This is a genomic window from Chryseobacterium pennae (assembly GCF_003385515.1).
In the GTDB taxonomy this organism is placed as follows: Bacteria; Bacteroidota; Bacteroidia; order Flavobacteriales; family Weeksellaceae; genus Chryseobacterium; species Chryseobacterium pennae.
In genome coordinates this window covers 1-57,671 of the sequence record NZ_QNVT01000033.1, presented here as the reverse complement: position 1 = coordinate 57,671, position 57,671 = coordinate 1, and the positions used below count along the sequence as shown (strand labels likewise).

The following is a 57,671-nucleotide window of genomic DNA, read 5'->3' as shown; positions in this document are numbered from 1 at the left end:
CCGATTGGATAATCCACCCAATCTTCAGCCATGAACAGATCCATTACGTTTTTCTCGATCTCTTTGGAAGCATCAAAGTCTTTATCTAAAAGTGCTTTGAAGTCAACCTCCATCTTTTTGATGATATCGTTAGAGATAACGCTGTCGTTGATTAATTTATCTTTATAGATTTCTCTTGGGTTCTGATGCTTAGAAATCGCCTTGTAAAGGTTAGGCTGTGTAAATCTTGGCTCATCCCCTTCGTTATGACCATATTTTCTGTATCCTAATAAATCGATGTACACATCTTTCCCGAATTTTGCTCTGAAATCTGCTGCAAAGTGAATTGCGTGAACTACTGCTTCAGCATCATCAGCATTTACGTGCATTACAGGAGATTCTGTAACTTTTGCGATGTCTGTACAGTATGTTGAAGATCTTGCATCATGGAAGTTCGTGGTGAAAGATACCTGGTTGTTTACTACAATGTGAACTGTACCACCTGTTCTGTATCCTTCAAGAGTCATCATCTGAGCTACTTCATAAGCAATCCCCTGTCCTGCAATAGCACCGTCACCATGAATGATGATTGGTAATACTTTAGAATAGTCTTTATATTTATCATCTACTTTTGCACGGCAGATTCCTTCTACTAAAGCTGCTACCGTTTCAAGGTGAGACGGGTTCGGAGTCAGGTTGATACACACTTCTTCTCCTGAAGCAGTTTTGATCTTTTTAGATGATCCTAAGTGATATTTAACGTCACCTGAGAATACATCTTCTTCGAATTCTTTTCCTTCAAATTCTGAGAAGATCTGCTTGTAAGATTTTCCGAAGATGTTTGACAATACATTTAGCCTTCCTCTGTGAGCCATACCTAATACCACTTCATCTACTCCCAATTGAGAAGATCTTGAGATCAATTGATCTAAAGCTGGGATTAATGTTTCTCCACCTTCCAGTGAGAATCTTTTCTGACCTACAAATTTTGTATGAAGATAATTTTCAAAGGCTACTGCCTGATTTAATTTTAATAAAATTTCTGTTTTTTCATTCGCAGAAAGGCTTGGATGGTTTTCATTTACCTGAAGCCATTTTTTGATAAAATCTTTTTCTTCAACGTTGTTGATGTATGTATATTCTACCCCGATAGAATCACAGTAGATATTTTCAAGATGCTTGATTAAATCTGCTAAAGTAGCAGGCTCTTTCATCCCTGTTTCAACAGCACAGTTGAATTTTGTATTTAAATCTGCTGTAGAGAGACCGAAGTTCTCGATATCTAAAGTAGGGGTATAGTGTCTTCTTTCTCTAACTGGGTTTGTCTTTGTAAACAGGTGCCCTCTTGTTCTGTAAGCCTCAATAAGGTTTACGACTTTAAATTCTTTCTTGATGTGTTCAGGAACTTCTCCGCTTGTTACTGCCTGAGAAATTTGTTGTACTGCCGGAGCAGCGTTGGCCGGGGCCTGAATAAATTGAATGTTATCGTCATCTCCGTAGTTCTCCAAAGCAAAATCGAAGCCTTGAAAGAAGGCTTTCCATGATGGTTCTAAAGAATCCGGGAATTTTAAGTACTGTTGGTATAAATCCTCAATTAACTGAGAATGAGCTGCGTTTAGGAATGAAAATCTGTCCATTATTACAGTTTATCTATTTATTAAAATTTATTTGTAGAATTAATCTTCAAATTTAATAAAAAAAACCGAGTTAGAACAGTCTGAAACCGTTAAAAAAACTTAAGAAAAAAATAATTAAAAAAAAATCACTTATACACTGATAATGAGAGCTTCATGTTCACGTCCTGACCTTCCATCGGACGTTCTATAAAGGTCTGACGGATATCTCCGAAGCGCATCTCATCTTTTTTGGCTTTCAGAATCAACTGCTGAATAGCTTTTATTCGGCCTTCATAGCTCCCTTTGTAGTACATTACGTAGTTTTGTGATGGATTTACAGACCTAAAATTGAAATTATTGTCAGACACTCCAATTTTCTTGGAAAGTGGAATTCCGAGGAAGTAAGAAACTTCTTTGTCTTTGTAATTATCCGCATCAGTCATCAGAACCGGATACCCAAATTCATCATCTTTTTTACCAAGGTCCATCGATACAAAATTATAGACTTTGTTATAATTCATCACGATATTTTTGTAAAGGGCATCTTTTTTATTGGCGGTACTCACATTGATCCCCAACAACAGTTTATCTTCTTCATTCTCCACCACAAGACTGTCATACTTGATCGCTGCCATCTGATTGTCTTTTTCAACCTTATTTCCTAATGAATTTTTAAGATTGACCATACTTTTGTTGATATTTTCGGCAAAACGGTCCTCTGTCCAGAAGTTTTCTACTCTTCTCCAGACAGATAGTTTAGGAGTGTGTACGTACCAGGTAATTTTTGTCTTTTCTGCAGAAACAGGCTTGAATTTCACATCAACTAAGGTCGGATTTTCATTTTCATCTTCAAAAAGCTGATATTTTAAGGTCTTATTCAGGTTCTCATAACGAATGAACATTTCGCCATCCGTATCATTTTTTTTATCTACGTAACTGATGGCACTTCCCTTCCCTTCATAAGGTGTATAATAATCTATATCCATAGACTGTGAACTGGTAAAAAAGTTGTTCCATCTTGTAAAATTCTGGAGATTATTGAACTGTCCAAAAACTTTATCTACCGGATAATCAATTTCTTTCTCAACTGTAAAATTCTTGCTTTCATCTACAAAATAATACATGGAAGCAGCATAAGCACCTCCCAAAAGAACAATAACTACCGTTAAATATTTAAAAATACGCATCGCACAAAAGTAATACAAATAAAAAAAGTGACCAATATGCTGATCACTCTAATTATATGTTTAACAATAATTAACCTAGTGAAAGGCTGGAAGCTGGGTGATGGAAGCTGGAAGCCACTGTTATTCTAATAATTAATGATAATCTCTTGATTGGATTTATCATATAAACTAACTTATATTTCAATAAAAAAGTTGCCGAGTCATTGTTTCGACCTAAATGACTTCCAGCCTCCAGCCTCCAGCTTCCTTATTCCTTCTTCCTTCTTCCTTCCTTCTTACCCAATATGTGTTCCCGGCAACAGTATCGCTCCTTTCTTCACGACTACGATACCATCCTGTACAGAATAAGTTCCATAATCACCATCTGGAATATGTTTTCCACCGATGATCTTTACATTATCTCCAATGGAGCAGTTTTTGTCAAGGATTGCTTTTTCAATATAACAGTATTTTCCGATTCCCATATTCGGACGGCCCCCTCTGTCGTTCAGAACGATTTCTGTCGTATTCTGATAAAAATCAGCTCCCATGACGTAGGAATTAACGATAGTACTGCCTTTATCTATTCTGGTTCGGTTTCCTATCACAGAGTTTTCAATTTTATCTGCCATAATGATACATCCATCTCCAAATACAGCCTTGCTTACATAAGAACCGTTGATTTTAGATGGCGGAAGCATTCTCGCTCTTGTATAGATTGGAGAGGAGGAGAACAGGTTGAACTGTGGAAGATCCAGACAAAGATCCAGGTTGGCTTCATAAAACGACTCTATCGTTCCAATATCCGTCCAATATCCTTCGTACTGATAACTTAATGTCTTATATTTCCCAATAGAGCTTGGAATAATATCTTTCCCGAAATCATCACCAGCTCCTTCATCAAACATTTTCTTCAGAATGGTCTTTGTAAAAATATAGATTCCCATAGAGGCCAGGAATTCTTTTCCTTTATGCTTATTCTCTTCTGATACTTCAGATTTCAAACCTTCCAGCATATCATAATCCGGTTTTTCATAGAAAGAGGTGATATTTCCTTCATCATCGGATTTTAGAATCCCAAAACCGGTTGCATCTTTGGCATTCACCGGAATGGTTGCAATGGTTACATCTCCTCCGTTTTCAATATGAAAATCCAGCATTTCCCTGAAATCCATCTGATAAAGCTGATCTCCGGAAAGGATTAAGATATAATCATAATCATATTTTTCAAGATGTTTCATAGACTGGCGTACGGCGTCTGCTGTTCCCTGATACCAGCTTTCATTTTCCACATTCTGCTCAGCAGCAAGAATATCTACGAAGCCTTTGCTGAAGATATCAAAGTGATAAGAGTTCTTGATATGTGAATTTAAAGATGCTGAATTAAACTGAGTAAGTACCAGGATTTTATTCAGGCCTGAGTTCAGGCAGTTTGAGATCGGAATATCCACCAGCCTGTATTTTCCTGCAATAGGAACTGCCGGTTTTGATCTGGTATACGTTAACGGGAATAATCTTGTTCCTCTGCCGCCGCCCAATACAATAGAGATTACATTTCGGTTCATAAATATATTGCGTTTTTTATTTTATTAAGTTTACTGTTCTGTTTTGGGTATTTACCTTTACCCTGAAACAAATTTTATTTTCATATTTCAATCTCGGATTTACTACAGTTACTTCATATTGCTCAGGATCATTCAGTACTGTTATTTCATTATTTACATCATCAAATGAAACATTATAATTGCTAAGCTTCTTTTGGAATAGTTTATTCACAAGCAGAACATCCATTACATTGGCTCTTTTCACAGCATAATCTTCTATATCCTTATCATATTGTGCCTCCCAGCCTTTACCATATTTCTTTGCAATAGCTGCCAGAGTTTTTTTATTGGCAGCCCTTATCTTTTTCTCTGTTTCATTATCAATCACACAACCTCCGGCATGCACTTGTTTTATCTTCCACTTTTCAGATATAGCCTTGGTTGCTTCTTGGCCATACATATCTATAAGACCAGATCCATAGATCCAAAAATACCCATTATGAAGGCTACCATCTTCTTTTTTACAGGAAGACAGCATTATTATGATCAATAAAAAAGAAAAAACCCGTGTCATATCAGCTATTATATAAAGCTATATATTTTTCTGCAGATTTCTCCCATGCAAAGTCAAAATTCATATTGGCATGAATAAGTTCTTTCATCATTCCTTTCTGATTGTAGATTCCAAGGGCTCTGTTCATCGCATGTACAATATCATCTACACCGGGATAGGTGAAGTTCAGTCCTGCTCCGCCTGTTGAAATATCTTCCACTGTATCTCTCAATCCACCGGTATATCTTACTACAGGAACGGTTCCGTATCTCATAGAATACATCTGGTTCAAGCCGCATGGTTCTACTCTTGACGGCATTAGCAGAAAATCTGCCGAGGCATAGATCTTATGAGAAAGATGTTCTTTATATCCCAGATCTAAAGCAAAATTGGTGTAAGTATAATCGTATTCCTTCAGCTTATTCTCAATATAAGTATTTCCAGATCCAAGGATCATGATATTTAAAGCGCCATAACTTTGCTTGATGCTTCGCCAGACTACATCCGGCAGGAAGTCAGCTCCTTTTTCTGTTGCAAATCTACCAATGAATGCAAATAAAGGAAGCTCAGGTTTTAAACCATATTCTTTACAAAGTTTCTCCTTGTTCTTTTTCTTTTGGACTACAGCATTTTTACTGTTAAAATTAAAATCCAGCATCGGATCGGTTTCAGGATCCCAAACTTCAGTATCAATTCCGTTGATGATCCCATAAGCTTTACCGAATTCCTGACGGACCAGACTTTCGAGTCCGCGAAAGCTGATAAAAAGTTCTTCCAGATATCCTTCGGAAACTGTAGTAAAGGCATGAGAACATTTAAGCATACTTGCCAATGGATTTATGAACCCGTTCCAATCCATTAAACCCCATTTATAAGCATCAAAAGAAGGCATATTATTCGCCATATTCCAGCTCATCATCCCCTGATATTCACCATTATGAATGGTTCCAATCGTTTTTACCCCCTGCAGAAAATTAAATTCGGGGCAATGCTGTACCATAAAAGGAACCAATCCGGTATGATAATCATGACAGTGCAATACATCCGGCCTGATTTCCATAGCACACATCCAGTGTAGTATTCCCTGTTGAAAGGCTAAAAACTGGAAACTTTCATCCTGATAACCGTAAGGATTGTCTCTATCCAGCAGCCCGGGAATCTTCACCATATAAAGTTCGAATCCCAACACATTTGTTTTCTCTTTCATGACCTGAACCTGCAGCATATTGAATCCCTGATGAATGAATCCATCAAAAATGACATCAAATTCATGATCATAAACAAAGGGTTTATTGTACCACGGCATTACCACCTTGGCATCTATTCCTTTTATTTTATTCTGATATTTCGGAAGTGCCCCAACAACATCTGCCAGACCTCCTACTTTTGCTACAGGATAGCATTCTGTACTTAAATGATAAATAACCATTTTTATCTTCTGTGTTTGATTCTGTGTAATTTATACTTTTTATCTTTTTTCTGTCTCAAAATAACCCCCGCCAGAGGTGGTAATTTGATTGTTATGAACTTTTCATGTTCTGTTCCATGATCATCTTTCTCCTCCAATAGGTCTGCTTCTACCCCGCTTCCGCTATATTCTTTATGATCAGAATTAAAAATGACTTCCCAATGGGTTCCGGTTGAAACCTTTATTTTATAGTCTATTACCTTCGGCGCCAGATTCAGCACTGTCATCAGAATATCGTCACGTTTTTTACCTTTTCTGAGATAAACATAAACTGAGTTTTCCAGATCATCTGCTTCTATCCATTCAAAACCGTTTTTATCAAACTGATTTTCATACAAAGCGGGTTCCGTTCTATATAAATGATTCAGTTCTTTTACCAAATCCTGTAATCCTTTATGAACAGGGTATTTCAACAGGTGCCAATCCAGGCTTTGGGTAAAATTCCATTCACTGGTCTGCCCGAATTCATCCCCCATAAAAAGCAGCTTGGCGCCCGGATGGGTATACATATATACATACAGGGTACGAAGATTGGCAAATTTTTGCCATTCATCCCCTTTCATTTTATAGATCAGACTTGCTTTTCCATGTACCACTTCATCATGTGATAAAGGCATCATATAATTTTCATTATACATATACATAGAGGCAAACGTGAGCTTATGATGCTGAAACTTTCTATTGGCAAAATCTTCTTTAAAGTAATCCAGTGTATCATGCATCCAGCCCATCATCCACTTCATTCCAAATCCTACACCACCATCATGAACGGGCTTGGTAAGCATCGGAAAATCGGAACTTTCTTCAGCAATAGTCATAATACTGTTCCCGAATTGTTTATAGACAGCCGTATTAAACTCCTGCAGAAAGGCTTTGGCTTCAAGATTCACATTTTCGCCATATATATTAGGTTCCCATTCACCTTCATTCCTTGAATAATCCAGATGAAGCATTGAGGTTACCGCATCTACACGAAGTCCATCAGCATGATAACGGTCCAGCCAGAACATTGCATTGGAAATCAGGAAAGATTTCACTTCATTTCTTCCATAATTGAAAATATGTGACTTCCAATCGGGGTGAAATCCTTTTCTCGGATCCTCATGTTCATATAGGTGAGAACCATCAAAACGGTAAAGTCCGTTAGCATCTCCCGGAAAATGTGAAGGTACCCAATCCAGAATAACTCCAATATTATTTTGATGCAGCTCATCGATGAGAAACATCAGGTCCTGCGGTGATCCGAAACGCGAAGTTGCTGCGTAAAATCCAGTGATCTGATATCCCCAGCTTGGATCATACGGATACTCCATCACAGGCATGAACTCTACATGAGTAAACTCCATTTCTTTTATATAAGGAATGAGTTTTTTAGCGATATCGCGATAATTTAAAAATCGGTCAGGATCTTTTTCATCCCTTAGCCATGAGCCTAAATGCAGCTCATAAACAGATATAGGAGCATCCAGACTATTTTTCGCCCCGCGGCTTTCCATCCATTCCTTGTCATTCCACTCATACCAGGTTGTAGAAACCAATGAAGCAGCCTGAATATTCTGTTCCCAGCTTAATGCATAAGGATCACTTTTCTCCAGGAACTCTCCTCTTGCCGTTTCAACAGCGTACTTATATAAGGTTCCCCAGGTTAAGTCTTCAATAAAACCTTCCCAAATTCCTGATCCGTCCCATCTTGGGAACAGAATATGATCTTTATGGTTCCAGTTATTAAAATTTCCTATCACGGAAACCTTTTTAGCATTGGGTGCCCAAACTGAAAAATAAACTCCTTTTACCCCCTCCTTCTCTACAGAATGCGCCCCAAACTTACCATACAGCTTATAATGCCCGCCTTCTTTGAAAAGGTACACATCATGATCGGTGAAAAGCGTATAGGTTTTAACAGAGTTCATCAAAATCAGTTTGTATTTATATTTTGCTTGAAACTACGAAAAATACTGGCAACAGCGATGAATTATTCATCAAATAATTATCAAGTTCCTTTTCCTCTTTCGTTTCCTATCAAATATATCATTTTTTAATTCACTTTTTTATGATTCCAAAACAATCTTTTTTATAAATTTAGCCAACTAATATTTATTAAACACTTATGATGAGGTTTGAACTTTATACTGTTGAAAAAGATGACAGACCAGTATTTATCACCGGAAATTTCAACAATTGGAATCCAAAAGACTATAATTACCAGCTCAAACTATCAGATTCGTTTCATTATTTCATAGAAATTGAAGATGAAAAACTTGCTGATGAAATTGAATACAAATTCACCAAAGGAGGCTGGGAAAATGTAGAGCTGGATAAATACGGAAATATCACTCCTAACCGGAAAACAAAAAAAACACTACAGAAAACGTCTGATACAGTTGAAAAATGGAGGCTAAACTGGGGCCCTTTCAAGGAAGAATTCTTTCCTACTGCTGAAGTGATTTCCGAGAAATTCTATATCCCGCAGCTGGATCGTTACCGTAAAATATGGGCAGTGCTTCCTTATGATTATCATACTTCAGATAAGAGCTATCCCGTTTTATATCTTCAGGATGCTCAAAACCTTTTCAATGAAGGAAGCGGTTTCGGGAACTGGGAAATCGATAAAAAGCTCTCTATTCTTGCAGAATACGGACGGGGAGACATTATCGTCATTGCCATAGAACATGGAAGTGAAGACCGGATCAAAGAGTACATCTTTGATAATGATAACGTCGCCAATGGCTCCGAAGGGAAGAAATACATCCGTTTTATCACAGACACTTTAAAACCTTATGTAGATGCAAATTATCGCACCAAAAAAGATAGGGATAATACAGGAATCGGAGGAAGTTCATTAGGGGCTCTGATCAGCATCTACAGTGGATTTCTTTATCCCGAAGTTTATTCTAAATTATTAATTTTCTCCCCTTCTCTATGGGTAGAGCCTAACAATAATTTTCCAATGATGAACTTCCGGGTTCCATTTAAGACCAAAATATACTTATATGGTGGCGGGCAGGAAGGATCTAAAATGGTTAAAAGAATTCATATTTTCGAAGAATATCTGAAAAGATGGGAAAAAAAGAGTTTTTTCGACTTCGAATTCAGGACCAACATCAATCCAGAAGGAACCCACAGTGAATTTTACTGGTCACAGGAATTTCCGCGGGCTATCGAATGGCTGTATTATGACAACACTGAAAACCCTGTAGAAGTAAAACCACAACAACAAAGCATTAAGAACTAAATTTATGAAACTAATCAACAAAAAAAATAAAAATTACACTCAGGTTTTCCACTTATTCACTGAAGAAGAATGGACGAGAACAAGTAAGAATTTCAATAAAAATACAGCTACATTCTTCACCGGAAAAAAACACGAAGTTTTTGTGAATGCCCATGAAGAAGGGATTACTTATTTTATCGGCCTTGGAAAATCAACCCTGCAAAATTTCGAGCTTCAGCAGGTTGCCTTAAAGTTTTCACAAACCCAAAAGGAAAAATTACATACAGTTCCTACTCTGCTATTGGCCGATTTCCTTAATGAAAAACAGTTTGAGGAATTCGTAAAAGGACTGCTTATAGGAACCTATAACTATCCTTTTGAAAAAAACCATCCTTTCTGGAATACAAAATTTGAGCTTCATTTTGAAAATTTAAGCCAGAAAAAGCTAGACCATATTGAACAGAAGGCTGAAGCATTAAGCAACGGGCAAATCGCCTGCCAGGAGTGGATGAATAAACCGGCCAATCTTAAAAAGCCTGATATTTTCAGCCTGTACCTTAAAAATCTGGCCAAAAAATATGAATTAAAATATACGGTTTTCAACAGAAAGAAATGCGAAGAGCTTGGGCTTGGAGCTTATCTTGCCGTTAACCAAGGAAGTGCCCATGATGCAGCTTTCACTATTTTAGAATATAAAACTACAGTGAAGAACGCCAAAACATTTGGATTGGTTGGAAAATGTGTATTGTTTGATACTGGAGGAATTTCTCTGAAACCCTTTACCAATATGCATTATATGAAATCTGACATGGGTGGGGCAACAGCTGTTTTAGGAACTTTAATCTATGCTGCTGAAATGAATTTACCCGTTAATATCATAGCCGTACTCCCGATTACTGACAATGCTATTTCTGAAAAAGCTCTACTTCCAAGTGATGTTATCACAGCCTACAATGGTAAAACTATTGAAGTTATGGATACCGATGCAGAAGGCAGACTCATTCTTGCCGATGGACTTTCTTATTTAGTCAAAAACTACAAAACAGATTTCCTTATTGACCTGGCTACTTTAACGGGCAGTGCAGTAAGAATGTTTGGTGACACTTGCGGAGCAATGTTTTCCAATAATGAAGAGCTCAAAACGCTTTTGATTAAAACCGGAGATCACACCAACCAAAGACTATGGAATCTTCCGTTATGGGATGTCTGGAAAGATGATATACAATCTGATGTAGCCGACTTAAAAAACATGTCATTAAAGCCTATTGGAGACTGTATTATTGCAGCCAAATTTCTGGAGCACTTCACTGAAAATCACCCCAAATGGGCACATTTGGATATTGCTGGTGTAGCTTTTGGAAATGTAGGATATGCTAAAGAAAAAGCAGCTACCGGTTATGGGGTTCAATTGCTCTCGGATTTAATCGAAAATTATCACTAAAAATTAGTTTATTACAAAAATTCTCTGTATACTTGATTAGTGATTCATAAAAGCGCATCATATTCCAATTTTTGATATTAATCAAACAATAAAGAATTGCATTTATTTTTGAAAATTCACTAAAACTTAAAAAACATTATATGGAGGAGAAAATTATAGTATGTATTTCGTGCTATTACAAGGGCTATGACTTCATGGATGAAATGAAGAGGCTTGGTAATAAAATCATCTTAGTAACATCAGAAAATCTTAAAGAAAAAAACTGGCCCTGGCATGCCATTGATGAGGTATTTTATATGCCTGAAATCAAACCTTCCGTATGGGATCTGGAGCATCTGATCCAAGGTTTTTCACACCTGATGAAAACCAGAAAAGTAGATGCTGTAGTCGCTCTTGATGACTACGATGTGGAAAAGGCTGCCCTGATCCGGGAAACGTTTCGTATTCCGGGTATGGGACAAACTACCCACCGTTATTTCAGAGATAAGCTGGCCATGCGCCAAAAGGCAAAAGATTCCGGGATCAGTGTTCCTGAATTCACAGCTGTTTTCAATGATGATACCGTGAATGAATTCGTAGACAGAGTTCCTGCACCATGGGTATTGAAACCCCGTTCAGAAGCGTCAGCATCAGGAATTAAAAAAATCATGACCAAAGAGCAGCTTCATGAAGCCCTTGAAGTGCTTGGGGAAGAGCGCCATCTTTTCCTGCTGGAAAGCTTTAAACCAGGGGATGTTTATCATGTAGACAGCCTTACATTCAATAAGGAAATTATATTTACTTCTGCATCAAAATATCTGGCTCCTCCCATGCAGGTTTCTCATGAAGGAGGTGTTTTCAGATCTAAAACTTTAGGAAGATATTCCGATGAGTTCAAAGCATTGGAAGAGATCAATTCCAGAGTACTTTCCAACTTCGGACTCCTCAATGGGGCTACCCATACGGAATTCATCCGCGGCAAGGAAAATGGAAAATGGTATTTTCTGGAAACCTCCTCAAGAGTAGGCGGTGCCCATATTCCTGATTTGGTGGAAGCTTCAAGCAACATTAATATATGGAGAGAATGGGCTAAGATCGAAGATGCTCTTTTAAGAAACAACAACTACAGCGTCTCCCCACCTACCGGATATTACGCAGGTCTTATTATTGCTCTTATTAAAGATAAAGAACCGGACTATACTAAGTTTGAATGTGAGGAAGTTGTAAAATTTCTTCCTATAGACTACCATGCCGGAATTGTTTACAAATCCAGTGATGCTTCAGTGATAGAAGACAGACTGGACAGTGCTGCGGAAAAGATCAATGCAGAAATGCTGAATGTTCTTCCTCCTAAAGCCGGCAAACTGAGCAGTTAATTATACACAAACATAAAAGTAGAATATAAATGCCTCATATAGAACATACTGATTATTATTCCAACCTATTGGGAACAAGTCTTAAAGTAGAAGTGACGGGACATTCCGGCTATCCTATCATCATGTTCCCCACTTCCCAAGGACAATATACCCAAAACCATGATTTTCACCTTAACGGAAGTATCAATTGGTTCATAGAGCAGGGAAAAGTAAAACTCTATAATATTCAAACCATTGACAGCTGGAGTTTTTATGATGAAAAAATATCACCACAACAAAGAATCAGAAACTATGAAAGGTATGTTCAGTTCCTGATCAAGGAATTTGTTCCATACATTCAGAAAATCCATAAGACCCATCGTGTAGCCGTTGCGGGAGCTAGTTTCGGAGGCTATCATGCTGCTAATTTTGCTTTTAGGTTTCCGGATGTAGTTTCTCATCTGTTCTGTCTCTCAGGGGCTTTCAGTATAAGAAATTTTATGGATGGATATTCCGATGACCTGGTGTATTTTAACTGTCCAAGGGAATTTATAAGAAATGATGAAGCCTGGAAGTATAAGCATATGCATATTGTGCTGAGTACTTCTGACCAGGATATCTGTAAGGATAAAAATATTGAAATGGCAGAAATTCTAAGAGTAAAAGGCATTGATTTCTGGTATGATGAAAGAAAATGGATCGGCCACGACTGGCCATTATGGAGAATGGTATTCCCCACATTTATAGGAACTTATTTCCCTTAAAAAGCCTCCAAATAAAAAAAATAGTTGATAAAATAGCTTAAGTGTTTAAAATAACGATTTTTAAATTAAAAAGAGAATCAATGTTTTAACGCTTAAGTTTTAAGAAATCTGAAGAATCACTGATTCTGTTGAAAAATAAAATATACCCATTTAAAAACAAAAATTATGACAAAAAAAGTAGGAATTCTATTCGGTATGGAAGACACATTTCCCTGGGCATTTATAGATAAAGTAAATGAATTGGGAGGTGGAGATATCGTGGCTGAACCTGTTACTATTGACAAATTAGAACAAGGAGCAGATTATGGTTATGCAGTAATCATCGACAGAATTTCGCAGGATGTTCCCTTTTACAGAGCCTATCTGAAAAATGCAGCACTTAACGGAACTTATGTAATCAATAATCCGTTTTGGTGGAGTGCTGATGAAAAATTTTTCAATAATGCCCTCATGAGCAAATTAGGAATTCCATTACCGAAAACTGTATTGCTTCCATCTCATGAGAGACCAACCAATACTTCGGAAACTTCATTCAGAAACCTGAAATTTCCACATGACTGGGAATATATTTTTAATTATGTTGGATTCCCTGCCTATATGAAACCTCACGATGGTGGTGGCTGGAAGAGTGTTTACAGAGTGGAAAACCCTGATGATCTCTGGAACAAACTTGGGGAAACGGAACAGCTGGTGATGATGGTTCAGGAGGAAATTATCTTCGATGACTATTACAGAGTATATTGCCTGGGTAGAAAATATGTTCACATCATGCCATATGAGCCTAGAAATGCGCCTCACCTAAGGTATGCCACTACTCACCAGACACAAGGTAAAAAACTTGAAAAATTATTGAAAACCATTCATGATTATACGATCAAAATGAATGAAGCATTAGGATATGATTTCAATACAGTGGAATTTGCTGTAAGAGATGGTATTCCTTATGCTATCGACTTCTGCAATCCTGCTCCGGATGCGGACAAAAATTCTGTAGGAGAAGAAAATTTTGCATGGATCATAGAGCATGCTGCTAAGCTGGCTATTGAAAAAGCGAAGGAATATACTCCCGGGAAACCAAATATCACTTGGGGAACCTTTGTGAAAGATTCCATAAAATAATATTGAAAAAGAATAAAAAAACACAAGACAATGCATCATCAGTTTACTATTGGAATCGAAGAAGAATATCAGATCATTGATGTTGAAAGCAGAGATCTGATTTCTCATGTATCCAAAATCATTGAAGGCGGAAAAGCGGTATTGAGTGAAAATCTAAAGCACGAAATGCACGAATCCATGATCGAGATGGAAACCGGAATCTGTCAGAATATTCAGGAAGCCAGAGCAGAATTAACGAATTTAAGAAGACACCTGATCAACACCGCCCACGAACAGGGACTGCGTGTTTCCGGTGGCGGAACCCATCCTTTTTCTCATTGGTCTGACAATACAATTACTCAAGGAGAGAGATACATCAAAATTGTTGATGATATGGGTGATGTAGCCCGTGAAAACCTTATTTTTGGACTTCACGTACACATTGGAATTCCCAATCGTGAGGAAGGCGTAAGAATTCAGAATGTAATGCGCTATTTTCTGCCACACGTGTATGCTCTTTCTACCAATTCACCATTCTGGATCGGAAGATATACAGGCTTTAAATCTTACAGACAGGAAATTTTCGTAAAATTCCCGAGAACCGGTATTCCGAGTTACTTCAACTCATTGGCTGAGTTTGACAGCTATGTTGATCTTCTGGTAAAAACAGGAACCATCGATAATGCTAAGAAAATCTGGTGGGACTTAAGAGTCCACCCATTCTACCCTACCATTGAGTTCAGGATTTGCGATATGCCCCTAAGAATTGATGAAACCGTATGTCTTGCAGCCATTATGCAGAGTTTAGTGGCTAAAATTTATAAGCTTCACCAGCAAAACCTTAGCTTCAGAAGTTACAGAAGACTCTTATTGAATGAAAATAAATGGCGTGCTTCCAAAAGCGGCATCGAGGCCCATCTGATTGATTTTGGGAAAGAAGAATCTGTTCCTTATCCTATTTTATTAAAAGAACTTTTGGAATTTATTGATGATGTGGTAGACGATTTAGGATGCCGTCAGGAGGTTGAATATGCCTGGAAAATCCTTGAAAACGGAACCGGTGCAGACAGGCAGCTTCAGATCTTTAAGGACACCGGCGATCTTACTAAGGTTGTGGATTATATGATCTCAGAAACAGAGTATGGCATAACGCATGGCGAAACTGCTTCATAATATTTTTGGTAACTTTACAAAAAATATGATGTAATGAAAGATATTCGAATTGCTCTGCTGGACATGAACAACAACCATGTCAATCAAGGCTTTAGAAACATTAAAGAAATTTCTGAAACATTTCAGCAGAACTCTGAAGAAAATGTAATTATCCAGACATTTGATGTGAGGTTTAAAGATGAAATGCCGGAGATTGGAGACTTTGATATTTTTATTTCTTCAGGGGGGCCAGGTACTCCACACCGTGAAGGTTTCGAGTGGGAAAACAGGTTTGCTCATTTTTTAGATTCAGTTTTTGAACACAACAAATACAGTGAAGATAAGAAGTATCTTTTCCTGATCTGCCATTCCTTCCAATTGGCAAGTATTCACTGGAAATTAGGAAATATCTGTAAAAGAAAATCCTATTCTTTTGGGGTAATGCCGGTACACAAAACAAAGGAAGGCAGAGAAGAATTTTTATTCAAGAATCTTCAGGATCCTTTTTATGCAGTAGATTCCAGAGCGTATCAGTTCATTGAGCCGGATCATGATCGGTTTGAAGAATTGGGAATGACTGTAATGGCAATTGAAAAATTCCGTCCGCACATCAACCTGGAAAGAGCAGTAATGGCTGTTCGTTTTTCTGATGAAATATTTGGAACCCAGTTTCATCCGGAAGCAAGCCCTGAGGCTTTAATCGAAAACCTTAAAGATGATAAGAACAGAGAAGCCATGATTGAAAACTTCGGCATGGAAAAATATCTTGAAACGGTGGACAGGATAGATGATGAAGATAAAATCATCCTTACCAGAAACCAGATCCTTCCTAGATTTCTTCAGTTCGCAAAAAAAAACATTTTGAAAGAAGTTGAGTCTTTGGCTTAAAAAGGCGGGAAGAAGGAGGCTGGAAGTTACTAGTAGTGATTAAACTTCTAGTAAACTCTTTATTTTAATTAGGTATAAGTAAAATTGAACTTATTTTAAAATTCCGGCTTCAAAAACTTCCATCCTCCAGCTTCTAGCTTCCATCTTATAAAGCATCGGGCATTGCTGCTCGATTTTTTACCATCACAAAAGAAAAAAAATATGATCCCAAAATACAGAAAACAGTTTAACCAGGAGTTTTCAGATGAAAAATATAAAAAGCTGAAGGAAGTTTTAGCGCAAACAGGAGGTGTGGAGCAAGGTTTCAGGGTTTCCGAAAGTCCGATTTTCCTTACCAAAGAATTTGAAGGTAAATTGCTTGATGCCAGTGAAAGTATCATCAACCAGATCAAGGCGCTTCCTGCAGAGACTCTTCAGAAAGCAGTCCCAGACAACTGCCGGGTTCCCAATGATACAGATCAGCCTCACTTTTTCACCATTGATTTTGGAATCTGCAAAAGTGAAAATGGAGAAATCGAACCACAACTGATCGAGCTTCAGGCTTTTCCGTCATTATATGCCTTCCAAAAAAAGTTTGAAGATACTTTCTGCGAAGTTTATCCTTTTCTTTCAGAGATTCGCAATACTATGCCCCATGAGACTTTTAAACAACATTTAAAAGATCTGATTGTGGGTGATGAAAATCCTGAAAATGTTATTCTTCTTGAAATTTTTCCTGAAAAACAGAAAACAGCTATTGATTTTGTCTTGACAGAACAGCTATTAGGAATAAAAACCGTTTGTCTGACAAAAGTAAAAAAAGAGGGCAAAAAACTATATTATGAGAATGATGGTAAGGTTGTTGAAATCAAAAGAATCTACAATCGTGTGATATTTGATGAACTGGACAGAATTCCGGATCTTAAAACCGAATTTGATTTCCGTGAAGAAGCTGATGTAAAATGGATCACTCATCCGAACTGGTTCTTTAAAATATCTAAATTTCTTTTACCTTTATTAAAACATCAATTTGTTCCGAAAAGTTATTTCCTTCATGAGTTTCCGGAAAATGAAAATCTGGAAGAATTTGTACTGAAACCCTTGTTCTCATTTGCGGGAAGCGGTGTTAATCTAAACCCAACAAAGGAGATTACAGATGCTATTGAAGACAAAGAAAATTATATTCTGCAAAGAAAAGTAACCTATGAACCTATTTTTGAAGATATCAATGGAGAGTTTTCAAAAGCAGAAATCCGTTTGTTATATATCTGGAAAGAAAATGATGAACGCCCTATCCTTCTGGAAAACCTGGGAAGAATGACAAAGGCAGCCATGGTAAATGTAGATTTCAATAAGAAGGATGCCATTTGGATTGGAAGCTCTAATGCTTTTTTTGGAAAGGAATAAATAAAGGTTGATATTGCACATTACGGAACCATCCCGTCAAATCTTAGGTCCCCCTCCAAAGGAGTGAAATATAGCTACACACATCAAATAACAGATTATCTTAAATATAATTATGGAAACCAACTTTAAACCTTGAACTTTAAACATATAAAATCTTGAATTTAAAGACCATAGAAGAACAACTGTTTCACCCTCTTGGATTCAGCTGCTCAAATGTAGAAGAAGAATTAGAATGCAAAGAATATTCGGGTTTTAACTTCACTTTGAATGACTGGAAAATAAAGTTCCGTATTTCCAAAATAACCCCTACGAAAACAGGTCAGTTCGTAACGATCTGGAAAAGAAATGAAAATGGAGAAACGGCTCCTTTCAATAGTACAGATGACATTGACTTTTATCTCGTTGCAGCTTTTAAAAATAATCTTTCAGGGATATTTATTTTCCCTACGCATATTTTAGCGGAAAAAGGAATTCTATCTCATGGAAAAAAGATAGGAAAACGGGGAATCCGAGTTTACCCGGTCTGGGATAAGACAGAAAGTAAACAGGCTCAAAAAACGCAGGACTGGCAAACGAAGTACTTTCTAACATTTTCCGAAGATCAGGATGCAGTACTTCACCAAGCAAAAATATTACTTAAGATGTAAATTAAATAGCTGATGCTATTGAAGATATTAATGGTCAGTTTTCAAAAACAGAGATCCGTTTATTGTATATCTGGAAAGAAAATGATGAAAGCCCTATCCTTCTGGAAAATCTGGGAAGAATGACAAAGGCAGCCATGGTAAATGTAGATTTCAATAAGAAAGATGCTATCTGGATTGGAAGCCCTAATGCTTTTTTTGCGGAAGGATAAAAACTCATTGAGTACGATTATCTAACAGATCAATACATTTTAAACGCAATAAAAATAATCGGCTGAACTTTTGGTTCAGCCGATTATTTTTCACAAAAAAACCTGTCCTTTTTAGGATAAAACTCTGATAAAATCACTTCAAATGGTTCTGTAATATTATTTATACGCGTTTCAAGAGCTCTTCTTTATAATCCACATAGCACTGATTTTAAACAACTTAAATTATTGTAGTAGAATTGTAGTAAAGCTTTATCTGCAAATTTCTTTTACTTTTGCTAAACAATTTTTCGAAATAAGTATTAGTAAAAAGTTCAATTATAAAATCTTAAAATATGCAAAGTTTAAAAAGTATATCTGTTGCGGTATTATGTCTATCCTTTTTATCAAACTGCACTCATTCAAAAAAAGAAAATACGTCAGGCTTTACTAACTATTTAAATACTTTGGTAAAACCTGTCATGGAAAAAAATAAAATTCCAGGTATAAGTATTGCTGTAAGTGTAAAGGGTAAACATACATTTTTCAATTACGGATTAGCTTCAAAAGAAAACCATATAGAAATTACCAATAAAACCTTATTTGAACTGGGGTCCGTAAGTAAAACATTCACGGCTACCCTAGCTAGTTTATCACAGGTTAACGGAACGCTCAATTTTTCTGATCCCGTGAGTAAGTATATGCCTGAACTCAAAAACACAGCTTTTGATCATATAAAACTGTACAATCTGGGAACACATACTGCAGGTGGATTCACTTTGCAGCTGCCTGATGAAGTCACCAATAACGAACAGCTTATCGAGTACTATAAAAATTGGAAACCCGATTATCCAGCAGGTACTCAAAGGATGTACACCAATCCAAGTATAGGTTTATTGGGGGTTATCGCCGGGAGAACAATGCAACAGCCCTTCACAGCAGCCATGACTGAAAATGTATTTGCTAAAATGAGTTTAAATAATACATTTTATAAAATCCCTGCCAAAAACATGAATGATTACGCATGGGGTTATGATAATAATGACAAACCGATACGCTTAAATCCAGGAGTTTTGGCTGATGAGGCATATGGGGTAAAATCATGTACACAGGATATGATCAAATTTGTAGATGCCAATATGGGAATTGGAAAAATAGACAGTAAGTTATCTGCGGCGTTAATGAAGACCCATACCGGTTATTTTAACACTTCAGAAATGACTCAGGACCTTATCTGGGAACAATATAATTATCCGGTAACATTGGAACAGCTTCAAAAAGGAAATTCCTATGACCTGATCTATAAACCCAATCCTGTCAGGGAAATAATACCCCATCAAAAACCACAAACTGATGTGCTGATAAATAAAACAGGAGCTACCAATGGTTTCGCATCCTATGTAATGTATGTTCCTTCAAAAAAAATTGGAATTGTAATTCTTGCCAATAAAAATTATCCTAATTCTGAAAGGATTGACATTGCGTATAAAATTTTATCTTATGTAGAAAAGAATATGAGTTTATAATGAATTGAAAATACCTCAGCAAGAGTTGAGGTATTTTTTATTACAACTCTAAAACCCAAGCTCCTAAATCTACATCAGCGGGTAATTCGAGCTTCTTTTTAAGTCTGTATTTTTTGGTTTCAACAGCTCTTACTGTCACATTTCCACATTGCCCGATTTCTTTATTGGTAAGATTAAGCCTCAAATAAGCAATAAATTTTATATCATGATTGGTAAGTTCAGGATATTGTAAAATAAGTCTTTCATGAAATTCCGGATAAACTTCTTTAAACTTGCTAATAAAAAAGGGGTTATTTGATGTTGCCATCTTAGATAAATCATTAATGGAAGTATCTACTTTCTTTTTCAGCTTATCTGTTTCTATTATTTTTTCATCAATTATTTTTTTCTGTTTTTCAAGCAGCTGATCTCTTCCTCTATTTTTGTTGTTATTCCGTTTTCTAATCATAAACACAGCAAGAAGAGATACCGCAGCAATGCCCGCAATTGCAGAAATAATGGCATAGAGGTCATTCCTTTCTTTTTCCTGCTCAATAGCCAGATTATTAATAACAGAAGCAACTGCTTTTCTTTCCCCGGATTGAACACTATCATTGAGTTGAGTATATTTTGTCAGATATTCATTCGCTTTTGGAATATCATGTAAGGCCAGATAAGTTTCATAAATCTTTTTATATGTATTTATGATATCTGCACCCCGGTTTATTTTCAGATAGATGGGTAAAGATTCCTGATAATAGGTAAGTGCTTTTGTATACTCTTTTTTCAGGGTGTATAAATTTCCACGCCTTGTTGCAATAGCTCCATATGTATGAAGAGAGCTTTTATTTTTCACGGCTAACAGCGATGCTTTATTCAGATAATATTCAACAGAGTCCAACTGTTGTTTTTGTGATAAAAACTGTTCTGCAATTCTTACATAAATTTTAGGTTCATCAGGAAAGGTTTTCAATCCTTTTTTACGCATCAGATTAATAGAATCAGGAAGCTTTAAATCCTCAAAATTGGACCACTTCCAGAGATAAACAAAAAATAAAGAATTCTTGTTCTCTTTTGTATCAGGAGCATGTTTAAGATATTTTATAGATTGGTTCAACTGAATATTGGATTGGTTATAAAGACCAAGAAAAGCATAATTTCTGGCAATTTCATTGCATAATCTGGCATTCAGCCCATTGTTGCTAATATGTTTAAGCTGCTTTCTTGCTTCATCCAGATAATGAAGGCTTTTCTGGTGTTCATCGAATGTAGAAAATGCATTGGCAATATTAATATTAGCTAAAGCACTGCCTTCGGGATTATCATGTTCTTTATAATATCGAAGTGCAGCTATATTATATTGAAATACCTTTTCATACTCTCCTTTATTTTTATAAATACTCGTAATACTATCTAACTTTGCCGGGGTATAGTTTTGAGAATAAGACTGTATAGAAAAGTAAAGAAAGAAAATAAAGAATACCTTTTTCATAAAAACTGATCGTATGGCAAGTTAATAATTTTTATTTTTTATCACTTTTAAAGAAAAGTTAAAAATACTTTCCCTCTTAAAAAGCATCTCTATACTATGGTATAAAAAAATTGCAATACGTTTTATAGATTTCGTATTGCAATTTTAATAAGCTTATAAAAATTTTATTTATCCGTTTTTATCGTCTTCCAGCAGCTCTCTTGCCTGATATTCCTGAACAAGATCAATCGCATTGGAAATTACGTCACTTAAAGCGGTAATAAATGTTCCGTCTTCAGCCATGCCCATGGCATGCTTCAATGCTTCAATTTCTTTAGGAATAATTTCGTAGCTGACATCTTTTCCTGAAGACTGCATTCCTTCGATAATCAATCCGTTGATTTCCTCTTCTGTTCTCCCACGAAGATGTTTTTCATTTCGGATGATGATATGATCAAACATTCTTCCTGCAATCTTTCCGCATTCTCTGATATCACTATCTCTTCTGTCTCCAACACCGGAAATAATTCCTATTTTCTTTGTTGCCTCAACATTTTTAAGATAATCTTCAATGGCTTCATATCCGGATGGATTGTGGGCAAAATCAATCAACACTTTAAAGCTTTTAAACTTAAAGACATTTAATCTTCCCGGGGTAAGCTGTGCACTTGGAATAAAGGTTCTTAATGAATTGGAAATATCTTCAATCCCAAATCCGTGAAGATAACTTGCCAAACTGGCTGCCAATACATTTTCAATCATGAATCTGGCTTTTCCTTCCATCGTAATCGGGAAATCTTTTGCTTTACCGATTCTGATCTTCCAGTCGCCTTTTTTGATGGTTACAAATCCTTCTTCATAAACACAGGTGATTCTTCCCTCTTTTGCAAATTTCACAATATGCGGATTGTTTTCATCCATACTGAAAATCGCAACGTTACAATCAAGGTCGTTTACAATTTTCATAGAATATTTATTGTCTGCATTCAGAACACTCCATCCTGTCTTCTTCACACTGTCTAATACTACCCGCTTTACTTTGGTAAGGTCTCTTAAGTTGTGAATATCATTCATTCCCAAATGATCCTCCTCAATATTGGTTAAAACCCCAATATCACACTGCGAATATCCTAATCCCGAACGAAGAATTCCTCCTCTGGCAGTCTCCAAAACTGCAAATTCCACGGTAGGATCCTTTAAAATAAATTCTGCTGAAAGCGGACCTGTAGTATCCCCTTTTGACAACATGGTATTCTGGATATAAATTCCATCTGAAGTAGTAAACCCTACTCTGTATCCATTGCTTTTTACAATATGCGAGATCAGTCTTGTTGTGGTTGTCTTCCCGTTTGTACCTGTGACTGCAATAATCGGAATAGTGAAAGGTTTTCCCTGTGGATACAACATATCGACAACCGGAGCTGCAACGTTTCTTGGCAGCCCTTCACTTGGAGCCAGATGCATTCTGAATCCGGGAGCAGCATTAACTTCTATAATGGCTCCACCACTTTCTTTTAAGGGTTGTGTAAGGTTTTCCGCCATAATATCAATCCCACAAACATCTAGTCCAATAATCTTGGAAATCCTTTCTGCCATCGTGATATTTTCCGGATGTACCATATCGGTCACATCGATTGACGTTCCTCCTGTAGAAAGATTAGCGGTAGACTTCAGGTAAACAATTTCTCCCCTTTGCGGAATAGTTTCCAGAGTATATTGAAGCTTTTCAAGCAACTCCAGAGTATCTTTATCCACTTCAATTTCGGTCAGGACATTTTCGTGACCATAGCCTCTTCGCGGATCTTTATTCTCTTTTTCAATAAGTTGCTGGATATTCAGTTCTCCATCTCCAACGATGTGAGCAGGAACTCTTCTTGCCGCAGCTACCATTTTATTATCGATCACCAAAACCCTGAAATCATAACCTGTAATGTATTTTTCAACGATTACTTTTCTGGAATATTTCTGGGCGTGTTCCAGTCCTGTTTTAGCAGCCTCCCAGTCATTGACATTGATGGATGACCCTTTTCCATGATTTCCATCCAAAGGTTTTAAAACAATTGGATATCCTATTCTTTTGATTACTGTATTTAAACCTTCTTCATCTACAATAAGATCACCGATGGGTACCGGAATGGCTGCATCATGAAGCATTCTTTTGGTTAGTTCTTTATTACAGGCAATATCTACCGCAATAGAACTTGTCTTTCCCGTAATTGTGGCTTGAAAACGCTGTTGGTTGACCCCATATCCAAGCTGCACCAATGAATTTGTTCCCAATCTGATCCATGGTATTTTTCTGGAAACAGCTTCTTCTACAATACTTCCGGTTGATGGCCCCAAACGAACACGTTCCCTGATCTCTTTTAACTTTTGAATACAGGCATTCAGGTCATAATCTTTTCCTTCAATTAATGTTTCTGCAATCTTTACGGCTTCTTCAGCAGCATAAATTCCTACATTTTCTTCAAGGTAATTGAATACCACATTATACACTCCCGGTGATTTGGTTTCCCGGGTTCTTCCAAAGCCAACATCCATCCCCGCCAGGGTCTGTATTTCCAAAGCAATATGCTCAATGACATGTCCCATCCAGGTTCCAGTTTCCACCCTATGGAAAAAACCACCTTCCACTCCTTCTGAACACCTATGGGTAATCAGTGACGGGATTAATTTTTCAATTCTTTCCCTAAATCCATCTATTTTATTGGTAGGATAATTCTCCATTTCCTCAAGGTCCAACCTCATCTGTATCAGCTTCTTTCTTCTGATACTCCAGATATTAGGACCGCGTAGTGCCTGAATCTTTTCGATTTTCATAGTCTATTGGCATTTTAACAGTTAATAATAACTTATTTTATAATCAAATATAATATAAAACCCTAAACGAAACTATAGCACACTTGAAGATTTATCAAAAAAAAAATAATTTTTATTCACATTTCTAAAACATTAAAAATCAACTAAAGATGGCACGAAATTCGCCAAATATGTTAATTATTTTTTAATTTTGTACCATGACTAAACCTACTGGAAAATTAATAGTAATCGGAGGAGCTGTAAATAAAGGAAGTTTTGCAGAAACCGACTACGATCAGAATATTGAAAAGAATCTTAACTTTTTTGAGCGGGGGATTCTGCGAAAGATCATCAACGAATCTAAATATAAGGAAGATTCTGTCATTGAAATCGTAACAACAGCCTCTCAAATTCCTCAGATTGTAGGTTCTGAATACAAAAAAGCATTTGAATTTCTGGGTGCTAAAAATGTAAATGTTCTTGATATTCATAACCGTGAAGAAGCCAACTCTGACGCCATGGTAGCCAGAGCGAATGCTGCAGATGTCATGATGTTTACAGGAGGAGATCAGCTGAGACTAACCTCTATTCTTGGAGGAACCAGATTTCACGATACCATTTTATTGAAATATCAGGAACAGGACTTTATTTATTCCGGAACTTCAGCAGGTGCTGCAGCAGCTTCTGAAAATATGATTTATCAGGGAAGCAGCTCTGAAGCTTTATTAAAGGGAGAAATTAAAACAACACAAGGGTTGGGATTAATTGATAATGTTATCATTGATACCCATTTTGTACAAAGAGGCAGAATCGGGCGTCTTTTCCAGGCTGTGGTGAATAATCCAAGAACACTGGGAATTGGCCTTGGGGAAGATACTGGACTTTTCATTCATAATGATGTGATGACCGCTGTAGGTTCCGGGCTGGTGATTCTGGTAGACGGAAGATTTATTAAGGATACTAACCTTACCAATATTAACCTTGGAGAGCCTATCTCTATTGATAATTTAACGGTTCACGTAATGTCTATGAATGATCATTATGATCTTACGACCAAAGCTCTTACCATTGAAAATTCACAATTCAATCCAATTCCTCAGGACAAATAGTTTTAAAAGTTCAATTCGAAAGTTATTCTTATTTTAGTTTTTAAATAAACAGCTAAATGGCAGAAGAAAAAATTGAACAGCTTATAAATCTTCTTCTGGAAGGTTATGACGTCAGCAATAAAGAAGAAATCATTTCGAACTGTTCTTTTTGCTATACCAATCCGGATCAATATATAGCCAATAATGAAGCAGAATGGGTAATTGAAGGCGACGAGGATGGAGCATTTGAGTTTTCTGTGACCAATGAACTTTTTAATTTTCTGATCCGCGGAGATAAAATAGATGAAGTTCATGAACTCATTGATGAAAGCTTGAATAATGCGCTAGGAGACTTCCCGGCAGGGATAAAATATGCACCGGATTATTTTGTATGGTTACAGCCTAAGCTTAATCAGGAAGAACCCCCATTGGAAATTGTTGAGCTTGCAGATAGCTATTCCGATGAACTACAGCTGATAATTATTGAAAAGCACAATCTGGAAAGTATTTCGAAACTCTGTCAGGAATTAAGGGTTCATTTCAGAAGAACAACACCATTCCAGGACAAATAATAATTTAAAAACTAAACTTTATTTATGAAAATCATCATCCACGGCGGTTTTTTTTCGGAAAGTGACCAAAGCCATGAAGTAAAAACAGCGAAACAAAACTCTTTAAAGGAAATTGCTCAAAGAGCCTTTGACTATCTTCAGACGCATTCTGCTTTTGATACAGTGGCCTATGCAGTTTCTTTGCTGGAAGATGATCCTCTATACAATGCAGGAATAGGTTCGCAAATTCAAAGTGATGGTATCATCCGTATGAGTGCAGCCATCATGAATGGTGAAACGCAAAAACTAAGCGGTGTTATCAATATTCAGGATGTGAAGAACCCTATTTTTGTGGCAAAGAACCTCATCGGAGAGGATGACAGGGTTTTAGGCGGACATGGCGCAAAAATATATGCCACAGAACACGGATTTGAAAATTTTTCTACAGAAATTCCACAGAGAAGAAAAGAATACGAAGCGAAGCTTGGCAACGGCGGGAAGGGTACGGTAGGCTGTGTAGCCATCGATAAGGATGGAAAACTGGCTGTTGCTACTTCTACAGGTGGAAAAGGTTTTGAGATTCCGGGAAGGATTTCAGACTCTGCCACTGTGGCCGGAAATTATGCCAATGCTTTCTGTGCAGTAAGCTGTACAGGAGTAGGTGAAGATATTGTAAGCAATGCTACTTCTGCAAAAATTGTTACCCGCGTAACGGATGGGATGAGCCTTGAAGCAGCTTTCACTAAAACTTTTGACGAACTTAAAACGATTGACGGATTTGCGGGTGCTATTGCTATTGATAAAGATGGAAATATCTATCATCAGGACTCCTATCCTACTATGGTTTTCGCCAGTTTTGACGGAGAAAATTTTGATATCTTTTCTTAATTTTAACATTTTTTTATCATTCAACTTAATTTTTTGGCACGTATTTTACATAAGTATTAATAACAAATTTTAATATTAATATCTTTTAAAAATAGAAATCATGGGAAACAAAACAAAAGGTGTATTAGCTTTACTAGGATTAGGTGCTTTAGCTTATTGGAAATATAAGAATTCAAGCCCTGAAGATCAACAAGCGGTAAAAGATAAGCTAAATACGGCAAAGGATAATCTTAACAAATGGGGAAATGACCTTAAGAGTAAAGCGAATGATGTTGCTTCTCAGGTTCAAAATAAAGTAGATGAGGTAAAAACAAAAGCCGAAGATTCTTTAAACTAAAAACAGACAGTAGTTTTTTTTAACATTCATATATAGAAAAAGTCATCGTAGTAGTTTGCGATGACTTTTTGTTTATATAGGAGAAAAATTTTAATTTCCCTGAATAATATAATTTTTTTCCACTAATTTTCTTTCAGACTCGTTGGAATTATCCGGTTTAAACCAAACTTCGATCCTGCTTCCATAATAATCTCCCCAATCTCCTTCTTTCACTGTAAAACCATCATTACCACTTGAAAATTCTTTCAATTCATCATTGGGATTAAAGACAACTCTCATTGATTCTTTTTTAATTTCTTTTTCAGAAAGAATCCTGTTGGTATTGAAATCATATACTTTTAAATACACTTTCCCTTTTTCTGTTTTATTAAGAAAAACATCGTATTTATAAGTTCCCGGCTGTAAGTAATCATAGATAAGGATATCAGGTTGAGTAACCTCTACGAGTTCTTTTTCATCTGAAAATATCTTTAAAGGCATTGAAAACTTTGCATTCTTTGGGTTTTTAATATCATTATTATAAGGCTTATAAGGACTTTTAGGCGGGTAAAGACCAAACAGTATACCAAGGATAGAAAGGATAATAATGCTTAAAAAACATTGCCAAAGACCGTTTTTAAATTCATCTTTTTTGAACATCCTCGAAATTCCCAATAGAAAGCTTACTACCACAACCAGAAATGGGATGGCCGTGAAAAAATTCCATGTAAAACTGCTAATAGGTAAAATAAGGATCAATAACCAGCAGAAAACACCTATAAATAATGAGATTAAAGAGGTAAAATACCATCTCCAGTTTAATGCTCTAAAAACAACTTCTTTTATCATAATTTGTCCATAATTTTTTTCTTTTGTTCATTGAATTCTTCTTCACTCAAAATTCCACTTTCTTTTAATCGTCCCAATTGTTCCAACTCATCTAAAGAAGTAGGTTCTGCCTTATGGAAACTTTCTTTGGGACGGGACATGAAGTCTCTTACTTTTTCACAAAACAGCTCAGCATGGTATCTTCCTACCCCATCAATCTCTACGATATCATCTGTAACCTGAATATCTATAGAGGCCAACATTACTGCAGTTTCATATTGTATAGAGCTTATTTTAGTATAGGAATAATCCTGTACGGTTAATCCATACATGAATTCCTTATCTACAAAGATCAATCTTCTGTCTGTAGCTGCTAAAATGATATGATGATTGTTTACTTTATTTCTACCTTCAACGAGGTAAACAATTTTTTCATCTGCTGAAAGAATATCCGGCAAAGCACGAATCTCTTTTCTGGCAAATATGGTAGGATTGATATCCAGTTTTTCGAGTTCTTCTTTTATTTCGTCAAGTCTTGATCCCATGGTTATAGCTTATAAGTCTAAATTACTACTCTTTTAATTCAATAAAAATATTAATCTTTAGAAGGAATAACAATAGAGGAATGCAAAGCATACACTTTCCAGCCTAAATTTTCATATAATAGCTTCCCCTCTTCTGTAGCTACCAAAAGATTATTATGAAACCCTTTCAATAAAGCGATCTTCTCCAGCTCTTTCAGTAAAAAAGACGCCAACCCTTTCCTTTGATGCTCTATTTCGGTAATGATTCTGTCATAAACAGCAGCATCATCTATTAAAGATACACGTCCTATTGAAGCCTGTTCCCCATTTTCCGCTACAATTCTTACAACAAATGTTGTATTGTATTCTGAAAATTCCAGATGATATCCTTCTGCCAGACTGGTTTCCGGAAAAATCATAGGATGAAAACAAGTCATCAGATATCCTTGTGCCTGCAGCTGCCATTTTTCAGGAATACTTCCTATAAACTGATCAGGAGAGGTACTTACTTTCAGATAAACACAGGGTTCATCAATTGACCGGGCAAGCTGAAAAAAGTCTTCATTAAGGTCAGGAAATACGTAACGCTCTTTTTGTTTTTCGTCTCCCACGAATACATTAAATCCAGACTTATATTGCACAGGAAAGGCTACTTCTCTTGATAAGCACCATCCTTTAAGCCAGCTTTTTACGATTTCCGTTTTATCCTTCATGATTTGGGGTAAACAATTTTTATTTTAATTGTTCTAATAATTTTCTTTTTTGTTCTGTAAACTCGGTATCGGTAAGAATACCACCTTCTCTCAATTTACCCAGTTTTTCCAACTGTTCGAGAATTTCAAGGGAACGTGCTGCGCTTACAGCTGTATCCATATTAGTATTTACAGGACTTGCCTCCGGCTGAGATTGCTGTACCGGATTGTTATAAATAGGACTTATAATACCGTAGAACTTTTCTGCATCTTCTTTATCCATAAAACATTCAAACTCTACCACTCTTTCATCAAGATGGAGTTTAATGACAGGTGACCTCGGATCTGTTACAAAGCTTACAGACCTGATGGTTTCATTAGGATAATCATTGATTTTAGCATCTCCAAACATTGCTTTTGAAACAGAGATCATTCTTTTGGAGGTTGCCACCAATATTCCTGCAGCCAGGGTATTCACAAACTGAGCATCTGTAATACCAATGATCTTCTCATCTTCAGAAATCAGATAAGGAAGTTCTTTAATCTCACCTTTGGTAAATACGGAAAGACTGGCATTAAGCTTTTCCAGCTCTGCTTTTATCTTCTGCTTTCTTATTTTATATACTTCCTTAGAAATATTCTGAGGCTCTTCCTCCATAGCCATAGGGAGATTTTCCTGTATTACAGCAGGCGGATTCTGTTCTGTATCTTTATTTTGAATGATCCTCTGAATATCTTCAATATTGAACTGATTAAGGTTATACAGCACCTCCTGATTGATGTAACTTATTTTATCTAAACATTTATTGCATAATACTCCGCCATCTGAAAGTTTATTTTCTCCCAAAAGCTTATCCATAGAGGTTAATTCTGTATTACACAATGAACAAATATTACTCATTCTTTTATTTTTTATAATTTATCCAGCAGTTTTTTCTTCTGTTCTGCAAATTCATCATCTGTTAAAATTCCATTGTCTCTTAATCTGCCTAATTTTTCGAGCTTATCAAAAACTACTGACGGATCTTCTTCTTGTATCGATTGAGATGGCTGAAATGCAGAAGCCTTTAATTCAGGTTGAGTTAACTGTTGTTTTTCTTTGTTTTCTGAACTTTTTATATACCTTTCTATAGCTTTACAAAATAGTTGCGCTGAATTACTGCCATCAAGAATAAAATCAGCCGTAGGTCCGTTCGTTAATATCTTTAGTGAAGAATCTTTTTCCCTTATATCATCCAATACAGTATTAATATTTTGATGTGGAAATTCCTTCTTATATATGTTTCCAAAAAACTTCCTATTAAGAAAAAGCACTTTACGTTGTGTTGCTAACAGAAGGCCATTCGTATTATTGTGTAAATACTTGGCATCAGCAATTGCAACAATTTTTTCATCTGTATCCAGAACCTTCACAAGCTCATCTACTTCATCATTCACAGAAGAACTGAGTTTAGTATTTAAAGCAAGAATCTGTTCTTGAATTTCGTCAGATCTTGTAGGCTTTGTTTTGTCAAGGGAAAACCGCACAGTAGTATGGGAAAATGTTATGCTGGTATGGGACACTGAAGTCTCTACTACAGTTTCTTCCTCAATTTCCTCCACTTCTTCAATACTTTCACCCCAAGTCAAGTCTCTGATCTCCGCCAAAGTGTAATTCATAAGACTGTGCACCAGATCTTTATTAATAGCCGTTGCTTTATTCAGGCATTTATTGCATAAGAGTCCACCATCTGAGAGCTTATTCTCACCCAGAACGGTATCCATAAGGCTTAATGGGGTTCCACAAAGAGCACAATTCGTGTTCATTCTAGTTTTATGTTTAAAAGTTTTTATATCAGAGCAGACAATTCCTATTGTTCCGTTTTATATCCATCCTAATTACAAATAAGGATATGCTTTTGGATTAACTTATCTTTTTTAAAGTCTTTCCAGTAGTTTTGCTTTCTGTAATGAGAACTCTTCCTCACTTAAAACGCCCATCTGTCTTAGCTTACCAAGCTTTTCCAATTGTTCAAAAATATCTTCTGTAGATCCTTTTGGAATATTGGATGAATTTTGAAGTGCTGGGCTTGGAGTATTTTGATAAAATGACTGTGGTTGTGACGGTTTCTGAAATGTTTGTCTTTCGGATCCTCTGATCTGACCGTTTACGATATCACAGAATGATCTACCATCACTTTTATTATGCAGTTTAAACTCTACAGCACCACCGCTTGTATTTACTCTTAATACTGAGTATAGAAGGTTTTCAACCTGATCCAGAGCGGTAATATCTTTATGGGTATATTCATTTTTTACCACACCACCCAAGAATTTTTTATCCATGAAAATCACTCTCCATTGGGTTGAGAAAATAATTCCTTCCCTGTTATTACGAAGATTGATACATTCTGCAATGGCAATCAATCGTTCATTTGGATCCAGGACTTTATCCAGTTCATTTACTTCTTCATTGGCTAAAACGCTCAATCTGGCTTTCAGCCCTACAATCTGGTCTTTTATTTCGTCTAATCTGGTGGGAGCATCATATTCATAGTTGCCTGTTCCTGAAGATGGAGTTCCCGGACTCTGGCTCCCATCAATTTTACTTTTAAGGAACATTCCTGTTATTTCAGCAAAATAAAACTGATGCAAATTATTGATAAGATCTCTATTGATTGTAATGGCTTTATTAAAACATTCAGCACACAAATAGCCGCCATCTGCAAGTTTATTTTTTCCAACAAGCATATCCGTAGACGTCAGCGGAGTTCCGCACAATGCACAAATAGTATTCATTTGGTTTTTATGTTTAAAAGTTTCATATAGGTAGAAGGTAATTCTACTGTTCTATTAATCGCCCCAAATTACAAATTCTAAACCGATTCTGGAGGGCAAAGTATTCAAAACTTATGATTCATCAAGTAAATCAGCCACAAAAATATTTTTTGTGGCTGATTATTTCTTATATAAATTTCAGGGAAATTATAATTTATCAAGAAGTTTCTGCTTTTGTTCTGTAAATTCTTCATGGGTAAGAATACCGCTTTCTTTCAATTTTCCGAACCTTTCTATCATATCCAAAATTCCTGAGGCTGATTGTTCCTGAGGTTTTGTCTCATCAGAATTACGCAAAAGCTCCCGAACCTGAAAAGCAGTACAACTGGAAAATATAGTGGTACTAATATACATATTTGCAAGAGCTTTACGCGCTTGCTCTCCACAGCTATTACATACATAAGTATGATCCGCCAGTTCTTCTTTCGTAGAGAAAAAACCTGTATTTTGAAACGGAGCAAGACAGCCTATGCATTTTTCCACAATAAACTTCGACTTGCTTAATACTATCCTAAAAATTCGTTCAAAGAAAGCGTTTTCTGTTCTCCAGCTACAAGATCCTTAAAGGTTATTGTACCATTTTTAAGTTCTTCTTCACCCAAGAAAACAAGGTTTTTAATTCCTTTTTTCTCTGCATAAGTAAACTGCTTATTGATTTTTGCATTTTCAGGATACAGTTCTGCTGAAATCCCTTTTGATCTTAATTGCATGATTAGTTTCAAAGCTTCTGTAGTCTCTTCACCTCCGAAATTAGCAAACAGATATTCTATTTTAGAAGCAGCTTCTTCAGGGAAAAGATTAAGCTCTTCCATCACCAGATAAATCCTGTCTAATCCGAATGAAATACCAATCCCAGGGATATTTTTTACCCCAAACACTTCTGTAAGGTTGTCATATCTACCACCACCGCCAATAGATCCCATCGCTACCTCATCTGCTTTCACTTCGAAAATAGCTCCGGTATAGTAATCAAGACCTCTTGCCAGCGTAATGTTGAATACAAGATTCTGCATATCAACGCCAAGGTTCAGAGATTGTGTAAGAACAAACTCTAATTCCTCTACTCCTTTCAGTCCGATCTCGTTACCTACGAATTTTTCTTTCAACTGAAGTAAGTTTTCCAAAGCATCATCAGACTGGCTGAATAAAAAGTCTAATTTATCAATAGATTCCTGAGAGATTTCTCTTTCCAATAATTCCTTAACAACTCCCTCTTTTCCAATTTTATCCAGCTTGTCTAAAGCTACTGTAAAATCGATTAATTTATCTGTAATTCCTGCATATTCGGCTAATCCAGAAAGAATTTTTCTGTTGTTCATGTGAATGGTAACAGGTACTTTCAGATCAGCAAATGATTTCAAATACAATTGAACCAGATCTACTTCCTGTAGTAAACTTTCACTTCCTACTACATCTGCATCACACTGATAAAACTCTCTGTATCTTCCTTTCTGAGGTCGGTCTGCTCTCCATACCGGCTGGATCTGGAAACGCTTGAATGGAAAAGTTAATTTTCCATGATTCATCGCCACAAATCTTGCAAAAGGTACAGTAAGGTCATAACGAAGCGCTTTATCTGTTAAGCTTTCTGAACTGAAAGGTTTTTCCAATGCTCTCTGGAAATCATTAAGCATCTGATCCTTTTTTTCATCCTTTGCTTCGTTAATACTTGAATTAAGGATTTTAAAAATCAAACGATCCCCTTCTTCTCCGTACTTTCCCGTTAAAGTGGAAAGATTTTCAAAACTTGGCGTTTCCAGAGGCTGAAAACCGAATAACTCAAAATTATTCTGTAGAATATTGATGATATATTTTCTTCTGGATACTTCCTGTGCTGTAAAATCTCTCGTTCCTTTTGCTAAACTTGGCTTCATTTATTGTATGTCATTTTGATAAGGACAAAAGTACGGAATTGCAGGGAATTTTACACAGCATTAAAAACTAAAGAAATGACCTTTACTATTTTTACGGTGATAGAACCTGGTTATTAAAAAAATAAAATGTAATTTGTCTCAATCTGAAGTTTCGTCTATCAGTATTTTAAAGATATCAATTATAAGGTTCTGAATTAATCTTTGATTTCTTCTCTGTGCTGATATCCCCAGCTAATCATAATATTAATCAGTTCACGAAGGCTTTCAGCATAGGGAGTCACTGAATATTCTGTCATAATAGGTTTTGTATCGAGAACCTTTCGGGTAATAAGTTTATTAAGCTCCAATTCACGTAATTCTTTAGACAAAATTCTCGGACTGATATCAATCATTTTAGATAGCTCACCGAAAGATTTGCTGCCTGTGGTCACCAAAGCACCCAAAATAACAAGCTTCCATTTCCCCCCTATAACATAAAGAGTATCATGGATTGCTAAATAGGCATTATCACAAGGTTTTTTCTCAATATTCATATCTATACTTACATTTTTGTAACCACTATCATAGAGGTAACTCATAACAAAAATACAAATTTTGTCCTATAATTTTGTCCCTGTATTAAATAACAATATTATGAGTTTAACAATGAACAAGACAATAATAATTATAGGAGCTGGACCGGGGGTTGGGCTAGAAACAGCCAGATATTTTGGCCATCATGGATATTTGGTAGGCTTAATGAGTAGAAACCAGGAAAAACTTAACCTTATAAAAGCTGAACTTGAGCTAGAAGGAATATCTGTATTCAATGAAACAATTGACGCTAATACTCCTGAATCTGTATCCGGCTCTATAAAAAAATTAACAGAAAAATTAGGAAATCGTCTGGATGTTGTTTTGTATAATGTTCCTGGGCCTTTGGGAGCAGAGTCTTATGTTCCCATAACGGATTTATCTATTGATTTATTAAAAACTTATTTGAATACAAGAGTTTTAAGCGCTTTGGAAACTGCCAAAACAACCATTCCTTATCTTTTACAAACCAGCGGAGCTCTATTATTTACAAGTGGGCAGTCAGATAGAACTGCCTATCCTTTTACTTCTGCTATGGGAGTCCCTCAAGCAGCTTTGAGAATGCTTACTACCCATTTGCATAATGAATTCGCAGAAAAAAATATTTTTGTGGGTTATATCCCCATTGACAACCCTCCTCTATATTCTGATTCTGAAAAAGAAAGCAGCAGATCAGATCTTCCTTTAGGCTTTGAATTGGAAAACCGAACAGAAGCAACACATATAGCCAAAGAGCTATTTAACTTATCTACGAAAAGAGACAATTTAGAATTAAGGATTGAACCAACTTCACTTGATCAAAAAAACTCTCAAGCAAATAAAAACTAAGAATAAACTTTTGATTTTGAATAGCAAAAGCTGTTGAAGATTACTTCTACAGCTTTTGTTCTTTAGTATTAATTGTTCCTAAAAATCAGACACTTTCAAGGATTTCCAGTATTTCTTCGCCATAATTTTCAATCTTATGCTTTCCGAATCCTTTGATCTCCAATAGTTCTTCTTTTTTGGCAGGTTTATACTTAGCTACAGACATCAGTTCTTTATTACTTGCAATGAAGTAGCTTGGCAGATTTTGTTCCCTGGCTTTCTCCGACCTCCAAAGTTTCAGGGCATTGAGAATTTGTTCTTCATCGGGATTCAGGAAATCATTATCCGCAGAGTATTTAATAACCTTTGGTTCTTTCACTGTATTTTTCACTACTTTAAGTTCTTCAAAATACAGAATCACAGACCAATAACATTCATCGTTTACAAAAGCGGTTTCCACTTTTATAATCTCATTGCCTTCCAGAAAATCATCAAGCATTTTCTGATCTTTGTAGAGAAATTCTTCAGGAAGCCTGATCTTAAAAACTTTTACTTTCATCATTTGAGTTTTTAGAATTATTTACCTCCCAGCAACAGGATCTCATCTACTCGAATTTCCGTAATGTAACGCTTTACACCATCCTTATCATCGTAAGATCTGTAGGTAAGCTTACCTTCAATCGCAATCTCTTTTCCTTTGGGAACATACTTTTCCATAATTTCTGCAACTTTCCCGAAAGCAATCAGATTGTGCCATTGTGTTTCTTCCACTTTTTCACCTTTAGCATTAGTGTAATGATCGCTGGTAGCTAAAGATACATTTGCTTTTACGCTTCCGTTTTCGAAGTTTACCATTTCAACTTCTTTACCTGTGTAACCAATTAATGTTACTTTGTTTCTTAGTGACATAACTTTTAGATTTAATGATTAGTATTTTAGATAAGAGACGTTCACTGTTTTCTCAAATCTCTGTTGCAAAGGTTGCGATCTCACCAAGAATCAGTCGGTTATAAACTATTTAAATTCGTTTGTAATCGTTTATAATCGGATAATAAAGATTAAAAATGTTTAGTAATATTCACTTCTCATGGTAAAAAATATTAATATAGTTTTAAAATAAAAAGGAATGATATGAACTTACTCAGGAATTATAGATTTTATTTTTGTTAATAAAAATTTTAAAAACCTCTCTATTTTATACGTTATTTTTTTGCAAATTTGTAAAAACGTCTAATATGCAAAAAGAAAAACTACGTACAGTAAGAAAAAGGAAAGGTTATACCCAACAGCAAGTTGCTGATGCTATTGCTACAGATGTTTCAAATTATAGCAGAAAAGAAAGCGGAGCTGTAAAAATTATACAAGCTGAATGGGATAAGCTGGCGAAATTTCTTGAAGTGCCGGTTGAGGAAATTTATGAAGAGGATGAAGTTAATATTAACATTGACCATCCTGTGTTTAATGATCAGGCACAAGGTAATATGGGGAATAACATTAATGCTACTATTAATAATGAATTAAGCATCGAAATCATTAAAAGCTTACAGGAGTATATCAGTCTGTTAAAAGAAGAAGTTGCAAGACTAAAAAAATAAAACTGTATAATACAACTATAATTATCATTAAAAGATATAAAAGTCAGAATAGAATTTTCTATTTTGACTTTTCTTTTTTAAACAATAGTGCCTTTAGATTTGGAAAAAGATTTGGTTGATTATCCTTGTCAAGGTTTAAAACCTTGACAAGGATAGGTTGAAACTCAGTATCAAAATCAATCTTTGAATACAGATGGTTGTTATAAGTGGTAATTTTATTCAGATTTAAATTATTTTTGCAGTCTGTTTTATACAGCAAAAGTTTTTTGATAATAAAAGAAATGAATATATGAAGACGCTGGAGATTAAAAAGAATATTCAAAAGGAAGAGGATAAAAATCTTTCTTTTCGGGTTTTTGATTTAACAAATGACTATTTGCAAGATTATGATAAGCCACACAAGAAAGATCATTTTTTTATAATTGTTATTGAAAACGGGACTTTACAGTTACATATTGAGGATAATGTTCATTTTTTGAAACCAGGGAAAATCTCTGTAGTATTTCCGGAGCAGGTACATTTTATTTCTGACATAAGTACTGACCTGAAAGGGAAAATAATTCTGTTTGAAGAAGTATTATTCTGTTCAGATATTTTGAAAAACGAACTGAGTACTTATAATGTAAATCTTTCCACACAACTTCATTGTACCATTTTATCTTCAGAAGACTTTCAGCAAAGTTTATATACAATCTCTATCATCAAGGGAATTTATCAATATCCAAGCCTTATCAAAAAGGAGCAGGCGAGGTTTCATATCAAAATTTTTCTGTTAGGCTTAATTGAATCTGTTCACGGATTGCATCCTATTCTTCATAAAGAAACAGCTGACAAGCCTATTTATGTTCGTTTTAAAAAATTATTGAACGAACATTACAAACAATACAGAACAGTTCAGTATTATGCTGATGAAATGCATATTACGACAAAAAAATTAAATTTAATTACTAAAAAACATTGTGGGGAAACAGCTATTCAGACCATTCATAACCGGATTTTAATAGAGATTAAACGACAATTGATGTTTTCAGATCTTTCTCATAAAGAAATTGCATTTGACCTTGGCTTCAATTCTCCTTCTGCTCTCAACAAATTTGTAAAGTCTAAATTGAAGGAAACGCCTACTGCTCTACAACAGGAATTGGCGCAAATGTATAACACATAATCTTGTTTGTATAACACCATCCGTTTGGGCTTATCTAATTTTGTCTCATTAAAATCAAACAAAAAAAATGAGCAAATTATTTATTGCAGGAGAAGTTTTCCATGGTGCCGGAAGCCTTTCAGAATTAGCAAATATTAAGGGTAAAAAAGCGGTAATCGTAACGGGAGGAAGCTCTATGAGAAAAAGCGGAACTCTTGACAAAGCGATTGCTTACCTAACAGAAGCAGGAATCGATACTCAGATTTTCGAAGGTGTAGAGGAAGATCCATCATCAGCAACTTGTATGAAAGGTGCTGAAATCATGAAAACATTTGAGCCGGATTGGGTAATCGGTTTAGGAGGCTGTTCTGCCATTGATGCCGCAAAAATCATGTGGGTATTTTATGAATATCCTGATGCTGATTTTAATGCCATGATTAAGCCGTTCACCGTTCCTGTTTTAAGAAATAAGGCAAAATTTATCGCTATCCCTTCTACAAGTGGTACAGGAACTGAAACAACAGGCCTTGCCGTGATTACAGACAGAGAAAAAGGGGTGAAATATCCAATCGTTTCTTATGAATTAACACCGGATATTGCTATCGTAGATGGAGAAATCTGTGCTTCAATGCCTGCACATGTTACTTCAAATACAGGTCTTGATGCATTGACGCACTGTGTGGAAGCTTTCGTGTCCAATATTGATAATAATATTGCAGATGCACTTTCAAAAGGAGGTCTTGAGATTGTTTTCAATAACTTAAAAGAGGCCGTAGAAAACCCAAACAATATTACAGCACGTCAGAATATGCATGACGCTTCCTTTATGGCAGGTTTAGCATTCAACAACGCTTGGTTGGGAATTGTTCACTCTTTATCTCACCAGGTTGGAGCACTGTACGGAATTCCTCATGGTGCTTCCAATGCCATTTTCCTTCCGAATGTTATCCGCTATAATGCGCAGGCAACAGAACGCTATCCTGATTTAGCAAGAGTAATCGGTAAAGAAACAGCTGAAGATCTTGCACAGGCTATTGAGACGCTGCGTTTAGAAGTTAATAATCAATCAGCAATTAAAGAATTCGGGATTTCAAGAGAAGACTGGGATAAAAACATTGATTATATCACCGCTAATGCGCTTGCAGATCCATGTACAGGATTTAATCCAAGAGTTCCTTCATTAGATGAATTAAAGGCTATTTATAATGCTTGTTATGAAGGTCTTGTGTATACTGAGGAATTGGTTGCAGGATAGTTAATTTTATATTTAAATTTCAGCATAAAAAACAGGAAGTTTATTGAACTTCCTGTTTTTTATGCATTAGGTTCTTTACCTAAGTCCTTTTTAAATTTTCTCACATTCAATGATGCTTTTCGCTTCTGTACCAATCTGAACAAGTCTGTTGAATTGTAATCCAGATTTTTCCAATAGCACTTTAAATTCACTCAATGTCCTTTCTCTGCCGGTAAGGCAAGCCAGCATCACAATATCCAAAAGTTTGGCAATATGAGGCTGATTCAAAGAGTCATCAGGAATAACAGCATCTATAATCAATAGTTTTGCTCCTTTTGGCATTGCTTCATAGCAAACTTTTAAAATCTGAACACATTCATCATCACTCCAATCATGGATAATCCATTTCATCGTGTATAAATCTGCTCCTTCCGGAACTTTTTCAAAAAAACTACCGATGGCAACAGAACATCTTTCTTTTAAATCTTGGGGGATAAGTTCTGTAGTTTTTTGAATCACATTCTCTTCATCAAAGATAATTCCCGAACTACCGGGTGCAACATTCAGAATTGCATACATCATTACTCCATTTCCTCCGCCTATATCTACTATTTTTTTATAGGGACTGAAATCATAATTTTCCATAATTCCCTTTAACTCTGTTCCAGACATTCCGGTCATTCCTTTTCCAAAATTCTCACCTATTTCCGGATATTGTTTATAGTAATCCCAAAGAGGTAGTCCATGGATATGATCAAAAGGAATTTTGCCTGTCTGAACACCGTAGGTAAGTTCACCATAAGCTGGAAAATGTTCGTTCATAATAGTGAGTACAAAATTCTTGGCTGTTCCGGGAACATCAGTCTGTAAAGCTGCTCCAAAGTCATTTAATGCAAAGGTTTGGTTTTCTGATTCCTCAAAAATACCAACGCTGCTTAATGCTCTCATAATCCGATACAGTGCTTTTTCATTAGAGTGAGTTTCTTTCGCCAACGAAGAGATTGTTTTGGAACCATCTGCTAAATGGTCTGCAATGTTTAATTCTGCAGCAGTCTTTACACAGCCGGCCAGCCATACACCTCCTAATACTTCAAACATTTTTAAAGTAAATTCCGGTTTTACGGGTTGTTTTTTCATAGTCATCGTTTTTTGATTTGGATTTAAGTTAAAATATTATAATTCAATACCATGTGAAATTATAAATTTTATTCTCAAAAAATCGATATTTAAATAAAAAAAATAAAACATTAAAATGATTTTAATAAAATTTATTTAAACACACCTTAAACACCTCTAGATTTATTTCTATTTAAATAATGAGGTTAGATGCAAGACTAGAATTGTAAGCTCCTTTAAACTTAAAAAAACCGTTTTAGTGAGCAGTAAGGTCAAATTTGTTTTCCTTCCTAAAATTAGAATGCTGTGTTGCTGTAAAATAATCACAAAAAACCTGATACACTGTAGAATCTGTATGACTTGCCTTTATTCCTAACTGAAAATAAATATCCAGAATCTGATGTGATAAACCTTCCACTACATCTGACGAATAATCGTGAATTTTCTCTTGTTTTTCAAAAGAAATGGTTGCAAAATCATTGAGCAAAGATTCAATTTCATTGGCAAATTCAATTATCCTTTCCATCTCTTTCTCTATTTTTTCATTGAAAGAATGTAAGTCAAGATGAGGTCGGATTTTAATCGCTTCTTCTGAAAAATGAGAGGCCATTCCCAAATAATTAACCAGTAAAGTTAAATCAGCAAAAATCCTAAATGGAATTTTATCTAAGACATCATCCGTAAAAAATTCATCATAAATAAAACTGTAATCTTCCGAAATTTTCACATTCTCAACTTTAAAAGAGTATGTTCCGGTTGCTTTCATGCCCATTGATTTCCAATTCGGAATAATTTCAACCTGATTTTTTGAAATAACAAATGACCTTATCATTTCAGAACCTGATTTGTCAAGCAAAGGTTCTCCTTTTTCAGTCAATTTAGCATTTAAAGTAAAATGACTTAGATGGGGTGCTCCTGTTGCAAAATGCCAAAGTCCGTTCATTAAAAAAGTTCCATCGGCTTGCTTTTCTGCCGTTCCGCCAATCATTCCGCTTCCGCCGAAGCAGGTTTTAGAATCGGAAAAAAGCTCTTTAGCAATTTCGGGGGTTAAATTTCTTGAAAAAAAATTGGCTCCTGAACATAAAGTCAGCATCCAACCCAAACTTCCATCGATTTTTGACCAGTCAAACAAAACAGATAGCCCTTCTCTTAAACGAAATCCCAATCCGCCATACATTTCAGGAACCCAGATCTGGAGCAGTCTTTCCTTATGAATCTGATTGATTATCGATTGCGGAACTTCAGAGGCTCCGTGCATTTTTTCTCTTATTTCCTTATGCGAAAGCATTTTTCTTGTTTTTAATAATTTTTCGCCACTCCAGATAACCTGAAATAGCAACAATGAATAAGAAAGCGGTCAGAATTGAATATAAATAAAGACCTTTATGGATCAGCAGCGGAATTGCAATAATATTGCTTATATTCAGTAAAACCCAGTTTTCAATTTTTCTGCGTGCCATCAACCACATTCCTGCCCAGGCAAAAGCACTTACCAGAGAATCCAAAACCGGAACGTCAGAATCGGTAAAGTTTGTCAGAAAAACCCAGAAAAGACAGAATGTTCCTATTACAATTCCTGCAGTAATCAGTTTTTCCTGATGGGTAGTTTCAGAAATAGCCGTTTCCGTTTTTCGTTTCCCGAATTTCCAATACAGCCATCCATAAATGCTCATCACTAAATAGTAGAGATTTAAGGTAAATTCCGCATAAAGTTTAGCGAAAAACATTACATATAGTGAAAGTAAAATTCCGGCAATCCCGAAAAGATAGGTATTGGAATTGTTTTTCCGTGCCAATAAGACCTGAACTACTGAAAAGAAGACTCCAAGCCATTCCTGCCATGTTGTCTGTTGTAAAATTTCCTGCATCAAATTAACTTACATAAATTAAATGATGAGATGATCAATCAAAAAAATCCCTACGTCGGCATTATCCGAATCAGGTGTGGAAAAATTTCCCGGGTATCATCTCAGCCGCTATTGCAGCACCCCATTGAGGACACAAATTTGATGTTTTTTAGCGACAATAAAAAATAATTCAGCTATTCTTTTACCACAAAAGAAACAAAAGATCTTTCGTATGACTTAGATTTTGAAAAGAAAACATAAATTCAGATTTTGCAGATTTTAAAAACTGCCCGCATCTTAATACGATCCATTTACAAACGGATAATTCTGTATCTTTGCTTTATTAAAAATATCCAACCGGTTTTTTGTAATAATTAACTATCAAATAAAGCAGGCCAATCTCAATGAAGAAGACAATAAAAAGAACGTTCAGAGTTTCAAAATATGTAATCTATAAAGAGACTCTGGTTGATTACAAGGAGCATTTCTGGTCATTTTTAGGTGCTTTTTTCGGAATTGGACTGATTGCTTTTATGCAGTCTCATTCTTTAGCACAAACAGAAAATATATTTCTGATTGGTTCGTTTGGGGCATCCAGTGTTCTTATTTACGGAGCTATTCAAAGTCCGCTGGCCCAGCCAAGAAACTTGGTGGGTGGACATGTGCTTTCTGCATTAGTTGGTGTTACGGTTTATCAGATTGTTCCGGATATTATATGGCTTTCTGCCCCATTGGCGGTAGCCTTTTCTATTGTCTTGATGCAGTATACGAAAACCCTGCACCCTCCGGGTGGAGCAACAGCACTTATTGCAGTAAGTTCTACCGGAAAAATTCCGGAATTAGGGTATTGGTATGTTATCTCTCCGGTTCTCTCGGGGTGTATTATCCTGCTGCTTGTGGCTTTATTCTTTAACAATATAACGCCAAACAGGAGTTATCCTTCACACAGCAGTTTTATGAGATTGCTAAGGAAAAAACATGCTCATGGACACAAAGTGAAAAATTAAAAGTTATGAATTGCCTGGAATGTGGTGAAAAAATTATCGGAAGGTCTGATAAAAAATTCTGCAATGATGCCTGCCGAAACGCCTATAACAATAAGCAGAACAAGGATTCTACGAACCTGATGCGAAATATCAATAATAAGCTCCGCAAGAATTACAGGATTCTTACGGAAGTAAATATTGATGGCAAAACAAAAGTTGCCAGATCCAAATTGGAAAGTCTGGGATTTGATTTCGATTATTTCACCAATCTGAAAATTTATAAAAACGGCTCTGAGTATAAGTTTATTTATGATTACGGTTACAAAATTTTAGAAGAAGACTTTGTTTTGATTGTTAAAAATCAAGCATAAATATACCTCACCAACACAAAATATATTCCTATGAAAGAAGTTGTTTTGATTACCGGAGCAAACGGTCTGATTGCAAAAGAACTGGCAAAAAAAATAAGCAATGAATACGATGTAAGATTTCTTACCCGGAAAAAAAGACAGGCAAACGAATATGAATGGGATCTGAGAAAAGGAACCATTGATGAAGCAGCCTTCGAAAATGTCTCACATATCATTCACCTGGCTGGCGCTAATATTTCAGAAAAGCGATGGACAGCGGAAAGAAAAAAAGAACTGATTTCCAGCAGAGTGGATTCTGCCACGTTATTACGAAATACTTTAAGAAAAAGGGAGATTAAACTAAAATCTTTTATTTCTGCCTCAGGAATCAATTTTTACGGAACCAATACTACAGAAAAAATATATTCTGAAAATGACCCTCCCGGACATGATTTCCTTAGTGAGGTTGTGGTTCTGTGGGAATGTGCTGCCGATCATTTTAAGGAACAAAACCTTGCGGAAAGAGTGGTCAAAATCCGTACAGCGGTTGTTCTTTCTGAAAAGGAAGGGGCTCTAAAGAAAATGCTTCCTCCAATACAATATGGTATTGGTTCTGCTTTGGGAACGGGAAACCAGTATATGGCATGGATTCATATTGAAGATATTTGCTCCATTTATGATTTTGCTTTAAAAAATCATGCCCTTCACGGAGCTTATAATGCTGTTTCCCCTCAGCATGCCACCAATGCTGATCTGACAAAAAAGATCGCTGAGGTTCTTCATAAACCCTTGTTTATGCCCAACGTTCCCACTTTTGTTTTAAAAATGTTATTTGGTGAACTGGCCAATGCTATATTGGAAGGTTCAAGAGCTTCTTCACAAAAAATTCAAAATACAGGTTTTCAATTCAGATTCCCAGATCTTAAAAATGCTTTAAGTGATTTGTTAAAAATTCAATAACTCTCAATAATACTATGCAAAATCCTAATATTACTATTTTAAAAACAGATATTTTATCTGACAACTGGTATACTTTAAACAAAGTTACTTTCACCGTCCGCAAAAAAGACGGAACTACTGAAACCCAAAGCAGAGAAGCCTATGACCGTGGAAACGGAGCTGTTATTTTGCTTTATAACAAAGTTTCAAATTCTGTTATTCTGACCAGACAATTCAGATTACCTACTTATATTAACGGAAATACTTCCGGAATGCTTATTGAAGCTTGTGCCGGACTTTTGGATAATGATAATCCTGAAGACTGCATCAAAAGAGAAACAGAAGAGGAAACAGGATATAAAATTTCTAAGGTTGAAAAGGTATTTGAAGCCTATATGTCTCCCGGTTCCGTAACGGAAATTCTTCATTTTTTCATCGCTGAATATTCCAACGAAATGAAGATTAATGACGGTGGCGGTCTTGAAGAGGAAGGAGAAAATATTGAAGTGCTGGAATTATCTTTTGATGAAGCTCTTACTATGATTGATACCGGAGAGATTAAAGATGCAAAGACAATGATGCTGTTACAGCATTTGAGGATTAAGGGGATTTTGTAAAACTTTATTTGCTATGCTTTGAAAACATATATTTTAATATGACAGAACAAGAAATAAGGGAACTCATTCAAAATGAATTAACCAATAAAGAATGGGGATTTACCGAACAAGTATTGGAAATACATACTCCCGTTTATCAGGATGGAAAAATTATTATTGAAAATATTGTAGATGATAATAATGAGAAAATCGTTTATCTTCCTATCGTTGATGAACATTTCTACCTTGCTTTTTGGATTCATACAAAGAATAAAGAAATTATAGGAATTTCCATAGAGCCTGGAGTTTCAATTTATTATAAAGCCATTTCCGAAAATTATAGCAGTAATGATCTCAGAGACATCACTCGTTTAGAAATTACCAAAAGTTGGAATAAAGACGACCAGAGAAAATCTAATGCCGGAAGTTACGGTTTTAGCTGTATTATGATTGAAGCTGATAAAAAACCTGATGTATTTGAAAGAAAACTTGACATTCTGCTTTCTGAACTGATGAAAGATCCTGATGGAGTCAAAAAATTATCTGATCTGGCAGATACAACCATTCAGGTCGTTATTCATTATCACAATGGAAACGGGATGATTGGCGGCCCGTCTTTATCAGATAAGAACATAAAAACATTAGCTGATCTGAATCTTTCCATTGATTTTGATTTTTATATTTCAGGAAATCAGTATATTTCTTAATACCTAATTAAAACATCTATGCTTCAGGACCAAATTACCCTAAAGAACCGCTATAACGACTTCATCAGAAAAGTAAGTGAAACAGAAACCGTATATGGTTTAAAAGACGATAAAGGATATGCTACCTCCTACTCCAATGATCAGGAATATGAAGATGGAGAACCGGTTCAACTCATTTGCTTCTGGTCGGATGCTGCAAGAGCAAAATCATGTGTAGACAAAGAATGGAATCGTTATGAAGCTACTCCTATTTCACTTCATGAATTTTTAGAGAACTGGTGTCTGGGAATGAACAGTGATGGTTTACTTGCAGGTATTAACTTTGACAGCAACCTTTTGGGGTACGAAGCTGAACCTCTAGAACTTGTTCTCGACATCATTGAGGAACTTAAGAACAACAGAAAGTCTTTGATTCTAAGAAAATTTGACCATCTTGAGGATATGGAAAATCAGATCAGAAAGGTATTAAAAGACTAAAAAAAGATTCATGGTAAAATCGTTGGGAATAAAGATTGCTAAAATTATGGCAGTGCTTTCGGTATTTATTTTCAGTATTCTGATGCTGAAAACAATTTCCCAATATACGACACTTGATAAAACAGTGGGATTTCTTGCCTTTAAACAGCAAGTAGTCAATAACCCTTATTGGATGGCCTTTTTCTATATCCATATCTTTTCAATAACTCTGTGTCTTTTGGCTGGTTTAACTCAATTTTCGCCCCAGTTTCTGAGAGAGAACAGAAGTTTACATAAAATGATCGGAAAGGCTTATGTTTACAACATTCTTATCATCAATGTTCCGGCCTGTTTTGTACTGGGATTATTTTCAAACGGCGGATTAATAGGAATTACAGGATTCCTGACTCAGGATATTCTTTGGGCTTATTTTACGATAGCTGCTGTACTTTCTATTAAAAAAGGAAATATTATCAGGCATAAAAACTTTATGATTTTAAGTTATGCTGTGACAACAACTGCTATTACTTTCAGAATCATTAAGAATCTGTTTTATAATGAAAAGCTTCATGATTATGAGCTGTTCTATGGTATCAATGTATGGCTCGCTCTTGTTATTAACCTGTTGATTGCCTATTACTTTCTTAAAAGAAGACTTCCTCACTATCGCTGAAAACTGACATTCGTAAAGAAAATATAAAAACTCAGAAAGGAGATCAGAAAAAAAGCTCCTGTAAAGATTAAAATATTAAGCAATTTTCTATACCTGTGGTTTTGAGTCCATCGGTTACAAAAGCGCATCACTACATAAGAAATCCCTCCAAAAATGCCAATTACAAAAAGGAAAAATAAAAAGACGATAAGGTAAATCCAATCAAAATGCATGTATATTTTTTTAATTAATTATCTGGAAAAATCAAGAGTGCCCAGGAAAATAAAAACGCTGATGTATGACAATAGGAGAAATGATATGATGAATATGATTGTATTAAAAATCACTTTATACTTGTGATCTTTAGTCCAGCGGTTACAAAAGTTCATGATAAGAAAGGAAATTACTCCAAAAACAGCAACAACAAAAAGAAAGAAAAAATAGATCATGGTTATACTATTAATATTGTAAAGCTATTATTTTTAAAATTAAAAAGACATACCAAACACAAATATCCCCAATTTCAGCTATAAATAACCCTAATCTGACATCTAAGAATTGTGAAAGAATTAGTATTAAAAACAAAAAATTATGAAGATCAATAACATAGACCACATTGTATTAACCGTAGCAGATATCGATAAAACAATAGAATTCTATACCGAAATCATGGGATTTGAAGTGGTAACCTTTGGAGATAACCGAAAGGCGCTGACTTTTGGAAATCAAAAGATCAACCTGCATCAAAAAGGCCATGAATTTGAGCCTAAAGCTGAACATCCCACCAGTGGTTCTGCAGACCTTTGCTTCATTGCCCAAACAGATATTCTGGATGTTCTGGAAGAACTGAAACAAAAAAATATAGAAGTTATTGAAGGAATTGTAGACCGCACAGGCGCTGTAGGGAAGATAAAATCTGTTTATTTCCGTGATCCGGACCAAAACCTCATTGAAGTGAGCAACTATTCTTAGGTTAAGAACCGCAAATACACCAATAAAATGATTCTACGTTAAACTATAAACCTATGTTTGTTAAAACTTACGATCATATTTCCATTTCGTTATCCTCTCCAAACTTTTTCCAATACTGGTACTTTTCTGGGTCAGCAAAGTCCGGATCTTCTTTATAGAAATATAAAAGCCTTCTCAAAGCTGTATTATAATGGGCATACTCCAAAGATTTTTCATAGTGTCTGATTGCTTTTTTAGGGCTTATTTTCACCCCTAATCCTTCATCATAGATAATTCCGTAATAAATATCGGAATATGTACTTTGAGTATCTTTTTTCAAATAGCGCTGAAGGTTGGCATAATCACCTTTCTGGTAATAGATTTCGGCGAAGTTTTCATCGTTATAATAGAACTTCTTTTCTGCCTGTTTATAATAATCCAGTGCCAAATCATAATCCTGTAAAACATATTCACCATAAAAATACAGGAGCCCAAGGTTCTGCAATGCCAAACCGTCTCCTAATTCTGCAGATTTTCTGAAACATTTTAAAGCCTTTTTAATATCCTGAGGATACCCAACTCCACTCTGATGATGATAACCCAGATTATTCCATGCAATGGCATGATTCTTAGAAGCTGCTTTTTCATACAAGGCAAGCCCCTTCTCCAGATCATAATACTCAGGATATTCATTGTGAACATAAATATATCCAAGTTCCACCATCATATCTGTGTTTCCGCGGCTCACTCCTATTTCATACAGCCTCACAGCTTCTTCAATTTCACCTTCTTCAATATATTCTTCAGCCCCCGACATCAGGGTTGCATCATCAAAATGTTCCTCATAACCAGATCCCTTCTGTTCAGTCCAAGCCTTATAAAAATCCAGAAAATATCTTTGATCTTTTCCACGAAGGTTATTTCTTTTTTCATACAAAGTTCCCAGCTGATGATCAGAAACTTTATGCAGCTTTCTTTCAGTATCAAGAATAAACATTTCAGAGCCTTTATAAAGGCACAGCATCTGTTCATTATAATCTATTCCTTCACCGATATAGTCATAAAAATAGCTTCGGGCTTCCGTCTCCTGGTCAAAATAGAACATCCCGTTTGAAGTGGTTACCCGGAAAATCTCTTCCCTGCAAGACTCTATTTTTTTATATTCTTTGGATGAAGGGAGCAGCCAACGGTCTTCCGCAGCATTATACAAGCCCCAGCCATTTTCATCAGATAACAGAAATACATCTTTCATAAACTGGGTATACCAATCTCTGTGAATATTTTCAATGGTATGTTCTTTTAACCTGTATTCACCGGATTTTATATCATAAATATACCATTGCTTAGCTTTCTTATAAGCAAAAGAAGTATAGTCGCCATTCAGAATCATCATGGTATCTACTTCCGTATCCAGAAGAGTTCCATCAGCTTTTATAATGCTGATTTTTTTCTGAAATTTATTTGGTTTAGCCCAATAATATCCTTCTCCAATTTCGCCCAATACTTCTTCCGGATGTTCTCCCAGGAAAACGCCTTCAAATGTGTAAAAAGCTTTTTTGGATGTTCCTTTCAGTGAACGATAAATCAATTCTGAATAATTAAACTCAAAAGGTTCATCAAAACCTTCTTCTATGATGAGTTTATTGGATGCGTCAATGAGATGATACTTCCCTTCTTTTTTAGCATTAAAAAGATAGGCATGTCTTAACATTTCAAGCTCTTCATATTCACAGGGGATCACGATTTCTACGGTATCAATATTGACAAGTCCGCATAGATGATCAATTTCTATAATCCCATAATGCTTATTGTCTATAAAAAAAGAATCAAAAGCATCATCGTAGATGCATTCAACAAGTACTTTACCATCGTTTCTCAGGTATCCGTACTTGCCGTTTTTCTGTGCTACTGCAATCCCCTCTTCACTAAAGGCAAATATTTCTTCGTAAACAGGCGGTGTTATGATATTTCCCTTTTTGTCTTTCAATCCCCAAAGACCATTATCTTCAAAAGGCTCCGAAATGTCTTTATACAAATCTTCATTCCAGTAGCCAAGGCCATAAACAATCCAGTCTGTTTCCAGCATCTCTAAAAAGGAACCATATCCCCTTCTGGCTACAATCTCTTTTTCCAGCCAGCCCAGATTCTGCTTAGACATTGCTTTATCATATAGCTTACTTTTTTCCTTAATTTCCAGCACCCAGTTTTTGGCCTGATCAGAGTGTTTTTCTTCACTCATATTGAAAACATCCCATCCGTTGATCATAAAGGAATCATAAGGAAGATCATCCAACATCTCAAACATTTTGTTGACCGGTTCATAATAGGCTTTTTTGTAAAGCAACTGAAAGTGCTCCCCCAACAATTGATAGAATGATTTCAGCCTTGCTACTCCATTTATTTTATCAAAGTACAGCAGTTTTCCTTTTGATCTTGGTTCGCAGGAGAATAAAGGAAGAAGTAATTCCGGGATTTCATAATTCCATTCTCCCAAATAGTGTGAATACTGGTCTCCTGTTTTGGAGTCTACATTATATACGTAAAGACGATGCGCCATTTTTTACCCTTTAATGATTAAAATCCGAATTTAGAAAACAGTCCCGGTTTTTTCCATGAAGCTTTATATTCATCTGCAATAGGATCATAATCTGCCACTGAACGTACCTGATCCAATATCGCATGAGCTTCTTTTACATTTCCAGCGTGATACAGGACAACTGCTTTTGACAGCTCAACACTTTCCACAAGATCGTCATAGCCCCATTCTTCAGCATTGTAGATGACAGTGAATCTTTCAGCAAGAGCTAGGGTTTGATCTTTATTATTCAGCTTTTCATAAACCCTCACTCCATAGCTTAGCCAAAGTACATATTCTTCAGGATCCATTGCCGATTCACAATCTGCATCATACTGACTGAATACAGAGGCAGCTTCCTGGTAATTTCCCTGGAGAAAATCACTTTTTACCATCATATAAATGGTCTTGGCTCTATCAAAAGCATCTAAAAGGAATTCTTTTTTATTCTCAAGATATCTTTTCGCTGCCAACGCTACTCTTCCATAGCTTTCTTCCTCGTTATAAATCTGCATCAGGGCAAACTGAGGATTAGCTTCCCCTGGAAAGCGCATTGCTACTTGTTCATAATATGATTTTCGAGTATTTAAATCCTGATTATCCAGATGTTGAAATAAAATTCCTTCCAATATATTTTTACCAGCTTCCAGGTCTCTGTAGTTGTCATCTTCAAGTTCCGGATTCTCTATGGTGTACTGATAAATAGAGGTAAGGACTTCTTGTGCTTCTCTTTGAACATCACTTGAACCCATAACTTCATGAAGCTGAATCTGCCGTGCTCTATAGTACAGAGTTTTAGAACAATAATCGTCGGATCCGCCATAAAGACTGAAATAGTTATTCAATGCTTCTTCAGCCCGTTTATGATCCCCTCCATCCATCAAAGCATCAATCAAGGTCAGGTGAAGTTCCATAAATTCTGAATAGGTAAGCCCTTCAGATGCTGTTGCAGCAGCAGCCTTATAATCTCCCAATACCCAATATTTAATGGCTAAATTATTACAACACATTGCTCTGGTATGCAGATCGTTGTGATAGTCACTTTCAAACCGATCTTCTTCAAAATATTTTCTGAATGCTTCATAGGCCTGCTCATATACAATACGACCCACTTCATGCCATTTCAGTTTATCATTTTCATCTTCTAATGCATCTATACATTCGTTCAGATAAACCCCTTCATTGTAAATGTCTGCGGGATAATCAGAAAATACTGGGATATTGGATAATACCGTTCCATTCAAAAGATATTCTGAATCTGCTCTTCTCCTCCAGGCCGTAGCATTGGATGATAGTTGCACTGCTTTTTCTAATAAAGGAATTGCTTCGGCATAGCGTTCGTTTTCATATAGGAATGTCCCTGCAAAATGATATCCTGAGAACAGTGCCGGATGGGAATTGATAACTTCAAGAGCATGATGGTAATAAAAATCTGCAGAAACGTTTAACAGATCATTATAATTTCTTTCAATAATTAACTGATAATAGAAAACATCAGGATTATTATTATATCCGTTTCTAATCAGTTCAGCAAAGCGTTGATGCCATTCTACCAGTTTTTCATGAACATGAACTGCTGAATTTTCACCTTTAATCGCCTTCAGCATCATTTTCAGTGAAAGATCAGGAGCGTTATTTTCAAATGCAATATCAGCAAGATTAATAAAGTCATACTCGTTACGGCTTACAAAAGTAATATGCTCCTTATCAATAAGGCCTGTAAGTTCCTCTCCAGAAACTATTTTTGTATGGTCTAGTAAATAAATCTTTCTGATCCAGTACAGCGAGGTGTTTTTGTCCCTGATCTCCCGGTTATCAGCATGTGCTTTTTTAGAATAATACATTGCAGCTTCAAGACTGTTCAAAAGCGCTTTATTTTCTTCCAGGGATTCATATATTTTAACCAAGAAATCATAGCCATACCCTACACAGTCCGGATCCTCCAGCATTCGTTCCGCATATCCTATAAACTCCGCCTTATTTTCCTGGGTGATATGCTTTTTTGTTCTGGCGATCTGCATCAGGGTATATTCATTTCCTAAAGGGTAATTCAGGATGTTGTACAGTGCTTTCTGATTGTTAGGGTTAATCTGAAGGACTCTTCGCAAGTAAGGAATAACATAATCACGGATGGCATCATACACCGCTTCATGTCCTTCGTGATAAACAATATCATGATAAGCTACTCCCATTAAAAATAAAACTACTTCCTCATCTTCGGGATGGGATAATAAGTATTGTTCTCCTTCTGCAATACACTGGTCCAGATCTCCTCTGTAAAACAGTTGTTCTAAATTGTGGTACATTATTAATATTTTGTTCTATAATTGAATCATTATATTCCCTTTCTGTCTCAGCAGAGATCAGAATTCATAATATAAGGGGTGCAAAATATAAAAAACAAGATGAAAAACAAATGACAGGCCCTATAAATCCCGGAAACCAGTGAGTAAATAATTCTGTTTTATCATCGCAATTGAAGTTTTAAATTTTAACTTTAACCCAAAATTCAAGAATATAAATTTTTCACCCATAAAAACATGAAAAAATTATTTACAGGACTTTCTTTGGCTTTATCTGTGGTAATGGTTGCTCAAAAGGCTCCTGCAAAAAAGAATTCGTTGGTTCTTTACAGTTATCAAACCTTTGGATGTGATGTTAAAGGGTATTTTGACCCTTCAAAATATAAAAAAGAAGAAATTGATGGTACTTACAAGCTATTATTTCCTTTAACATGGTCTCCGTTTACTTCTCTTATTGTTTTCAGCCCGGCGAAATTTGATCTGGTTCGCAGCAATAACATCCAGCTTTTGCAACAGACTGAAAAGGAGTATCTGGAACGAAAGAAAGTACTTGAAGAGCTCAAACTCATAGATCTTCCGATATGGAAAAAGCAGTACGAGGAAGCGCTTGCACTTCTGGAAAATGAATACCTGCTCAATAAGGCTCTTCTTATGGGATATGCAGATCCGCAATCTCTTCGGAACAGCAAATTTTACAACACCTGTAAAGAATATGTGGATGCCATGACCACCAAGGATAAAGAAAAAATGTATTCTGTATGGAAAAGTTTATTTGAACCTAAAAAAGGAGAAGAACCTTATCAGGGAACAAAAGACTCTTTTAATGCTAAATGGAATGACCCAAGAAAGGACGATTATGCTATTATTGATCTTATGAACGCTTTTAATAATTGCGCCATCCATAGTTTCAGAACCAAAGCTGATCAAGAAAACACTTTATTTAAAACTTTTGAGAAGGTGGTTTTTGTCAAGCTGAAAAGAGATTGTGATGAACCTTAAATTTTTGTAAAGCCTCCTGTTTAAAGCAAAAAATTAAAATTCTCATTAAATAATAAAAATAACTGTATAAAATTGTTTAAATTCTTTAGTTTTCAAATTTAAAGCCTTAATTTTGCACTGAAATTTTAGAAAATTCGGATTCTTTCTACAACTATGCGCATGGAAAAAATGATGGTCGGGCTCTCCCTGGCTTTATCTGCTATTGTTTGGGGACAAAAAGGCCCTGTAAAAACCAATCTGACACCGTACAGCTATCAGACCTTCAATTGTGATAACAAGGGATATTTTGATGCGTCTAAATATGAAATTGAGGAAATAGACGGGGTTAACAAACTTTTATACAAGTTTAATGGGGTTCATTTTGATACGAATCCTATTTTCAAACTTTCCAGCCTTGAAGAAGTCCGTAGAAACAAAGATCAACATCTTGAAAATCTGGAAAGACAGTATCAGGAGAAAAAAGAAGAGCTTTACAGCCTTAAAGTCATCAATCAGCCAGTTTGGAAAAAGCTGCATGAAAATGCCATTCAAACTTTTGAAAACGAGTATGAACTGAACAAAGAAGAAATCATTGCTTTTTCAGATCCTACCACCCTTAAAAACAGTAGATTTTACGAAACCTGCAGAGAATCCATTGATGCCATATCTTCTCCCGACAGAGAGAAAATGTTCGCTTCATGGAAAACTTATACTGAGCTTAAAAGCAAAAACAATGCAGACCCAAAAGGAGTTATGAATCGTTTCAATGCTAAAATGGAGGATCCGCAAAGAGAAGATTATGCATTAATCGACATGATTGGCCTTAGTTTTCACAACTGTGCCAACAGCAGCTTCAGACAGAGACGTGATGATGAAGGAACAGTGTATAAGGATTTTGACAGGATCTTTACAAAACTGAAAAAAAACTGTGATGAGCCTTAATAGGGTTCTCCCATTTAAAATATAATAGCAGTACTCATTTTTTGGGTACTGTTTTTTTATTTAAAGTGTCTGCATCCGGTTTTTAAAAGTTCCTGAGTGTGAAGAAGGGTTAAGGGAAGGTTAATGAAGCTTCCTTTCTTTGTAAAGATCATCAATACCTTTATTTTTACTGCAATAACCTGTAAAACTTCTCTTTTATGAATTTCAAATACTTTTTTTTAGCCACATGTTTCAGTATAGCTGTATCAGCACAAAAGCAACCCACCCTTATTCCTTTCTCACTGGAAAATAATTCTGTTTATCTGCACTGCAAGGTAAACACAGTTGATAACGTCAAATTTTTGTTTGATACAGGAGCAGACGGATCTGTTATCAATATCAACTCAAAGAAAAAGGTAGATTTGAAAATTGACGGAAAATCTGAAAACAAAGGCTCAAACGGAGTAAATACGGTTGATTACAGCAGTCATAATACCGTTCAGTTCGGAGACATAAAAAAAACTGATGTTTCGTTTACCCTCATTCCTTATGGAGAGGTTAGTTTTGATGGTGTTTTCGGAACAGATTTGATGAAAGGCAAGATCATTGAAATTGATTACCATAAAAATGTGATCCGGTTTTATGAGGAAAATGACCCATTTATTGATTTTTCAGGATATGAAAAAATGAAGCTTCATCTCATAGATAATTATCCTGCTGTGGAAAGCTCAATAACAGTTAATGGTAAAGAATATTCAGGATTATTTGGACTTGACAACGGTGCTGATGACGCTCTTACCATTGCTTCTCCCTATGCCAGAAAGAATTCTTTAGCCAACACCATGAAAACGATAGGGAAAGCTACTGCACAGGGATCGGATGGTTCTGTTTATGAAATGCCTGTAGTGCTTTGCCCATCTATTACTTTTGCCTATAAGTTCCTTTACAATGTCCCGATTACACTTTCCAGCTCTACAGAAGGCATTGATGCTTCAGAGAAAATGGCAGGCTTTTTTGGAAATGCTTTCTTAAAAAGATTCAATACGATTATTGATTTTAAAAACCAGTCTATTTATTTTAAGCTGAATAAAAATTTGTATTTAGAATTTTAAAAAAAGTTTACAAACACACTGAATATCAATTAAAAACAACCAAATCACACTATATAAGCAATATCTCATATATTAATTATGAACCTCCATTTTTAGATTACTAAAATTAAAAATATACATTTTATTTGAAAATATAGTAAAAATCATTAGTTTGCCAGTAAAAAATTAATGATTAATTATTTTAATGAGATTTGTGAATTCCGGCAAAATTACCCTATCATCCATGGAGAAACAATCAAAACAGATGACCCGATCCTCAATAATGTAAAAAAAGCACTTAACGGGTTTAAATCTGAACTAGAAAAGAAATATGGTATATTTAATAATATAAATTTAACAGTAAAAGAATCTAAAGGTGCAGCCAACTTTCCTCATATAACTCATGTATGTATCCTACCTCCTAATCAGAAAGTTTCAAATGGAATATATGTAGCAATTTGCTTTGATAAGACAGGAAAAGGTGCTGTAGTGGGTTGTGCTGAGTCTAAAACTAACCCTAAAGGATTAAACATTAAAATAAGAAAATCAAAAAGTCTAAATCCTAAAATTGATGTTGATGGAGGTGGGGATACAACTAAGTATAATAATGTTTTCGAAAATCCCAAAGAATTTTATTATAGATTAGAAAATGATTCAGATTTAGAAAAGCATATTAAAAGATCTCTAATTTTATGTTTTTATAATCTCGGTTTAATAAAAGAATCTGATTATTTACAAACAACTGATTACTTAACTTCATCAATTAATGAGTCTGAAATAAACTACTTTAATATAGAGAGTATACTAGACGATAGAAAAAAAATTGCGATTCAAATTTATGCTAGAAGAGGGCAAAAAAAATTCAGAGAAAAACTTATTAAGGCTTACAATAAAAAATGTGCGATCACACAATGTGAAATTATTGAAATGCTAGAAGCAGCACATATCTATTCTTTCAAAGGGTCTGATACTAATAAAACTCCTAACGGCATTCTATTACGATCTGATATCCATACACTATTTGATCTTGGGTTAATTAGCATAGATCCAGAAAACTATATGATTCACATCAGTAATAAAATTTCTCATGATGAATATTACGCTAAATTACATCAAACAAAGATCAGTTTACCAACAGAAACCCAAGACTATCCAAGCTCAGATTCTCTTAAGCATCACTTTGAAAATGTTTTTGACAAGTAAAATCTAGTATTTTATCCGATGGTCATTATTGATAATAATAAAAACAAATTAATAATGAATAAGTTACCGTTTTTTCAATTAAATTTCTTAATTTTGCACCCCGAAAATAAGAATTCAATTTATGAAACGAATAGGTGAACACAGAACGCTTCTTGGTGTAGATAAAAACGTAACTTTAAAAGAGTTAAAAACAATTTACAGGAATGCTATGAAAGATACGCACCCTGATAAATTCATCAACGATGAAGCTGGAAAACTGGAAGCAGAAGAAAAAAGTAAGTCTGTGATTGAAGCCTATCATTTCCTGGTAAGCATTAATTCTGAAACACAGGAAAAATATAAAGAAGAATATACAGAAACTGTTACCCAGTCTAATATTCAGGATTTTTACCTTGAAAAATCGATTTTAACGGTTCAGCATTTGAATGGAAAAAGCTATGAGTATATGGGAGTTCCAAGAAATACCTATATCAAAATGGTGAATGCAGATTCACCAAGCCGTTTCGCAAGAAGACATATCTATGGAAACTTTGTCTACAGAAAGTCCGGAGAGGCTATGGCAGACTAATTTCTTTCACTTACAATATATAAAGGCTTCCGGTTTATTCCGAAAGCCTTTTTATTGCCCTACATCGCCACTCATACACGAATAATCTGATACATATCTAAAATCTCCGGTGTGGTTTAATAATTTCGAACCACATAGCGACATAGAATAGAACAGCCTATAAAGCATCTTATATAATATCATTAATAAAATGAAATTCGTGTATTCTAAGACATATGCAAATTATATCTTGTTAAATTTACAAAAGGTTCCTCTCTTTTTACCACAGCAAATATTCTATAGATCAGTTTGCAA

General features: G+C 35.6%; 56 protein-coding genes (1 of these 56 running past the window's edge). 32 read left to right on the top strand and 24 right to left on the bottom strand.

What is annotated here, in order from left to right; all coding sequences use genetic code 11:
* The 6 genes from DRF65_RS24630 to glgB form a co-directional block, all read right to left on the bottom strand.
* Positions 1–1,616 carry the 5' portion of a 2-oxoglutarate dehydrogenase E1 component gene (locus tag DRF65_RS24630; RefSeq protein ID WP_115973375.1) on the bottom strand. 1,198 nt of this gene lie to the left of the window's left edge, so the window shows 1,616 of its 2,814 coding nt (coding positions 1–1,616); the start codon lies at positions 1,614–1,616; its stop codon lies beyond the left edge, outside the window.
* Between the two features lie 125 nt (positions 1,617–1,741).
* Entirely contained in the window at positions 1,742–2,782 is a 1,041-nt protein-coding gene (locus tag DRF65_RS24625; RefSeq protein WP_115973374.1) for an SRPBCC family protein, read from the bottom strand.
* Positions 2,783–3,057: 275 nt separating this feature from the next.
* Positions 3,058–4,326, bottom strand: a complete 1,269-nt coding sequence (locus tag DRF65_RS24620) for a glucose-1-phosphate adenylyltransferase (protein WP_115973373.1) — start codon at positions 4,324–4,326, stop codon at positions 3,058–3,060.
* Positions 4,327–4,342: 16 nt separating this feature from the next.
* Positions 4,343–4,843 (bottom strand): FEKKY domain-containing protein, encoded by a 501-nt coding sequence (locus DRF65_RS24615; RefSeq protein WP_115973372.1) that lies wholly within the window; start codon positions 4,841–4,843, stop codon positions 4,343–4,345.
* 37 nt (positions 4,844–4,880) lie between these two features.
* Positions 4,881–6,287 carry a glycogen synthase gene (locus tag DRF65_RS24610; protein WP_115973371.1) on the bottom strand — a complete coding sequence of 469 codons (1,407 nt, stop codon included), beginning with the start codon at positions 6,285–6,287 and terminating at the stop codon, positions 4,881–4,883.
* Positions 6,288–6,289: 2 nt separating this feature from the next.
* Positions 6,290–8,236 (bottom strand): 1,4-alpha-glucan branching protein GlgB, encoded by a 1,947-nt coding sequence (glgB, locus tag DRF65_RS24605; RefSeq protein ID WP_185148488.1) that lies wholly within the window; start codon positions 8,234–8,236, stop codon positions 6,290–6,292.
* 197 nt (positions 8,237–8,433) lie between these two features.
* Between glgB and DRF65_RS24600 the strand changes: the two genes are divergently transcribed.
* From DRF65_RS24600 to ampC, 11 genes are all read left to right on the top strand, one after another.
* Positions 8,434–9,558 carry an alpha/beta hydrolase gene (locus DRF65_RS24600; RefSeq protein ID WP_228438939.1) on the top strand — a complete coding sequence of 375 codons (1,125 nt, stop codon included), beginning with the start codon at positions 8,434–8,436 and terminating at the stop codon, positions 9,556–9,558.
* A gap of 4 nt (positions 9,559–9,562) precedes the next feature.
* A complete protein-coding gene (locus DRF65_RS24595) occupies positions 9,563–10,978 on the top strand; it encodes a leucyl aminopeptidase family protein (protein WP_115973369.1) in 1,416 nt (471 codons plus the stop codon).
* A 140-nt stretch (positions 10,979–11,118) separates the two neighbouring features.
* Complete coding sequence (locus DRF65_RS24590; RefSeq protein ID WP_115973368.1) at positions 11,119–12,333, top strand: ATP-grasp domain-containing protein; 1,215 nt, start codon at positions 11,119–11,121, stop codon at positions 12,331–12,333.
* A gap of 29 nt (positions 12,334–12,362) precedes the next feature.
* The gene (locus DRF65_RS24585) at positions 12,363–13,076 is read left to right on the top strand and encodes an alpha/beta hydrolase-fold protein (RefSeq protein WP_115973367.1); all 714 of its coding nucleotides are present in this window, start codon (positions 12,363–12,365) and stop codon (positions 13,074–13,076) included.
* A gap of 165 nt (positions 13,077–13,241) precedes the next feature.
* Positions 13,242–14,195 carry an ATP-grasp domain-containing protein gene (locus DRF65_RS24580; protein ID WP_115973366.1) on the top strand — a complete coding sequence of 318 codons (954 nt, stop codon included), beginning with the start codon at positions 13,242–13,244 and terminating at the stop codon, positions 14,193–14,195.
* Positions 14,196–14,225: 30 nt separating this feature from the next.
* On the top strand, positions 14,226–15,347 hold the full coding sequence (locus DRF65_RS24575; RefSeq protein ID WP_115973365.1) for a carboxylate-amine ligase: 1,122 nt from the start codon (positions 14,226–14,228) through the stop codon (positions 15,345–15,347).
* A 33-nt stretch (positions 15,348–15,380) separates the two neighbouring features.
* Positions 15,381–16,214: a type 1 glutamine amidotransferase gene (locus DRF65_RS24570; RefSeq protein ID WP_115973364.1), complete on the top strand. Its 834-nt coding sequence runs from the start codon at positions 15,381–15,383 to the stop codon at positions 16,212–16,214.
* Between the two features lie 201 nt (positions 16,215–16,415).
* Positions 16,416–17,600: a hypothetical protein gene (locus DRF65_RS24565; protein ID WP_115973363.1), complete on the top strand. Its 1,185-nt coding sequence runs from the start codon at positions 16,416–16,418 to the stop codon at positions 17,598–17,600.
* Positions 17,601–17,755: 155 nt separating this feature from the next.
* Positions 17,756–18,247 carry a MepB family protein gene (locus DRF65_RS24560; RefSeq protein ID WP_228438937.1) on the top strand — a complete coding sequence of 164 codons (492 nt, stop codon included), beginning with the start codon at positions 17,756–17,758 and terminating at the stop codon, positions 18,245–18,247.
* Between the two features lie 62 nt (positions 18,248–18,309).
* The gene (locus DRF65_RS24555; RefSeq protein ID WP_228438935.1) at positions 18,310–18,456 is read left to right on the top strand and encodes a hypothetical protein; all 147 of its coding nucleotides are present in this window, start codon (positions 18,310–18,312) and stop codon (positions 18,454–18,456) included.
* Positions 18,457–18,788: 332 nt separating this feature from the next.
* Positions 18,789–19,958 carry a class C beta-lactamase gene (ampC, locus tag DRF65_RS24550; protein ID WP_115973361.1) on the top strand — a complete coding sequence of 390 codons (1,170 nt, stop codon included), beginning with the start codon at positions 18,789–18,791 and terminating at the stop codon, positions 19,956–19,958.
* Positions 19,959–19,998: 40 nt separating this feature from the next.
* On the opposite strand, the gene DRF65_RS24545 is transcribed toward ampC, so the two are convergent.
* Both DRF65_RS24545 and cphA read right to left on the bottom strand, forming a co-directional pair.
* Positions 19,999–21,429 carry a transcriptional regulator gene (locus DRF65_RS24545; RefSeq protein WP_115973360.1) on the bottom strand — a complete coding sequence of 477 codons (1,431 nt, stop codon included), beginning with the start codon at positions 21,427–21,429 and terminating at the stop codon, positions 19,999–20,001.
* Between the two features lie 168 nt (positions 21,430–21,597).
* Positions 21,598–24,228, bottom strand: a complete 2,631-nt coding sequence (cphA, locus tag DRF65_RS24540) for a cyanophycin synthetase (RefSeq protein ID WP_115973359.1) — start codon at positions 24,226–24,228, stop codon at positions 21,598–21,600.
* Positions 24,229–24,425: 197 nt separating this feature from the next.
* Here cphA and DRF65_RS24535 point away from each other — a divergent pair, with 197 nt between their 5' ends.
* The 4 genes from DRF65_RS24535 to DRF65_RS24520 all read left to right on the top strand — a co-directional run bounded on the left by DRF65_RS24535 (position 24,426) and on the right by DRF65_RS24520 (position 27,071).
* Positions 24,426–25,316: a cyanophycinase gene (locus DRF65_RS24535; RefSeq protein ID WP_115973358.1), complete on the top strand. Its 891-nt coding sequence runs from the start codon at positions 24,426–24,428 to the stop codon at positions 25,314–25,316.
* Positions 25,317–25,372: 56 nt separating this feature from the next.
* Entirely contained in the window at positions 25,373–25,867 is a 495-nt protein-coding gene (locus tag DRF65_RS24530) for a hypothetical protein (protein WP_115973357.1), read from the top strand.
* A gap of 24 nt (positions 25,868–25,891) precedes the next feature.
* Positions 25,892–26,734 carry an isoaspartyl peptidase/L-asparaginase gene (locus DRF65_RS24525; RefSeq protein WP_115973356.1) on the top strand — a complete coding sequence of 281 codons (843 nt, stop codon included), beginning with the start codon at positions 25,892–25,894 and terminating at the stop codon, positions 26,732–26,734.
* A gap of 100 nt (positions 26,735–26,834) precedes the next feature.
* The gene (locus DRF65_RS24520) at positions 26,835–27,071 is read left to right on the top strand and encodes a YtxH domain-containing protein (protein ID WP_115973355.1); all 237 of its coding nucleotides are present in this window, start codon (positions 26,835–26,837) and stop codon (positions 27,069–27,071) included.
* Positions 27,072–27,161: 90 nt separating this feature from the next.
* Here the strand turns inward: DRF65_RS24520 and DRF65_RS24515 are convergent, their stop codons facing one another.
* The 9 genes from DRF65_RS24515 to DRF65_RS24475 form a co-directional block, all read right to left on the bottom strand.
* The gene (locus DRF65_RS24515; RefSeq protein WP_115973354.1) at positions 27,162–27,899 is read right to left on the bottom strand and encodes a hypothetical protein; all 738 of its coding nucleotides are present in this window, start codon (positions 27,897–27,899) and stop codon (positions 27,162–27,164) included.
* Entirely contained in the window at positions 27,896–28,423 is a 528-nt protein-coding gene (locus DRF65_RS24510; protein WP_115973353.1) for a PH domain-containing protein, read from the bottom strand. The genes DRF65_RS24515 and DRF65_RS24510 overlap by 4 nt, the downstream gene beginning before the upstream one ends.
* Positions 28,424–28,473: 50 nt before the next feature.
* Positions 28,474–29,115: a GNAT family N-acetyltransferase gene (locus DRF65_RS24505; RefSeq protein WP_115973352.1), complete on the bottom strand. Its 642-nt coding sequence runs from the start codon at positions 29,113–29,115 to the stop codon at positions 28,474–28,476.
* Between the two features lie 19 nt (positions 29,116–29,134).
* Positions 29,135–29,995 carry a PH domain-containing protein gene (locus tag DRF65_RS24500; protein ID WP_115973351.1) on the bottom strand — a complete coding sequence of 287 codons (861 nt, stop codon included), beginning with the start codon at positions 29,993–29,995 and terminating at the stop codon, positions 29,135–29,137.
* An 11-nt stretch (positions 29,996–30,006) separates the two neighbouring features.
* Positions 30,007–30,900 carry an SHOCT domain-containing protein gene (locus tag DRF65_RS24495; protein ID WP_115973350.1) on the bottom strand — a complete coding sequence of 298 codons (894 nt, stop codon included), beginning with the start codon at positions 30,898–30,900 and terminating at the stop codon, positions 30,007–30,009.
* Between the two features lie 111 nt (positions 30,901–31,011).
* A complete protein-coding gene (locus tag DRF65_RS29020; RefSeq protein WP_228438933.1) occupies positions 31,012–31,872 on the bottom strand; it encodes a PH domain-containing protein in 861 nt (286 codons plus the stop codon).
* A 186-nt stretch (positions 31,873–32,058) separates the two neighbouring features.
* Entirely contained in the window at positions 32,059–32,394 is a 336-nt protein-coding gene (locus tag DRF65_RS29015; RefSeq protein ID WP_228438931.1) for an SHOCT domain-containing protein, read from the bottom strand.
* A 23-nt stretch (positions 32,395–32,417) separates the two neighbouring features.
* Entirely contained in the window at positions 32,418–33,785 is a 1,368-nt protein-coding gene (hisS, locus tag DRF65_RS24480) for a histidine--tRNA ligase (protein ID WP_115973349.1), read from the bottom strand.
* A gap of 194 nt (positions 33,786–33,979) precedes the next feature.
* Positions 33,980–34,363, bottom strand: a complete 384-nt coding sequence (locus DRF65_RS24475; RefSeq protein WP_228438929.1) for a winged helix-turn-helix transcriptional regulator — start codon at positions 34,361–34,363, stop codon at positions 33,980–33,982.
* 55 nt (positions 34,364–34,418) lie between these two features.
* Between DRF65_RS24475 and DRF65_RS24470 the strand changes: the two genes are divergently transcribed.
* Positions 34,419–35,186 (top strand): SDR family NAD(P)-dependent oxidoreductase, encoded by a 768-nt coding sequence (locus DRF65_RS24470; protein WP_228438927.1) that lies wholly within the window; start codon positions 34,419–34,421, stop codon positions 35,184–35,186.
* 85 nt (positions 35,187–35,271) lie between these two features.
* Here the strand turns inward: DRF65_RS24470 and DRF65_RS24465 are convergent, their stop codons facing one another.
* Together DRF65_RS24465 and DRF65_RS24460 are read right to left on the bottom strand one after the other, a co-directional pair.
* Positions 35,272–35,727, bottom strand: a complete 456-nt coding sequence (locus DRF65_RS24465; RefSeq protein ID WP_228438925.1) for an HRDC domain-containing protein — start codon at positions 35,725–35,727, stop codon at positions 35,272–35,274.
* Positions 35,728–35,741: 14 nt separating this feature from the next.
* Positions 35,742–36,074, bottom strand: a complete 333-nt coding sequence (locus DRF65_RS24460) for a single-stranded DNA-binding protein (RefSeq protein WP_115973346.1) — start codon at positions 36,072–36,074, stop codon at positions 35,742–35,744.
* A gap of 326 nt (positions 36,075–36,400) precedes the next feature.
* Between DRF65_RS24460 and DRF65_RS24455 the strand changes: the two genes are divergently transcribed.
* From DRF65_RS24455 to DRF65_RS24440, 3 genes are all read left to right on the top strand, one after another.
* Entirely contained in the window at positions 36,401–36,760 is a 360-nt protein-coding gene (locus tag DRF65_RS24455) for a helix-turn-helix transcriptional regulator (protein WP_115973345.1), read from the top strand.
* A 289-nt stretch (positions 36,761–37,049) separates the two neighbouring features.
* Complete coding sequence (locus tag DRF65_RS24445) at positions 37,050–37,925, top strand: AraC family transcriptional regulator (protein WP_115973343.1); 876 nt, start codon at positions 37,050–37,052, stop codon at positions 37,923–37,925.
* A gap of 67 nt (positions 37,926–37,992) precedes the next feature.
* A complete protein-coding gene (locus DRF65_RS24440) occupies positions 37,993–39,159 on the top strand; it encodes an iron-containing alcohol dehydrogenase (protein WP_115973342.1) in 1,167 nt (388 codons plus the stop codon).
* Positions 39,160–39,249: 90 nt separating this feature from the next.
* On the opposite strand, the gene DRF65_RS24435 is transcribed toward DRF65_RS24440, so the two are convergent.
* From DRF65_RS24435 to pnuC, 3 genes are all read right to left on the bottom strand, one after another.
* Complete coding sequence (locus tag DRF65_RS24435; RefSeq protein WP_165852310.1) at positions 39,250–40,275, bottom strand: methyltransferase; 1,026 nt, start codon at positions 40,273–40,275, stop codon at positions 39,250–39,252.
* Between the two features lie 235 nt (positions 40,276–40,510).
* Positions 40,511–41,542: an acyl-CoA dehydrogenase family protein gene (locus DRF65_RS24430; RefSeq protein WP_115973340.1), complete on the bottom strand. Its 1,032-nt coding sequence runs from the start codon at positions 41,540–41,542 to the stop codon at positions 40,511–40,513.
* Positions 41,529–42,125 (bottom strand): nicotinamide riboside transporter PnuC, encoded by a 597-nt coding sequence (gene pnuC / locus DRF65_RS24425; protein WP_115973339.1) that lies wholly within the window; start codon positions 42,123–42,125, stop codon positions 41,529–41,531. Before pnuC ends, DRF65_RS24430 begins: the two co-directional genes overlap by 14 nt.
* Positions 42,126–42,505: 380 nt before the next feature.
* Between pnuC and DRF65_RS24420 the strand changes: the two genes are divergently transcribed.
* The 8 genes from DRF65_RS24420 (at position 42,506) to DRF65_RS24385 (ending at position 47,759) form a co-directional block, all read left to right on the top strand.
* Positions 42,506–43,108, top strand: a complete 603-nt coding sequence (locus DRF65_RS24420) for an HPP family protein (protein ID WP_115973338.1) — start codon at positions 42,506–42,508, stop codon at positions 43,106–43,108.
* A gap of 5 nt (positions 43,109–43,113) precedes the next feature.
* The gene (locus tag DRF65_RS24415) at positions 43,114–43,458 is read left to right on the top strand and encodes a hypothetical protein (RefSeq protein WP_115973337.1); all 345 of its coding nucleotides are present in this window, start codon (positions 43,114–43,116) and stop codon (positions 43,456–43,458) included.
* Positions 43,459–43,488: 30 nt separating this feature from the next.
* Complete coding sequence (locus DRF65_RS24410) at positions 43,489–44,397, top strand: TIGR01777 family oxidoreductase (RefSeq protein ID WP_115973336.1); 909 nt, start codon at positions 43,489–43,491, stop codon at positions 44,395–44,397.
* Positions 44,398–44,411: 14 nt separating this feature from the next.
* A complete protein-coding gene (gene nudK, locus DRF65_RS24405) occupies positions 44,412–44,993 on the top strand; it encodes a GDP-mannose pyrophosphatase NudK (RefSeq protein ID WP_115973335.1) in 582 nt (193 codons plus the stop codon).
* Positions 44,994–45,031: 38 nt separating this feature from the next.
* A complete protein-coding gene (locus DRF65_RS24400; protein ID WP_115973334.1) occupies positions 45,032–45,679 on the top strand; it encodes a DUF4279 domain-containing protein in 648 nt (215 codons plus the stop codon).
* A gap of 18 nt (positions 45,680–45,697) precedes the next feature.
* Positions 45,698–46,156 (top strand): DUF2750 domain-containing protein, encoded by a 459-nt coding sequence (locus DRF65_RS24395; RefSeq protein ID WP_115973333.1) that lies wholly within the window; start codon positions 45,698–45,700, stop codon positions 46,154–46,156.
* Positions 46,157–46,166: 10 nt separating this feature from the next.
* Positions 46,167–46,808, top strand: a complete 642-nt coding sequence (locus DRF65_RS24390) for a DUF2306 domain-containing protein (protein ID WP_115973332.1) — start codon at positions 46,167–46,169, stop codon at positions 46,806–46,808.
* Positions 46,809–47,378: 570 nt separating this feature from the next.
* Positions 47,379–47,759: a VOC family protein gene (locus tag DRF65_RS24385; RefSeq protein ID WP_115973331.1), complete on the top strand. Its 381-nt coding sequence runs from the start codon at positions 47,379–47,381 to the stop codon at positions 47,757–47,759.
* A gap of 73 nt (positions 47,760–47,832) precedes the next feature.
* On the opposite strand, the gene DRF65_RS24380 is transcribed toward DRF65_RS24385, so the two are convergent.
* A complete protein-coding gene (locus tag DRF65_RS24380) occupies positions 47,833–50,295 on the bottom strand; it encodes an SEL1-like repeat protein (protein ID WP_115973330.1) in 2,463 nt (820 codons plus the stop codon).
* A 17-nt stretch (positions 50,296–50,312) separates the two neighbouring features.
* Complete coding sequence (locus tag DRF65_RS24375; RefSeq protein WP_115973329.1) at positions 50,313–52,619, bottom strand: tetratricopeptide repeat protein; 2,307 nt, start codon at positions 52,617–52,619, stop codon at positions 50,313–50,315.
* Between the two features lie 234 nt (positions 52,620–52,853).
* Between DRF65_RS24375 and DRF65_RS24370 the strand changes: the two genes are divergently transcribed.
* The 5 genes from DRF65_RS24370 to DRF65_RS24350 all read left to right on the top strand — a co-directional run bounded on the left by DRF65_RS24370 (position 52,854) and on the right by DRF65_RS24350 (position 57,377).
* Positions 52,854–53,615: a hypothetical protein gene (locus DRF65_RS24370; protein ID WP_115973328.1), complete on the top strand. Its 762-nt coding sequence runs from the start codon at positions 52,854–52,856 to the stop codon at positions 53,613–53,615.
* 159 nt (positions 53,616–53,774) lie between these two features.
* Positions 53,775–54,536: a hypothetical protein gene (locus DRF65_RS24365; protein ID WP_115973327.1), complete on the top strand. Its 762-nt coding sequence runs from the start codon at positions 53,775–53,777 to the stop codon at positions 54,534–54,536.
* 197 nt (positions 54,537–54,733) lie between these two features.
* The gene (locus tag DRF65_RS24360) at positions 54,734–55,627 is read left to right on the top strand and encodes a retropepsin-like aspartic protease (RefSeq protein ID WP_115973326.1); all 894 of its coding nucleotides are present in this window, start codon (positions 54,734–54,736) and stop codon (positions 55,625–55,627) included.
* Positions 55,628–55,795: 168 nt separating this feature from the next.
* Complete coding sequence (locus DRF65_RS24355; protein ID WP_115973325.1) at positions 55,796–56,809, top strand: HNH endonuclease; 1,014 nt, start codon at positions 55,796–55,798, stop codon at positions 56,807–56,809.
* 121 nt (positions 56,810–56,930) lie between these two features.
* Positions 56,931–57,377, top strand: a complete 447-nt coding sequence (locus DRF65_RS24350; protein ID WP_115973324.1) for a KTSC domain-containing protein — start codon at positions 56,931–56,933, stop codon at positions 57,375–57,377.
* Positions 57,378–57,671: the final 294 nt, after the last annotated feature.

Bases quoted from the DNA above. Each gene is read 5' to 3' on its own strand.
- DRF65_RS24585 (WP_115973367.1), top strand. From the start codon at position 12,363: ATGCCTCATATAGAACATACTGATTATTATTCCAACCTATTGGGAACA.
- DRF65_RS24575 (WP_115973365.1), top strand. From the start codon at position 14,226: ATGCATCATCAGTTTACTATTGGAATCGAAGAAGAATATCAGATCATT.
- DRF65_RS24505 (WP_115973352.1), bottom strand. From the start codon at position 29,115: ATGAAGGATAAAACGGAAATCGTAAAAAGCTGGCTTAAAGGATGGTGC.
- DRF65_RS24525 (WP_115973356.1), top strand. From the start codon at position 25,892: ATGAAAATCATCATCCACGGCGGTTTTTTTTCGGAAAGTGACCAAAGC.
- nudK (WP_115973335.1), top strand. From the start codon at position 44,412: ATGCAAAATCCTAATATTACTATTTTAAAAACAGATATTTTATCTGAC.
- DRF65_RS24350 (WP_115973324.1), top strand. From the start codon at position 56,931: ATGAAACGAATAGGTGAACACAGAACGCTTCTTGGTGTAGATAAAAAC.
- DRF65_RS24445 (WP_115973343.1), top strand. From the start codon at position 37,050: ATGAAGACGCTGGAGATTAAAAAGAATATTCAAAAGGAAGAGGATAAA.
- DRF65_RS24590 (WP_115973368.1), top strand. From the start codon at position 11,119: ATGGAGGAGAAAATTATAGTATGTATTTCGTGCTATTACAAGGGCTAT.
- DRF65_RS24580 (WP_115973366.1), top strand. From the start codon at position 13,242: ATGACAAAAAAAGTAGGAATTCTATTCGGTATGGAAGACACATTTCCC.
- DRF65_RS24515 (WP_115973354.1), bottom strand. From the start codon at position 27,899: ATGATAAAAGAAGTTGTTTTTAGAGCATTAAACTGGAGATGGTATTTT.
- DRF65_RS24455 (WP_115973345.1), top strand. From the start codon at position 36,401: ATGCAAAAAGAAAAACTACGTACAGTAAGAAAAAGGAAAGGTTATACC.
- DRF65_RS24355 (WP_115973325.1), top strand. From the start codon at position 55,796: ATGATTAATTATTTTAATGAGATTTGTGAATTCCGGCAAAATTACCCT.
- DRF65_RS24535 (WP_115973358.1), top strand. From the start codon at position 24,426: ATGACTAAACCTACTGGAAAATTAATAGTAATCGGAGGAGCTGTAAAT.
- glgB (WP_185148488.1), bottom strand. From the start codon at position 8,236: ATGAACTCTGTTAAAACCTATACGCTTTTCACCGATCATGATGTGTAC.
- DRF65_RS24600 (WP_228438939.1), top strand. From the start codon at position 8,434: ATGATGAGGTTTGAACTTTATACTGTTGAAAAAGATGACAGACCAGTA.
- DRF65_RS24440 (WP_115973342.1), top strand. From the start codon at position 37,993: ATGAGCAAATTATTTATTGCAGGAGAAGTTTTCCATGGTGCCGGAAGC.
- DRF65_RS24400 (WP_115973334.1), top strand. From the start codon at position 45,032: ATGACAGAACAAGAAATAAGGGAACTCATTCAAAATGAATTAACCAAT.
- DRF65_RS24470 (WP_228438927.1), top strand. From the start codon at position 34,419: ATGAGTTTAACAATGAACAAGACAATAATAATTATAGGAGCTGGACCG.
- DRF65_RS24565 (WP_115973363.1), top strand. From the start codon at position 16,416: ATGATCCCAAAATACAGAAAACAGTTTAACCAGGAGTTTTCAGATGAA.
- DRF65_RS24460 (WP_115973346.1), bottom strand. From the start codon at position 36,074: ATGTCACTAAGAAACAAAGTAACATTAATTGGTTACACAGGTAAAGAA.
- DRF65_RS24380 (WP_115973330.1), bottom strand. From the start codon at position 50,295: ATGGCGCATCGTCTTTACGTATATAATGTAGACTCCAAAACAGGAGAC.
- DRF65_RS24365 (WP_115973327.1), top strand. From the start codon at position 53,775: ATGGAAAAAATGATGGTCGGGCTCTCCCTGGCTTTATCTGCTATTGTT.
- DRF65_RS24510 (WP_115973353.1), bottom strand. From the start codon at position 28,423: ATGGGATCAAGACTTGACGAAATAAAAGAAGAACTCGAAAAACTGGAT.
- ampC (WP_115973361.1), top strand. From the start codon at position 18,789: ATGCAAAGTTTAAAAAGTATATCTGTTGCGGTATTATGTCTATCCTTT.
- DRF65_RS24475 (WP_228438929.1), bottom strand. From the start codon at position 34,363: ATGAGTTACCTCTATGATAGTGGTTACAAAAATGTAAGTATAGATATG.
- hisS (WP_115973349.1), bottom strand. From the start codon at position 33,785: ATGAAGCCAAGTTTAGCAAAAGGAACGAGAGATTTTACAGCACAGGAA.
- DRF65_RS24465 (WP_228438925.1), bottom strand. From the start codon at position 35,727: ATGATGAAAGTAAAAGTTTTTAAGATCAGGCTTCCTGAAGAATTTCTC.
- DRF65_RS24385 (WP_115973331.1), top strand. From the start codon at position 47,379: ATGAAGATCAATAACATAGACCACATTGTATTAACCGTAGCAGATATC.
- DRF65_RS24615 (WP_115973372.1), bottom strand. From the start codon at position 4,843: ATGCTGTCTTCCTGTAAAAAAGAAGATGGTAGCCTTCATAATGGGTAT.
- DRF65_RS24375 (WP_115973329.1), bottom strand. From the start codon at position 52,619: ATGTACCACAATTTAGAACAACTGTTTTACAGAGGAGATCTGGACCAG.
- DRF65_RS24610 (WP_115973371.1), bottom strand. From the start codon at position 6,287: ATGGTTATTTATCATTTAAGTACAGAATGCTATCCTGTAGCAAAAGTA.
- DRF65_RS24420 (WP_115973338.1), top strand. From the start codon at position 42,506: ATGAAGAAGACAATAAAAAGAACGTTCAGAGTTTCAAAATATGTAATC.
- DRF65_RS24360 (WP_115973326.1), top strand. From the start codon at position 54,734: ATGAATTTCAAATACTTTTTTTTAGCCACATGTTTCAGTATAGCTGTA.
- DRF65_RS24430 (WP_115973340.1), bottom strand. From the start codon at position 41,542: ATGCTTTCGCATAAGGAAATAAGAGAAAAAATGCACGGAGCCTCTGAA.
- DRF65_RS24595 (WP_115973369.1), top strand. From the start codon at position 9,563: ATGAAACTAATCAACAAAAAAAATAAAAATTACACTCAGGTTTTCCAC.
- cphA (WP_115973359.1), bottom strand. From the start codon at position 24,228: ATGAAAATCGAAAAGATTCAGGCACTACGCGGTCCTAATATCTGGAGT.
- DRF65_RS24395 (WP_115973333.1), top strand. From the start codon at position 45,698: ATGCTTCAGGACCAAATTACCCTAAAGAACCGCTATAACGACTTCATC.
- DRF65_RS24495 (WP_115973350.1), bottom strand. From the start codon at position 30,900: ATGAACACGAATTGTGCTCTTTGTGGAACCCCATTAAGCCTTATGGAT.
- DRF65_RS24570 (WP_115973364.1), top strand. From the start codon at position 15,381: ATGAAAGATATTCGAATTGCTCTGCTGGACATGAACAACAACCATGTC.
- DRF65_RS24435 (WP_165852310.1), bottom strand. From the start codon at position 40,275: ATGAAAAAACAACCCGTAAAACCGGAATTTACTTTAAAAATGTTTGAA.
- DRF65_RS24415 (WP_115973337.1), top strand. From the start codon at position 43,114: ATGAATTGCCTGGAATGTGGTGAAAAAATTATCGGAAGGTCTGATAAA.
- DRF65_RS24520 (WP_115973355.1), top strand. From the start codon at position 26,835: ATGGGAAACAAAACAAAAGGTGTATTAGCTTTACTAGGATTAGGTGCT.
- DRF65_RS29020 (WP_228438933.1), bottom strand. From the start codon at position 31,872: ATGAATACTATTTGTGCATTGTGCGGAACTCCGCTGACGTCTACGGAT.
- DRF65_RS24390 (WP_115973332.1), top strand. From the start codon at position 46,167: ATGGTAAAATCGTTGGGAATAAAGATTGCTAAAATTATGGCAGTGCTT.
- DRF65_RS24620 (WP_115973373.1), bottom strand. From the start codon at position 4,326: ATGAACCGAAATGTAATCTCTATTGTATTGGGCGGCGGCAGAGGAACA.
- DRF65_RS24530 (WP_115973357.1), top strand. From the start codon at position 25,373: ATGGCAGAAGAAAAAATTGAACAGCTTATAAATCTTCTTCTGGAAGGT.
- DRF65_RS24625 (WP_115973374.1), bottom strand. From the start codon at position 2,782: ATGCGTATTTTTAAATATTTAACGGTAGTTATTGTTCTTTTGGGAGGT.
- DRF65_RS24545 (WP_115973360.1), bottom strand. From the start codon at position 21,429: ATGAAAAAGGTATTCTTTATTTTCTTTCTTTACTTTTCTATACAGTCT.
- DRF65_RS24500 (WP_115973351.1), bottom strand. From the start codon at position 29,995: ATGAGTAATATTTGTTCATTGTGTAATACAGAATTAACCTCTATGGAT.
- DRF65_RS24410 (WP_115973336.1), top strand. From the start codon at position 43,489: ATGAAAGAAGTTGTTTTGATTACCGGAGCAAACGGTCTGATTGCAAAA.
- DRF65_RS24370 (WP_115973328.1), top strand. From the start codon at position 52,854: ATGAAAAAATTATTTACAGGACTTTCTTTGGCTTTATCTGTGGTAATG.